Annotated in this window: 44 protein-coding genes (2 of these 44 running past the window's edge); 14 read left to right on the plus strand and 30 right to left on the minus strand. The window is 51.7% G+C overall.

Annotated elements, in window-relative coordinates:
* The 3 genes in view from ssuD to ssuB are tightly spaced (at most 10 nt apart) and all read left to right on the plus strand, a layout consistent with a single transcriptional unit that may run on beyond the window.
* Positions 1-673, plus strand: the 3' portion of a protein-coding gene (ssuD, locus tag JQN59_RS14895; RefSeq protein ID WP_149607843.1) for an FMNH2-dependent alkanesulfonate monooxygenase. 473 nt of this gene lie to the left of the window's left edge; 673 of the gene's 1146 nt are visible here — the last part of the coding sequence; the start codon falls outside the window, past its left edge; its stop codon occupies positions 671-673.
* Between the two features lie 10 nt (positions 674-683).
* On the plus strand, positions 684-1475 hold the full coding sequence (gene ssuC, locus JQN59_RS14900) for an aliphatic sulfonate ABC transporter permease SsuC (protein ID WP_149607844.1): 792 nt from the start codon (positions 684-686) through the stop codon (positions 1473-1475).
* The gene (ssuB, locus tag JQN59_RS14905; RefSeq protein WP_032942896.1) at positions 1472-2239 is read left to right on the plus strand and encodes an aliphatic sulfonates ABC transporter ATP-binding protein; all 768 of its coding nucleotides are present in this window, start codon (positions 1472-1474) and stop codon (positions 2237-2239) included. The genes ssuC and ssuB overlap by 4 nt, the downstream gene beginning before the upstream one ends.
* 96 nt (positions 2240-2335) lie before the next feature.
* On the opposite strand, the gene pepN is transcribed toward ssuB, so the two are convergent.
* A complete protein-coding gene (gene pepN / locus JQN59_RS14910) occupies positions 2336-4948 on the minus strand; it encodes an aminopeptidase N (protein WP_048214512.1) in 2613 nt (870 codons plus the stop codon).
* 266 nt (positions 4949-5214) lie between these two features.
* On the opposite strand from pepN, the gene pncB reads away from it, so the two are divergent.
* From pncB to aspC, 4 genes are all read left to right on the plus strand, one after another.
* Positions 5215-6417 carry a nicotinate phosphoribosyltransferase gene (pncB, locus tag JQN59_RS14915; RefSeq protein WP_003836860.1) on the plus strand — a complete coding sequence of 401 codons (1203 nt, stop codon included), beginning with the start codon at positions 5215-5217 and terminating at the stop codon, positions 6415-6417.
* A gap of 166 nt (positions 6418-6583) precedes the next feature.
* Positions 6584-7984 carry an asparagine--tRNA ligase gene (asnS, locus tag JQN59_RS14920; protein ID WP_020996514.1) on the plus strand — a complete coding sequence of 467 codons (1401 nt, stop codon included), beginning with the start codon at positions 6584-6586 and terminating at the stop codon, positions 7982-7984.
* A gap of 600 nt (positions 7985-8584) precedes the next feature.
* Entirely contained in the window at positions 8585-9673 is a 1089-nt protein-coding gene (gene ompF / locus JQN59_RS14925; RefSeq protein ID WP_048214563.1) for a porin OmpF, read from the plus strand.
* A 183-nt stretch (positions 9674-9856) separates the two neighbouring features.
* Positions 9857-11047 (plus strand): aspartate transaminase, encoded by a 1191-nt coding sequence (aspC, locus tag JQN59_RS14930; RefSeq protein WP_048225872.1) that lies wholly within the window; start codon positions 9857-9859, stop codon positions 11045-11047.
* 53 nt (positions 11048-11100) lie between these two features.
* Here the strand turns inward: aspC and JQN59_RS14935 are convergent, their stop codons facing one another.
* The 7 genes from JQN59_RS14935 to cmoM all read right to left on the minus strand — a co-directional run bounded on the left by JQN59_RS14935 (position 11101) and on the right by cmoM (position 21785).
* Positions 11101-11748, minus strand: coding sequence for an MBL fold metallo-hydrolase (locus JQN59_RS14935; protein WP_003831949.1), 648 nt, complete (start codon positions 11746-11748; stop codon positions 11101-11103).
* A gap of 28 nt (positions 11749-11776) precedes the next feature.
* Positions 11777-12325, minus strand: coding sequence for a YcbK family protein (locus JQN59_RS14940; RefSeq protein ID WP_003831948.1), 549 nt, complete (start codon positions 12323-12325; stop codon positions 11777-11779).
* A gap of 177 nt (positions 12326-12502) precedes the next feature.
* Positions 12503-14254 carry a L,D-transpeptidase gene (gene ldtD / locus JQN59_RS14945; RefSeq protein WP_103015109.1) on the minus strand — a complete coding sequence of 584 codons (1752 nt, stop codon included), beginning with the start codon at positions 14252-14254 and terminating at the stop codon, positions 12503-12505.
* A gap of 267 nt (positions 14255-14521) precedes the next feature.
* Complete coding sequence (gene mukB, locus JQN59_RS14950; protein ID WP_149607845.1) at positions 14522-18982, minus strand: chromosome partition protein MukB; 4461 nt, start codon at positions 18980-18982, stop codon at positions 14522-14524.
* Positions 18982-19686, minus strand: coding sequence for a chromosome partition protein MukE (gene mukE / locus JQN59_RS14955; protein ID WP_003035809.1), 705 nt, complete (start codon positions 19684-19686; stop codon positions 18982-18984). The genes mukB and mukE overlap by 1 nt, the downstream gene beginning before the upstream one ends.
* The gene (gene mukF / locus JQN59_RS14960) at positions 19667-20989 is read right to left on the minus strand and encodes a chromosome partition protein MukF (RefSeq protein WP_003831939.1); all 1323 of its coding nucleotides are present in this window, start codon (positions 20987-20989) and stop codon (positions 19667-19669) included. The genes mukE and mukF overlap by 20 nt, the downstream gene beginning before the upstream one ends.
* Positions 20982-21785, minus strand: a complete 804-nt coding sequence (gene cmoM, locus JQN59_RS14965; protein ID WP_003035803.1) for a tRNA uridine 5-oxyacetic acid(34) methyltransferase CmoM — start codon at positions 21783-21785, stop codon at positions 20982-20984. The genes mukF and cmoM overlap by 8 nt, the downstream gene beginning before the upstream one ends.
* A 135-nt stretch (positions 21786-21920) precedes the next feature.
* Here cmoM and elyC point away from each other — a divergent pair, with 135 nt between their 5' ends.
* On the plus strand, positions 21921-22685 hold the full coding sequence (elyC, locus tag JQN59_RS14970; RefSeq protein WP_149607846.1) for an envelope biogenesis factor ElyC: 765 nt from the start codon (positions 21921-21923) through the stop codon (positions 22683-22685).
* A 93-nt stretch (positions 22686-22778) separates the two neighbouring features.
* Here elyC and JQN59_RS14975 read toward each other — a convergent pair whose 3' ends face one another.
* The 13 genes from JQN59_RS14975 to JQN59_RS15035 all read right to left on the minus strand — a co-directional run bounded on the left by JQN59_RS14975 (position 22779) and on the right by JQN59_RS15035 (position 37752).
* Positions 22779-23672, minus strand: coding sequence for a YcbJ family phosphotransferase (locus tag JQN59_RS14975; protein WP_003831934.1), 894 nt, complete (start codon positions 23670-23672; stop codon positions 22779-22781).
* 165 nt (positions 23673-23837) lie between these two features.
* Entirely contained in the window at positions 23838-24584 is a 747-nt protein-coding gene (gene kdsB, locus JQN59_RS14980) for a 3-deoxy-manno-octulosonate cytidylyltransferase (protein ID WP_149607847.1), read from the minus strand.
* On the minus strand, positions 24581-24763 hold the full coding sequence (gene ycaR / locus JQN59_RS14985) for a protein YcaR (protein ID WP_003035793.1): 183 nt from the start codon (positions 24761-24763) through the stop codon (positions 24581-24583). Before ycaR ends, kdsB begins: the two co-directional genes overlap by 4 nt.
* A gap of 51 nt (positions 24764-24814) precedes the next feature.
* Positions 24815-26047, minus strand: a complete 1233-nt coding sequence (locus tag JQN59_RS14990) for a winged helix-turn-helix domain-containing protein (protein WP_149607848.1) — start codon at positions 26045-26047, stop codon at positions 24815-24817.
* 41 nt (positions 26048-26088) lie between these two features.
* Positions 26089-27066, minus strand: coding sequence for a tetraacyldisaccharide 4'-kinase (lpxK, locus tag JQN59_RS14995; RefSeq protein WP_048214570.1), 978 nt, complete (start codon positions 27064-27066; stop codon positions 26089-26091).
* A complete protein-coding gene (gene msbA, locus JQN59_RS15000) occupies positions 27063-28811 on the minus strand; it encodes a lipid A ABC transporter ATP-binding protein/permease MsbA (RefSeq protein WP_048214571.1) in 1749 nt (582 codons plus the stop codon). The genes lpxK and msbA overlap by 4 nt, the downstream gene beginning before the upstream one ends.
* A 36-nt stretch (positions 28812-28847) precedes the next feature.
* Entirely contained in the window at positions 28848-31112 is a 2265-nt protein-coding gene (locus tag JQN59_RS15005; RefSeq protein ID WP_149607849.1) for a ComEC family protein, read from the minus strand.
* Positions 31113-31318: 206 nt separating this feature from the next.
* Positions 31319-31603: an integration host factor subunit beta gene (gene ihfB, locus JQN59_RS15010; RefSeq protein WP_003035780.1), complete on the minus strand. Its 285-nt coding sequence runs from the start codon at positions 31601-31603 to the stop codon at positions 31319-31321.
* Positions 31604-31762: 159 nt separating this feature from the next.
* Positions 31763-33436 carry a 30S ribosomal protein S1 gene (gene rpsA / locus JQN59_RS15015; protein WP_003035776.1) on the minus strand — a complete coding sequence of 558 codons (1674 nt, stop codon included), beginning with the start codon at positions 33434-33436 and terminating at the stop codon, positions 31763-31765.
* Positions 33437-33549: 113 nt separating this feature from the next.
* Entirely contained in the window at positions 33550-34233 is a 684-nt protein-coding gene (cmk, locus tag JQN59_RS15020) for a (d)CMP kinase (RefSeq protein ID WP_003831921.1), read from the minus strand.
* Between the two features lie 171 nt (positions 34234-34404).
* Positions 34405-35688 carry a 3-phosphoshikimate 1-carboxyvinyltransferase gene (gene aroA, locus JQN59_RS15025; protein WP_136391682.1) on the minus strand — a complete coding sequence of 428 codons (1284 nt, stop codon included), beginning with the start codon at positions 35686-35688 and terminating at the stop codon, positions 34405-34407.
* Between the two features lie 70 nt (positions 35689-35758).
* Positions 35759-36847 carry a 3-phosphoserine/phosphohydroxythreonine transaminase gene (serC, locus tag JQN59_RS15030; protein ID WP_032942886.1) on the minus strand — a complete coding sequence of 363 codons (1089 nt, stop codon included), beginning with the start codon at positions 36845-36847 and terminating at the stop codon, positions 35759-35761.
* Positions 36848-37059: 212 nt separating this feature from the next.
* Entirely contained in the window at positions 37060-37752 is a 693-nt protein-coding gene (locus JQN59_RS15035; RefSeq protein ID WP_048214574.1) for a DUF421 domain-containing protein, read from the minus strand.
* Between the two features lie 136 nt (positions 37753-37888).
* Between JQN59_RS15035 and ycaO the strand changes: the two genes are divergently transcribed.
* The 5 genes from ycaO (at position 37889) to JQN59_RS15060 (ending at position 45185) form a co-directional block, all read left to right on the plus strand.
* Positions 37889-39649 carry a 30S ribosomal protein S12 methylthiotransferase accessory factor YcaO gene (gene ycaO / locus JQN59_RS15040; protein ID WP_048214575.1) on the plus strand — a complete coding sequence of 587 codons (1761 nt, stop codon included), beginning with the start codon at positions 37889-37891 and terminating at the stop codon, positions 39647-39649.
* A 404-nt stretch (positions 39650-40053) separates the two neighbouring features.
* Positions 40054-40911: a formate transporter FocA gene (focA, locus tag JQN59_RS15045; RefSeq protein ID WP_003831909.1), complete on the plus strand. Its 858-nt coding sequence runs from the start codon at positions 40054-40056 to the stop codon at positions 40909-40911.
* 59 nt (positions 40912-40970) lie between these two features.
* The gene (pflB, locus tag JQN59_RS15050) at positions 40971-43253 is read left to right on the plus strand and encodes a formate C-acetyltransferase (RefSeq protein ID WP_149607850.1); all 2283 of its coding nucleotides are present in this window, start codon (positions 40971-40973) and stop codon (positions 43251-43253) included.
* Between the two features lie 310 nt (positions 43254-43563).
* Positions 43564-44304 carry a pyruvate formate lyase 1-activating protein gene (gene pflA / locus JQN59_RS15055; protein WP_003035751.1) on the plus strand — a complete coding sequence of 247 codons (741 nt, stop codon included), beginning with the start codon at positions 43564-43566 and terminating at the stop codon, positions 44302-44304.
* An 86-nt stretch (positions 44305-44390) separates the two neighbouring features.
* On the plus strand, positions 44391-45185 hold the full coding sequence (locus JQN59_RS15060; RefSeq protein ID WP_239484189.1) for a hypothetical protein: 795 nt from the start codon (positions 44391-44393) through the stop codon (positions 45183-45185).
* 54 nt (positions 45186-45239) lie between these two features.
* On the opposite strand, the gene JQN59_RS15065 is transcribed toward JQN59_RS15060, so the two are convergent.
* A complete protein-coding gene (locus JQN59_RS15065; RefSeq protein ID WP_003035749.1) occupies positions 45240-46661 on the minus strand; it encodes an amino acid permease in 1422 nt (473 codons plus the stop codon).
* Between the two features lie 213 nt (positions 46662-46874).
* Positions 46875-48023, minus strand: a complete 1149-nt coding sequence (locus tag JQN59_RS15070; protein ID WP_149607851.1) for an MFS transporter — start codon at positions 48021-48023, stop codon at positions 46875-46877.
* A gap of 385 nt (positions 48024-48408) precedes the next feature.
* Between JQN59_RS15070 and ycaC the strand changes: the two genes are divergently transcribed.
* Complete coding sequence (gene ycaC, locus JQN59_RS15075; RefSeq protein WP_003035746.1) at positions 48409-49035, plus strand: isochorismate family cysteine hydrolase YcaC; 627 nt, start codon at positions 48409-48411, stop codon at positions 49033-49035.
* 110 nt (positions 49036-49145) lie between these two features.
* Here the strand turns inward: ycaC and JQN59_RS15080 are convergent, their stop codons facing one another.
* The 7 genes from JQN59_RS15080 to ftsK form a co-directional block, all read right to left on the minus strand.
* Positions 49146-50009 carry a dimethyl sulfoxide reductase anchor subunit family protein gene (locus JQN59_RS15080; protein ID WP_204528085.1) on the minus strand — a complete coding sequence of 288 codons (864 nt, stop codon included), beginning with the start codon at positions 50007-50009 and terminating at the stop codon, positions 49146-49148.
* 1 nt (position 50010) lies between these two features.
* The gene (locus tag JQN59_RS15085; RefSeq protein WP_126318678.1) at positions 50011-50628 is read right to left on the minus strand and encodes a DMSO/selenate family reductase complex B subunit; all 618 of its coding nucleotides are present in this window, start codon (positions 50626-50628) and stop codon (positions 50011-50013) included.
* A gap of 10 nt (positions 50629-50638) precedes the next feature.
* Positions 50639-53083, minus strand: coding sequence for a dimethylsulfoxide reductase subunit A (gene dmsA, locus JQN59_RS15090; RefSeq protein WP_149607853.1), 2445 nt, complete (start codon positions 53081-53083; stop codon positions 50639-50641).
* 236 nt (positions 53084-53319) lie between these two features.
* Positions 53320-54612, minus strand: a complete 1293-nt coding sequence (gene serS, locus JQN59_RS15095) for a serine--tRNA ligase (protein WP_149607854.1) — start codon at positions 54610-54612, stop codon at positions 53320-53322.
* Positions 54613-54704: 92 nt separating this feature from the next.
* Positions 54705-56048 carry a replication-associated recombination protein RarA gene (rarA, locus tag JQN59_RS15100; protein WP_048214581.1) on the minus strand — a complete coding sequence of 448 codons (1344 nt, stop codon included), beginning with the start codon at positions 56046-56048 and terminating at the stop codon, positions 54705-54707.
* A 10-nt stretch (positions 56049-56058) separates the two neighbouring features.
* Entirely contained in the window at positions 56059-56670 is a 612-nt protein-coding gene (gene lolA / locus JQN59_RS15105) for an outer membrane lipoprotein chaperone LolA (RefSeq protein WP_149607855.1), read from the minus strand.
* A gap of 111 nt (positions 56671-56781) precedes the next feature.
* Positions 56782-57671 carry the end of a DNA translocase FtsK gene (gene ftsK / locus JQN59_RS15110; protein ID WP_149607856.1) on the minus strand. Its footprint extends 3136 nt past the window's final position, so the window shows 890 of its 4026 coding nt (coding positions 3137-4026); its start codon lies off the right edge, out of view; it ends in the stop codon at positions 56782-56784.

Consider the following 57671-nt stretch of genomic DNA (forward strand, 5'->3'; position numbering starts at 1 on the left):
CGGCGCGAAGCTGCTTTTCCCTCCCGTACAACAACCCCGGCCACCGCTTTATTTCGGCGGCTCGTCTGATGTCGCACAAGACCTTGCTGCCGAGCAGGTTGATCTCTATCTGACCTGGGGCGAGCCGCCGGAACAGGTGAAAGCTAAGATTGAACAGGTGCGGGCCAAAGCAGCGGCGCTCGGGCGCAAGATCCGCTTTGGTATTCGTCTGCATGTGATCGTACGGGAGACAACCCACGAGGCGTGGCAGGCAGCGGATCGTCTGATAGCCCACCTTGATGACGACACCATTGCCAAAGCCCAGGCCGCCTTCTCAAGAACGGATTCGGTTGGTCAGCAGCGAATGGCTGCACTGCACAATGGTAAACGCGACAAACTGGAAATTAGTCCGAACCTGTGGGCAGGCGTTGGACTGGTACGCGGTGGTGCGGGTACCGCGCTGGTCGGAGATGGTCCGACTGTCGCGGCGCGTATCAATGAGTATGCCGCGCTGGGAATCGACAGCTTTGTGTTGTCCGGATACCCACATCTGGAAGAGGCATACAAGGTTGGCGAGCTGCTGTTCCCGCATCTGGATGTTGCTATACCAGAAATTCCGCAGCCACAGCGTCTGCACCAACAAGGCGAAGCGGTGGCAAACGAATTTATCCCGCGCAAAGTCGCGCAAAGCTAAGGAGCGGCTAATGGCAACGCCGAAAAACAGGTGGTTATTGCGCCTCGCGCCCTGGTTTTTACCGGTAGGTTTGGTGGCGCTCTGGCAGTTCGCATCTTCAATGGGCTGGCTGTCCACTCGCATTCTGCCCTCTCCGGAAGGTGTTATCGAAGCTTTCTGGACGCTTTCCGCCAGTGGCGAGCTTTGGCAGCATCTGGCCATCAGTTCCTGGCGCGCGTTGATCGGATTCTCCATCGGTGGATCGATTGGCCTGACACTGGGACTTATCAGCGGTCTTTCGCGTTGGGGAGAACGCCTGCTGGATACCTCGGTGCAGATGCTGCGTAACGTACCGCATCTGGCGCTGATCCCGCTGGTGATTTTGTGGTTCGGCATTGATGAATCCGCCAAGATCTTTCTCGTGGCGTTGGGAACACTGTTCCCAATTTACATCAACACCTGGCATGGGATCCGTAGTATCGATCGTGGGCTGGTAGAAATGGCGCGCAGCTATGGATTATCCGGCTTTTCACTGTTTGTTCATGTGATCCTCCCCGGCGCCCTGCCCTCGATTATGGTCGGCGTGCGTTTTGCTCTCGGGCTGATGTGGCTGACGCTGATTGTGGCGGAAACCATTTCTGCCAATGCTGGTATTGGTTATCTGGCGATGAACGCCCGCGAATTTCTGCAAACCGATGTGGTCGTGGTGGCCATTATTCTCTACGCCCTGCTCGGCAAACTTGCCGACATCAGCGCCCAATTGCTGGAGCGAGTCTGGCTACGCTGGCACCCGGCTTATCATGTAAAGGAGGCTACCATATGAATACCGCTCGCCTGAATCAGGGTACACCGCTGTTGCTGAGCGCCGTGACAAAACAATACGCCGCCAATACAGTGCTCAATCAATTAGATTTGCATATTCCGGCCGGACAGTTTGTTGCCGTGGTTGGCCGCAGCGGCGGTGGTAAAAGTACATTGCTGCGTCTGCTGGCAGGGCTGGAATCGCCCACCTCAGGCGCATTACTTGCCGGAACCACCCCACTGGCGGAAATTCAGGATGATACACGTATGATGTTCCAGGATGCGCGTCTGCTGCCATGGAAGACGGTTATCGATAATGTGGGCCTGGGTCTGAAAGGTCAGTGGCGCGATGCGGCCCGAGATGCGCTGGCCGCCGTTGGGCTGGAGAGTCGTGCTCACGAATGGCCGGCTGCGCTGTCCGGTGGACAAAAACAGCGTGTCGCCCTGGCACGGGCATTAATTCATCGCCCCGGTTTGCTGCTGCTGGATGAACCCCTCGGCGCTCTGGATGCCCTAACCCGCCTTGAAATGCAGGATCTGATCGTCTCTTTATGGCAAGAGCACGGCTTTACCGTACTGCTGGTCACTCATGACGTCAGTGAAGCGGTGGCAATGGCCGATCGCGTGTTGCTGATTGAGGACGGAAAAATCGGACTGGATCTTACGGTGGATATTCAGCGCCCCCGCCGTTTGGGATCGGTACGGTTAGCCGATCTGGAAGCGGAAGTGTTGAACCGGGTTATGAAACGCGGCGAGACGGAACAACCGATCCTTCGACATGGATAACCGCTCAGAAAACCAGGCCCGGTAGCGCTTACCGGGCCTTTTGCCGGATGGCGGCGTTACCGCCTTATCCGGCCTACTAAACTACAGGTCAACGTTTCAGGCTAACGCTTTGTCAATCTTCTCGAACAGGTCGCCGGAAAGATTTTCCAGACCTTTCAGCTGTTCCAGCGCCGCACGCATTTTCGCCTGACGTTTTGCATCGTAACGTTTTAAGCGAATTAGCGGCTCAATCAGACGTGACGCCACCTGCGGGTTACGGCTATTAAGCTCAGTCAACATGTCGACCAGGAACTGATATCCACTACCATCTTCCGCATGGAATGCCGCCGGGTTGCTACCCGCAAAGGCACCGATCAGCGAACGAATTCGGTTCGGGTTACTCATACTGAAAGAGCGATGCTTCAGCAGGCCGCGTACCGTTTCCAGCACGTTTTTCGCCGGGCTGGTGGATTGCAGGATAAACCATTTGTCCATCACCAAACCGTCATGGTGCCACTTATCGTCATACTCCTGCATTAGCGCGTCGCGACAAGGCAGCTGCGCCGCCACTGCCGCGGATAGCGCCGCCAGCGCATCGGTCATATTGTTCGCTTCACGATACTGCTTGCTTACCAACGTGTCAGCCAGATGGGTTTCGCCAAAGGCCAGGAAACGCAGGCAGGCGTTACGCAGCGTACGCTTGCCAATATCGGCATGCTCAACGCGGTACTCATCAAGATGATTAGCGTTATAGATGGCGAGGAATTCATCTGCCAGCTCGGCCGCCAGCGTGCGGGTTAACGCTTCGCGTACTTCGGTTATCGCCACCGGATCGATGATGTCGAACAGTTCGGCTATTTCATTTACTGAAGGCAGCGTCAGGATCTCTGCTGCCAGCGCCGGATCGATTTTCTCATCCAGTAAAATTGCGCGGAATGCATCAGCCACGTGTACCGGCAGCGACAGCGGTTGTCCCTGCTGATGACGGGCAACGTTAAGCTTAATATAGGTCGCCAGCAGGCTTTGCGCCGCGTCCCAACGAGAGAAATCGTTACGCGCATGACGCATCAGGAAGGTCAGCTGCTGATCGCTCCATTTGTATTCCAGTTTTACCGGCGCGGAGAATTCGCACAGCAGCGCCGGAACCGGCTGGAAGTAGACGTTATCAAAGACAAACGTCTGCTCTGCCTGGGTGACGTTGAGTACAGAATTCACCGGGTGCCCGCCTTTTTGTAGCGGGATCACTTTCCCTTCGTTGTCATACAACTCGAGGGCGAAAGGAATATGCAGCGGCTGTTTTTCGGCCTGATCCGGCGTGGCCGGCGTGCGCTGGCTGATCGTCAGCGTGTACTGCTCAGTTGACGGATTGTAGTCATCACGCACGGTCAGAATCGGCGTACCGGACTGACTGTACCAGCGGCGGAAATGGGAGAGATCAACGTTAGAAGCATCTTCCATCGCCTGCACGAAATCATCACAAGTTGCAGCACTTCCGTCATGACGCTCAAAGTACAGTTGCATCCCTTTCTGGAAGTTAGCCTCACCGAGCAGGGTGTGGATCATACGAATGACTTCAGCGCCCTTTTCGTACACGGTCAGGGTATAGAAGTTGTTCATTTCAATGACCATATCCGGGCGGATAGGATGCGCCATCGGGCTGGCATCTTCAGCAAACTGCAGACCACGCATGGTGCGCACATTGCTGATGCGGTTTACCGCGCGTGAGCCGAGATCGGAACTGAACTCTTGATCGCGGAACACAGTTAAGCCTTCTTTCAGGCTCAACTGGAACCAGTCACGGCAGGTCACACGGTTGCCGGTCCAGTTGTGAAAATACTCATGACCGATAACGCGCTCAATATCGAGGTAGTCTTTGTCGGTGGCGGTATCGGTACGTGCCAGCACATATTTGGAGTTAAAGACGTTCAGACCTTTATTCTCCATCGCGCCCATGTTGAAGAAATCCACGGCGACAATCATATAGATGTCGAGGTCATACTCGAGGCCAAAGCGCTCTTCATCCCATTTCATGGAGTTTTTCAGCGAGGTCATCGCCCACGGCGCGCGGTCAAGGTTGCCGCGATCGACGTACAGTTCCAGCGCCACCTCACGCCCGGAACGGGTGGTAAAGGTATCGCGCAGAACGTCGAAATCACCGGCTACCAACGCAAACAGATAGCACGGTTTCGGGAACGGGTCCTGCCACTGTACCCAGTGACGACCATTTTCCAGTTCGCCCTGCGCCACACGGTTACCGTTGGAGAGCAGGAACGGATATTGGGTTTTATCGGCGATAATTTTGGTGGTAAAACGCGCCAGAACATCGGGTCTGTCGAGATACCAGGTAATATGGCGGAACCCTTCTGCTTCACACTGGGTGCACAGCGCTTCGCCAGACTGGTACAGCCCTTCCAGCGCAGTATTGGCCGCTGGGCTAATTTCATTCACGATACGCAGCGTAAAACGCTCCGGCAACTGACTAATGACCAGAGTGCCCTCTTCTTCTTTATACTCTGTCCACGGCTCGTCGTTCACGTGGATCGACACCAGGGTCAGATCTTCGCCATTCAGGCGCAGGGGCACATCAGACGCGCCATGACGGACAGCCTGGCTCACTGCGGTGACCACGGTTTTTTCAGCATCCAGGTCAAAGGTCAAGTCAATATCAGTAATCTGGTAATCCGGCGCACGATAGTCGTGACGGTATTTGGCTTGTGGCTGTTGTGTCATAAAAAAACCTTTAGCATCTTTAATAGAGTCTCGGCTTCAGTCTATTCCTGTTGCGTAAATCGCGCTACGCAGAATGTTCATCTTTTCAGGCACAAACACCCTTTTTGCTACATTTTCATAACACGTGGCACGAATTGCCCTCGACCAGAAAGAGAGCTTATGGTGTGATCGGGGTTCAATAAATCGCTAAACAGGGTATACTCCAGCGGTTTTCTTAGTTGTTTATTGTACTAAACGCTCCCGTGAGAGGATGCTACTGCGCACCTATGACACAATTCGCTTCTCCTGTTCTGCACTCGCTGCTGGATACAGACGCTTATAAGTTGCATATGCAGCAAGCCGTTTTTCACCACTACTATGATGTACAAGTAGCGGCTGAATTTCGTTGCCGTGGCGATGACCTGCTCGGTATTTATGCCGATTCTATTCGTGAGCAGGTGAATGCTATGCAGCACCTGCGACTGCAGGAGGATGAGTACCAGTGGCTCTCCGGCCTGCCTTTCTTTAAAGCTGATTACCTCACCTGGTTACGTGATTTCCGCTATAACCCGGAACAGGTTTGCGTCACCAATGATAACGGCAAGCTAAACATCCGCTTAACCGGTCCGTGGCGTGAAGTGATCATGTGGGAAGTCCCGCTGTTAGCGGTGATTAGCGAACTGGTACACCGTTACCGTTCACCTGAATCAGGCGTCCCGCAGGCACTCGATGAGCTGGAAAGCAAACTAGTAGAATTCTCTGCTTTAACGAAAGATGTCGATATGTCCCGCTTCCATTTGATGGATTTCGGTACGCGTCGTCGTTTTTCGCGCGAAGTACAGCAGGCTATCGTTAAACGCCTGCAGCAAGAGCCCTGGTTTGTCGGCACCAGTAACTACGATCTGGCCCGCCGCCTGTCATTAACCCCAATGGGTACGCAGGCGCATGAGTGGTTCCAGGCTCATCAGCAAATCAGTCCAGAACTTGCCACCAGCCAGCGCGTAGCCCTGGCAGCCTGGTTAAATGAATACCCTGATCAACTCGGCATTGCATTGACCGATTGCATTACCATGGACGCATTTTTACGCGACTTTGGCGTTGAGTTTGCTACCCGCTATCAGGGTCTACGCCATGACTCAGGCGATCCGGTGGAATGGGGTGAAAAAGCCATCGCCCATTATGAAAAACTGGGTATTGATCCGCTAAGCAAAACGCTGGTCTTCTCAGATAATCTCGATCTGAAAAAAGCGATTGAACTCTACCGCCACTTCTCTTCCCGCGTACAGTTGAGTTTTGGTATTGGGACACGGCTAACATGCGACATTCCGCAGGTTAAGCCACTCAATATTGTGATCAAGCTGGTGGAATGTAACGGCAAACCGGTGGCGAAGTTATCTGACAGCCCGGGTAAAACCATCTGCCACGATAAAGCATTTGTTCGTGCACTGCGCAAAGCCTTCGATCTCCCGCATATCAAAAAAGCCAGTTAAGCCTTCCAGGGAGCCATTTTGGCTCCCTTTTTCGCGTTTATTTCCGAAATCTTTCACTCCAGCTACGAATTCTGCTTGTCTGATTGCAGATGCCAGGTAACATAGGTATCCCCCCATTACGGGTGGACATGTGTTTATATATCCGACTATTAACAGAGAGAATATTATGAGCGTTGTGCCTGTAGCCGACGTACTCCAGGGCCGCGTAGCCGTTGACAGCGAAGTCACCGTGCGCGGATGGGTGCGTACCCGCCGAGATTCAAAAGCTGGCATCTCCTTCCTCGCCGTTTATGACGGTTCCTGCTTTGATCCTGTACAGGCCGTCATCAATAATTCTCTGCCCAATTACAATCAGGACGTACTGCGCCTGACGACGGGTTGTTCAGTTATCGTAACGGGTAAAGTCGTTGCATCTCCTGGACAAGGACAGAGCTTTGAAATTCAGGCCACTGAGGTTGAAGTAACGGGCTGGGTTGAAGATCCTGACACTTACCCAATGGCAGCCAAGCGTCACAGCATTGAGTATCTGCGGGAAGTGGCGCACATGCGTCCGCGTACCAACATGATTGGTGCGGTAGCGCGTGTACGTCATACGCTGGCGCAAGCTCTGCATCGTTTCTTCCACGAGCAGGGTTTCTTTTGGGTATCGACTCCGTTGATCACCGCTTCCGATACGGAAGGTGCCGGTGAAATGTTCCGTGTTTCTACGCTGGATCTGGAAAACCTGCCGCGTAACGATCAGGGTAAAGTCGATTTCGATAAAGACTTCTTTGGTAAAGAAGCCTTCCTGACCGTTTCCGGTCAGCTGAACGGTGAAACCTACGCCTGCGCCCTGTCCAAAATTTATACTTTTGGCCCGACGTTCCGTGCAGAAAACTCTAACACCAGTCGTCACCTGGCAGAGTTCTGGATGCTGGAACCTGAAGTGGCTTTTGCTGACCTGAATGATGTTGCAGGCCTGGCTGAAGCGATGCTGAAGTACGCGTTTAAAGCCGTACTGGCAGAGCGTGCGGATGATATGAAATTCTTCGCTGAACGTGTCGACAAAGATGCGATTTCACGCCTGGAACGTTTCATTGACGCCGACTTCGCGCAGGTGGACTACACCGACGCGGTAAGCATTCTGGAAAAATGCGGCAAACAGTTCGAAAACCCGGTGTACTGGGGTGTGGATCTGTCTTCCGAGCATGAACGTTATCTTGCTGAAGAGCACTTTAAAGCGCCGGTGGTGGTGAAAAACTACCCGAAAGATATCAAAGCGTTTTATATGCGCCTTAACGAAGACGGTAAGACCGTCGCAGCAATGGACGTTCTGGCTCCGGGAATCGGTGAAATCATCGGTGGTTCTCAGCGTGAAGAGCGTCTGGACGTGCTGGATGCCCGTATGCTGGAAATGGGTCTGAACAAAGAAGATTACTGGTGGTATCGCGACCTGCGTCGCTACGGTACCGTTCCGCATTCCGGTTTCGGTTTGGGCTTTGAGCGTTTGATCGCTTACGTCACCGGCGTACAGAACGTCCGTGACGTTATTCCGTTCCCGCGTACTCCACGTAACGCCACCTTCTAAACGTGCGTTATTGTTTCAAAGGCCAGCATTGCTGGCCTTTTTTATACCCTTTTCGTGTTATCTGGATACCCATCTCACGTTAAACACAACCTTTCAATCCCCTCCACCTGTTACGTAATATTTCATCGCAATACATTTGCACAAAAAATAATCAGCAATTTTATTGTGGATTAGCATTTTCTGATTAAATAGTACATTTTTTAGCCTCTCGCACGGCACTCCAGACGTCCAAAAATCGTTACCTGTAAAATCCGAACTTTCCGGCATAACGGAGAAAAAATGACCTTATCAAAATTAAACATAAGAAAATCATATAAATAGAAATAAAAACGAGAATTTTAAGCGCAGGGGCATCCGAAGTTTGACGCTGTTCACAAAGTCGCACAAAAATAACAATTTGTTACACATTTTTTCTTTTTGAAACCAAATCTTTATATTTGTAGCACTTTGACGGTAGCGAAACGGTAGTTTGAATGGAAAGATGCCTGTCAGACACATAAAGACACCAAACTCTCATCAATAGTTCCGTAAATTTTGATTGACGGAATTTATTGGCGGCAGTGGCAGGTGTCATATAAAAACCGATGAGGGTAATAAATAATGATGAAGCGCAATATTCTGGCAGTGGTTATCCCTGCTCTGCTGGTAGCCGGGGCAGCTAACGCTGCAGAAGTTTATAACAAAGATGGCAACAAGCTGGATGTATACGGTAAAACCGTAGGTCTGCACTATTTTTCTGATAACGCTGGCAACGATGGCGATCAGACTTATGCCCGTCTTGGTTTCAAAGGGGAAACTCAGATTAATTCCGATCTGTCCGGTTACGGTCAGTGGGAATACAACTTTGCCGGTAATAACTCTGAAGGCGGCAGTGACGCTCAGAACGGCAACAAAACCCGTCTGGCATTTGCCGGTCTGAAATATGCCGATCTGGGCTCTTTCGACTACGGTCGTAACTACGGTATCGTTTACGATGCCCTGGGTTACACCGATATGCTGCCAGAATTTGGTGGTGATACCGCGTACAGCGACAACTTCTTCGTTGGCCGTGTGGGTGGTGTTGCGACCTACCGTAACTCTAACTTCTTCGGTCTGGTTGACGGCCTGAACTTCGGTATCCAGTATCTGGGTAAAAACGAGCGTGATGGCAATACCGGTCGTTCTAACGGCGACGGCGTTGGCGGTTCTGTAAGCTACGAAATGGATGGCTTCGGTATCGTTGGTGCTTACGGTGCAGCTGACCGTACCAATGCGCAGGAAAACTCTTTCTACGCTAACGGCGGCAAAAAAGCTGAGCAGTGGGCAACCGGCCTGAAGTATGATGCTAACAACATCTACCTGGCAGCGAACTACGGTGAAACCCGTAACGCAACCCGCCTCTCTACTACCCAGAATGGCGTGACCACCAGCGGCTTCGCCAACAAAACGCAAGATTTCTTTGTTGTCGCTCAGTACCAGTTCGATTTCGGTCTGCGCCCGTCCATTTCCTACAACAAATCTAAAGCGAAAGACGTAGAAGGTGTAGGCAACGAAGATCTGGTGAACTACATTGAAGTGGGCGCTACCTACTACTTCAACAAAAACATGTCCACCTATGTTGACTACCAGATCAACCAGATCGACTCTGATAACAAACTGGGCGTGAACTCTGACGACACCGTAGCAGTCGGTATCGTTTACCAGTTCTAATAGCAGACCTCTTTGTTAAATGCCTAAAAAACAGGACTTCGGTCCTGTTTTTTTATCTCTGCTAGCGGATTCTTGCGTCTTAAAAAAACACCTCAGCTTTTCGTCAGTAACGGTTGGCATTTTGTAAATCTACCGTTAACCTGATAGCGGACTTCCCTTCTGTAATCACTATGGAACCTCGTCATGTTTGAGAACATTACCGCCGCTCCTGCCGACCCCATTTTGGGTCTGGCTGATTTGTTTCGTACCGATGACCGCCCTGGAAAAATAAACCTCGGGATCGGTGTATATAAAGATGAGACAGGCAAAACGCCGGTACTGACCAGCGTTAAAAAAGCCGAGCAATATATACTGGAAAATGAAACCACCAAAAATTACCTTGGCATTGACGGTATTCCAGAGTTTGGTCGTTGCACTCAGGAATTACTGTTTGGTAAAGAGAGTTCGCTTATCAACGACAAACGCGCACGTACAGCACAGACCCCTGGCGGTACTGGCGCACTGCGTGTGGCAGCTGATTTCCTGGCGAAAAACACGTCGGCTAAACGCGTTTGGGTGAGCAATCCAAGCTGGCCTAACCATAAGAGCGTGTTTAACTCCGCCGGTCTGGAAGTTCGTGAATACAACTATTACGATGCGGCGAACCATTCTTTAGACTTTGATGCGCTGCTGGCAAGCCTCAGCGAAGCGCAGGCTGGCGACGTGGTGTTATTTCACGGCTGCTGCCATAACCCAACCGGTATCGACCCTACTCTGGAGCAGTGGCAAACGCTGGCCCAGCTTTCTGTCGAAAAAGGTTGGTTGCCGCTGTTTGACTTCGCATACCAGGGCTTTGCCCGTGGCCTGGAAGAAGATGCAGAAGGTCTGCGCGCATTCGCAGCGCTGCACAAAGAGCTGATCGTCGCTAGCTCCTACTCCAAGAACTTTGGTCTGTACAATGAGCGCGTAGGCGCCTGTACGCTGGTTGCAGCCGATGCTGAAACCGTTGACCGTGCGTTCAGCCAGATGAAATCAGCCATTCGCGCTAACTATTCCAACCCACCAGCACACGGTGCATCCGTAGTGGCCACGATTCTGAGCAACGATGCGCTGCGTGCCATCTGGGAACAGGAACTGACTGATATGCGCCAGCGCATTCAGCGCATGCGTTTACTGTTTGTGAATACGTTGCAAGAGAAAGGTGCAAACCGCGACTTCAGCTTTATCATCAAACAGAACGGCATGTTCTCGTTTAGCGGCCTGACCAAAGAGCAGGTTCTGCGTCTGCGTGAAGAGTTTGGTGTCTACGCTGTCGCTTCCGGACGCGTAAACGTGGCAGGAATGACGCCAGACAACATGGCGCCGCTGTGCGAAGCGATTGTCGCAGTACTGTAATCTATCGCGCACAAAAAAGGCCGCAAATGCGGCCTTTTTATTTATTAAACGAATTACCAGACAGGCATTTCATCTTGCAGGAACGGGTTATGTAGCCGTTCGTTACCCAGCGTAGAAAGTGGGCCGTGACCCGGAATAAACGTTACGTCATCGCCCAGCGGCAACAGTTTACGTTTAATCGAATCGATCAGTTGGCTGTGATCACCGCGCGGGAAATCGCTGCGCCCTACGCCACCTTTGAAAATCACATCACCAGAAATCAGTAATTTTGATTGCTCATCAAAGAAGACCACATGTCCCGGTGTATGACCCGGACAATGCAGAACCTGTAACGTCACGTTGCCAACGCTTATCCGGTCACCTTCATTCAACCAGCGATCGGGCGTCAGCGGCTCACAATCTCCCAGGCCAAACATGCGGCTCTGAGCAGGGAGTCCCTGTAACCAGAACTCATCTTCTTTTTCCGGGCCAATAACCGGTACACCATAATGCTGTGCCAGTTCAGCCGCCGCCCCAACATGGTCAAGATGACCGTGAGTAAGCAGGATCTGCATTAGCGTCAGACCGCTGGCATCCACTTCCTGTTTGATTTTCTCGGCATCGCCGCCGGGATCGACCAGCGCGGCCAGACGAGTCTGCTCACACCAGATTAGCGAGCAGTTCTGGGCGAATGCAGTGACCGGAATAATACGATAGTTCATACAGCTCCTGTTTCATTAAGCTTATGGATCACCAGTGCCGTGCAGGGCCGGTGTCAATATGCACAAAGTTACTGCTGGGGTAGTATCCTACACCACCTGCGCGCATAGATAACGCAGCTTTGCGAATATTACTTAATGCGATGCCTTCAATATGGAAATCCATGGCCTGACCTTTAGTGTGGTAGCTTTTCTTGGCCACACCACGGCTACGTGCACGGAGTTCATTATTGGTATCGATAGAGCGATAGCCTGAGATCAGCTGTACGGGTTTACGCGTGCCCAGCAGGCCCTGCAGACGGAAGAGTTGATCAAACAGTCCCGGGTCAATGGATTTCACTTTATTGGCCCGAAAATCACGGAAAAAGTGGTTAAGTTTTGCTAATTCGTCCTGAATATAGCCCCTGCCATCAAAAAACTCTGCTTTTATTGACTCACCGGTATGCAGGTTATTCAGAGTCAATATACGCGGACGTGGGGTAGAGAGTGTTGCAAACGCAGGCGTAGGCAAGATGGCAGCGCCGAGGGCAATGCCACCAAGCGCCAGCAGTTTGCGGCGATTAGCGTCAAATTTGTCCATGGTATTAAGGTCTACAAGGTCAATGTTATCGTATGTATGCTCTAGCGCACGCGGGAAACCTTATCTGGCTAAGTAGTCCACGTCAAGGCTCCCAACCCCAGGAAATACGGGGCTCACAGCCATTTTGCCCCGTTTCCAGCATAACTTACGACAATCATTTTCCTCGAACTGCTTCATTTATCTGATTAATTGCTCGGCTTTTGACACAATTTGTGCGCTGGATCGCGCTGTCAGATCGTAATTGTAAATATCTGTACGATACTGCGTGCGCCCATCAGGGCCGACAAATGCGGTCAGATAGTAGAGGTTGACCGGAATATTCTGGCGAATATTCACATACCGCGTATCCCCTTGCTTCAGGGCATCCGAGATGCGCGAATCATTCCAACCCGCGTCCTGTAGCAGCATATTCGCCAGCTCAGATGCCTTGTTCACACGCACGCATCCGGAGCTTAACGCCCGCGTATCTTTCTGGAACAGATTGTGGTTCGGCGTATCGTGCAGATAAATAGCGTCCGAACTCGGCATATTGAATTTATAGCGTCCGAGCGAGTTACGTGCACCCGGAGCCTGCTGAAAGCGGAACGGCAGATTGGACGCAGTGATGGTCGCCCAATCAACCTGCCACGGATCTATCGTCTCTTTACTGTTCCAGCCGCGCATTACGGTATAGCCATGACGTTCAAGATATCCCGGATCATTCCATAACTTAGGCAGAATATCTTTACGTGCCAGCGTCGGCGGAACGTTCCACGGTGGGTTAACGACCACGTTATTTAGCGCACTGCTCATCATCGGCGTTTTACGATCGGGACGCCCGACAATAACGCGCGAGGCCAGCACCTGATTGCCATTCTGATAATAAACCAGCGAATAGGCAGGAATGTTCACCATGATACCGGTAGACAGCTCACTCGGCAGCAGGCGTAAGCGCTGAATATTTAACGCCAGCACGCCCGCACGCTGAGCAGGCGTCACGTTCAGCCAGTCACGTGTGGCTGGACCAATCGCGCCATCTGCGCCAAGTCCCTGCCACGTCTGAAAACGCTTTACCGCATCAACCAATTCACGATCGTAGGTGCCACGCCCTTCTTTGCCAGACGTACTGACGGCAGGCTCCAGCATCCCGGTTCGGCGCAAAATTTCACGCAGCGCGGGAATGTCATTACTCCAATCCCCCGGACGCAGCGTTACTGTACTGGTGAGCTGCGGCCAGGGACGTGTATCGCCCACCAGCTTGAGCAGTGATTCATGCATGGCTGCATACTGCGGATGTTGAGGCGCAAGGCTGGCCACAAATGAAGTCAGTTGACCGTTATCCAGTGCGACCTGCCACTGGTTGATGACGGAAATCGGCGGCGTCGTTAGCGCATAGGGCTTATCGCTGTAAAGCCAGCGATTACCTTTGACAGGGATGTTAGCGATAAAGTGCAGATACCCCATCATCGCATCAGAGAGCACGATGTCTCTCGCCTGACCGGTTACTGCCGGGTCAGTCAGAAGTGCAACCCAGGTAGTGAACTGCGGCTGAAAGCCGGCAATTGCGACCTCGGCTAACTGTTGCTGAAATGCCTTTACCGCATCACGATTTTCCCACATCGGCTTCATTTCGCGTGCGGCATACAGCAGTTCCAGCTGGCTCATGTAAACCGGCGTATAACCTGCTGGCAGTTGAGAGTGTATTTCGGCGCGGGCTTTATCGACAGACACGCCTTCTGGCAGCGGTTGAATACCCGCCATGATAGCCGTCGCAGAAGATTGAACCTGCGGCTGCGATAACGCTGTTGGCTGTTCACTGACGGTCGCAGAGCTATCGCCAGGGATCATTTCAGGCTCATCGGCCTGAGCATTGAACAGTGGAGCGAATGTTACGGCCAGGCACAAACTGATTGCCGACAGCCGACGACCACACATTTTATTAAGCAACATCCCTTGCCCCCTGTTTTCTTTATCATACTCTGAATAGCCAGGCCGTCTGTATTCCCCTTTATTCTGACGAGGGTCGGACCTGTAAAACGCCAATACAAACTGAAGTATGACGAGCAAGCCTGTGACGCGTTAGGCTCACCTTTAGTATATAAACATCAAAAACTTTTTGCCTAACCTAATGTAAAGAAGTCTAAAGAAATTACACCAGGCATGAAGTCTTTTCGGAAAAAAATAAGGCGGCCATGTAGCCGCCTTTTTACTTATTACTTAGCTTGCCTGCGAGGAGGCATCTTCAGTCCCCGGCAGTGGTTCCGGTAACTGAGGCGCAAATCCGCGCAGCCCCACCACGTGAACGTGTTCGGTGTTCTGGAAGACTTTACGCACCAGTTTGTAGGTGGTGCCTTTCTCTGGGCTGATGTTTTCCGGCGCAGCGATAATCAGCTGCATCTGCAAACGCTCACACAGCTCAAACAAGGTCGCAATAGAACGCGCATCGAGTCGTGCAGCTTCATCAAGGAACAGCAGGCGGCAAGGAGAGATATCTTTCCCGCGCAATCTGCGGCCTTCATCTTCCCAGCTTTGCACCACCATCACCAGAATAGACATCCCGGTCCCGATCGCTTCACCCGTTGACAACGCACCAGACTCAGCACGCAGCCAGCCGTCAGAGCCACGGTTAACCTCAACTTCCATTTCCAGATAGTTACGGTAATCCAGCAGCTCTTCACCAATGGTTTGTGGCGTACGTTGCCCCATGTCTATCTGCGGATTCAGACGCTGATACAGCTTCGCCAGCGCTTCTGAGAAGGTCAGGCGATTGCTGTTAAACAGATCCTGATGCTGTTCATGCTGCTCTGAAAGTACGTCCAGCAAGGTAGCATGTGTTTCACGCACATTGACGTTCAGGCGAACGCTGTTGACCTGGCCAAACGACACGCTTTGCAGCCCCTGGTTCAGCATGCGAATACGGTTCTGTTCACGCTGAATGGTCTTACGAATAATGTTCGCCACGCTGCGTGAGCTGATCGCCAGCTTCTGTTCGCGTGAGGTTAACTCTTCCGTCAGACGGCTCAGCTCAATCTCCATCTGTTCAATGGCTTCAACCGGATCATCGGTACGAATAATATCCTGGCGAATACGTTCACGCAGATGCTGGTAAACCGCGACGAAGAACTGAATTTTGCGCTCTGGACGTTTTGGATCTTCAGACAGACGCAACACATCGCGCAGGTGCTCGTTATCTGCAACCGCCAGACGTAGCGCACCGAGCGCCTTATCCGACATCGAACGCAGTTCGTCACCGGAAAGGTAGGCCAACTCGCGGCGGTGAAGACGACGTTCCACACCGTTATCTTTCACCATCCGCATGACTGCACACCAGCCGGCTTTGGCGGTGACTACCTGCTCGCGCATTTCATGATAATCACGTTCCAGCTTGCGCAGTCTGCGGGTCAGGTTTTCCATCTCCGCTTCGCAGAAGGTCAGTGCTTTCTCAAGTTGGTTGCGGCGTGCACGGTTGTTGCTGAGCTGCGCATGCAGTTCGTCACGGCGGATACGCGCGCGCTCTTCGGCACCGCTGTCCGCACGAACGCCGATATCCTGCAGTTCACGTTGTAAATCGTTAAGCAGCTCTTTTTTGGTGTCAAAAGAGCTTTTCAGCGATGCCATGACCTGGTTGTACTGGCTTAACTGTGCGGCGTGGCTGCGCAGCGCTTCACGAGCGCGGGTACGTTCGGCTTCCGCCTGTTCCAGGCGTTCACGCAATTTTTCGTTCAGATCGCTATTGCCGCTCAGCATTTCGGCTGAGTCGGAATAACTAAAGTGCGCCCGGCGCTGTACGACTTCGGTCAGCGCAAAAGCCTGCTGACGCGCATCGCGCTGCATCTGCTGGGAGTACGCATAGTCTTCCTTCAGCTGTTCAAACTGCTCAGGGTCATTTTGCAGAACCGAAACGATAGGTTCCAGTTTCGCCAACTGATTGCCATGTTGCTGTACAAAACGCGCGGCTTCCTGAGCTTCATCCAGACGCTCGCGAATTTCGTCTACGCGATCGGCTAGCGTATCATCTGCCAGCAGATTCAAGCGCGGCAGCAGGCGGTTCAGCGCAGAGACGCCCTCTTTCGCCTGTTCAAACTGCATACGGCTTTGCTGGTTATCATTTTCATGATTGGTCAGCGCACGTTCCAGTTCAACGCGACGGCTATTCAGTTGGCGAATTTCCGCTTCTGGATCGGCCTCAAACGCCACCGACAGATGGCTGCCGATAAAGCGACTGAACGCCTGATGCAGACGTTGGGTTTTCTGGACGTCAAAGGAGAGCGTGGCGAAACGTTCAGACAGCCCTTCACGCTCGGCATGCAGGGTTTCGATACGGCTTTCACGTGCTGCACGCCCAAAAATAGGCACCGTCGGGAAGCGAGAATAACGCCACTGACGCTCGGCAGTTTTCACCACCACCGCATTTTCCAGTTCATCAACGCTGAAGACGCTGTCATCAAACGACTGCGGATCCCCTTCGATGAAATAGAGATCTTCCGGGCAATCCGTCAGCCCTTCAAGCTGTTCGGTAATCAGCGACAGATCCGGTACCACAATGGCATGACGCGAAGGACCGTATAGCGCAGAGAAGTACGGTGCATCTTCAAGGCTAACGTCATCATAAATTTCTGACAGCAGTACGCCGCCAAAGCGTTCCGCCAGCGCGTTCAGACGCTGATCTTCCGCCCCGCCCGGTTGACTTAAACGTTCAATCTCTTCATCAACTGCATTTTTACGTGCACCGACTTCATCACGCTCAACAATGGCCTCACGCTCGCGCTCCAGCAATTGTTGCAGATACTCAGTCACTTCCTGGCTGGAGGTAAACTCTTCGCCACACTGCTCGCTAAGCTGATTCAGGCTATTTTGCGCAGCCAGCCAGACAGGTGCCCGCTTCATCAAATGCTGAATACGGGATTGTAGTTGTTCCTGCTCCTGACGCAGTGTCATACGCTGTTCGCTGGCAGACGAGACGCTGTCCGACAAGGCGGCGATGCGCGCTTCCAGCTCCTGGTGCAGCGCTTCCAGCTCATCGATATCGAACTGTTTACCCTGACGCTTGCAGAATTCGGCCAGCAGACGCTCGGCATCCTGCTGTTCGCGCAGACGCTGCTCCAGTTCGCTCAGTCGCATACGCAACGGCTGAACCTGTTCTGCCAGGTGGCGCTGTTCCACGCCTTCGCGCAGCAGTTCACGCGCCACGCTCCAGGCTTCACCGCGCGCCAGCGGGCCGTTGATAGCCGCCACCAGCTGATAAGCCTGTTCGAACTGGCTATGCGCGGTTTGCACCACGCTCATTTTTTGTTCAAGCGTCAGCAGTTTTTCAGTGGCTTCCTGCTCTTTGGCCTGGAAAGTCTCCAGCCATTCGGCGGCGCTGTCGGCTGTCAGGTCCGGTAAGTGGCAAAGCTCTTTCGCCCGGTTTAGGGCCTGGATCGCCTGGGTATACTGGATGGCTCGCGTTTGCTGGACGTCCAGCGCTTGCTGGTAATCAGCAAGCTGGCTTTTCAGCTCATCCACTTCCAGCTCAGCGGCTTCTGCACGGGCTTCGTTTTCATCCTGGCGGTCAACGGCTTCCGCGACCACCTCGTTTTGTTCTTCAAGACGGACCTGCAATTCTTCGAGATCCGCCTCGTAGCGTTCAATTTTTTCCTGCTGACGCAGCGCTGTTTGCACCAGATTCAGGTGATCGCTCGCGGCCTGGTAATCAGCTTCCAGATCGCCTTCCGCACCGTTGTGCTCACCCAGTTCACGCGCCATATCCACGTGTTTGTACTGCTCTGCCGCCAGCTGCTTGCGCGAGGTATACAGTTCACGACGATATTCCAGTGCTTTATCCAGATGGATGCGACGTTCATTGGCGTGGCGCATATAATCTGCGGCCACATAGTTGGTCGCTTCACTGATTAAATGCTTAAACAGGTCGCGGTCAGACTGGGTTACGCGAATCGCTTCCAGCGTCATACGATTTTCACGCAGCGCGGCTTCCATATCCTGGAACGCTTTACGTACGCCGCTGTTTTCCGGCAGCAGGTAGTCACGCAGTGAACGGGTAATGGCGCTGGAGATCCCGCCGTACAGCGAGGCTTCAATCAGACGGTAGAATTTACTACGATCGGACGCAGAGCGCAGACGACGGGCAATGATGCCCAGATCGAACATCAATGAGTGATAATCGGTTATTGAGTTGAACTGCTTAAACTGCACGCCTTCCATCTCATCAAGCTTCTCTTTCAGCTCAGGTAGAGACAGTACGCGCGCCTGGCGTTCGTTCAGCGTTTCCGTCACCAGTTGGGTTGGCTGTACCGACATCGGCAGCCCCTGAATGGCAAACGGTTTGATATCCACTTTGCGATCGCGACCAGCAACCTGTTGCAGACGCACACCCACGACCACGCGCTGATGACGCGAATTAAGGACGTCGAGCATTGAATAACAAACCCCTGCTTTCAGCTTACCGTGCAGGCCTTTATCACGTGAACCGCTGGTTGCACCGGCTTCGGTGGTGTTGCGGAAATGCAGCAGGGTTAAGTCCGGAATGAGCGCCGTAACAAATGCCGCCATGGTGGTGGATTTACCCGCACCGTTACCACCGGACAGCGTGGTGACCAGCTCATCGAGATCAAACGTACGGGCAAAAAAACCATTCCAGTTAATCAGCGTAAGTGAGCGAAATTTACCGCGTTCAATCATTATTCTTCTTCTCCACTGTCCGGCTGATTCTCTTCGGGCTCATCGTTGAGCTGCAGACGGTTCTCGACCGCCATCGCTTCACCATCACGAATTAAGCGACGCTGTGCTTCACGCGGATCGTCACCGCTACGCACATCCGCGCCAAAGCGGAAGACAGATTCCGTAATACGGAATTTGCTGCTGTCGTGGCCCAGAAACCACACCATGCCTAAGCGGCGCAAGCGGTTGAGCGAAGAACGCACTTTTTCCTGTAGCTTCTGGCGGTCAACGTCAGAACCGGTTGAACGGTTGTTCACCAGCTTCAGTAACTTCGCTTCATCTGCCAGCGTTAGCAGCTCGTCGTACAGCTCTTGCTGGGTAAAAATCCCTTCGTTCGCCAGGCGTTCCGGGCTGAGATAGAGATAGCAAAGAATTTTACCGACCATCATGTCCAGTTCAGACAGGACCGAACGCGGAATGAGCGTCGTGGAACGCGGGCGAAGGTAGAAGAACCCTTCCGGCGCACGGATTAATTCCACGTTATATCGGCTATAAAACTCTTCAAAATATTCCTGAAAATCCATCAGGAAGGCATGATTATCCAGTTCATCCAGGCCGATATGTCGGCCCGAACGTAAGGCGCTATCCAGCGCCGGAAATAACGGATTCGCCAGCGCCTGCGCCAGCTTTACCGGCATCACTTGTTCAATATTTGTCAATGACATGCGCCTGTACCTTGGCTCCGTAATCATTAATCGGCTGCCATTTTGCTGGCAGTCCGGTGAAGTCTGCTTGCGCTACGCCAAGGCGTACCGCCTGATCGATAACAATGCGCGCGACGTCGAAATGACGCGCACGTGGGTATTGCGCCAGATACTCGCGCACTACCAAACCGAGATCCAGTGGTGTTTGTCTGGATTTGTAGATAGCCAGCTGTTCTTCGATGATCGCCGCCAGCTGCTCACGGATCTCGTTAAATTCTTCATATTCCAGATCTTCCGGAAGTTCACCGGTGACCTCTTCGTCACGCAGCACCATCTCCTCGTCACGCATATCCAGCAGACGATCGGCGTTGGCATAGGTCAGCGCCCATGGGTCGTCAAAGTAGGTCTGCACGGACTGACGCAGACGCTGGGCGAAGACGCGGTTTTTATCCATATCGATCGCGGTACGGATAAATTTATGCACGTGACGATCGTAGCCAATCCACAAGTCAATGGACTGCTGGCCCCAGCTAATAATGCGGTCGAGCTTGCTTTGTAAATCAAACACCAGCCGATCGACAAAATGCAAATCGTCATGCGTCATCGTGGCGTCCTGGATTCGTAACAGGTTAGCCTGTAGCTTATCCCCTGCCGCTTCCAGCGTATCTTGCAGCTCACGCAGCGTACCAGATGTTTCTGACAGCAGCATTTCACAGCTGGAAATCGCCGCCCGCCAGTCTTTGTTTAGCAACTGTGCGATGTCGTCTTTTACCTGCTGCTGCTGTTCATCCATGATGCGCTGGGTCAGATCGATACTGTCGAAAATCTCCGCCACCGAGTATTTCAATGGCGCATAGACGTTGCGATGCCAGTGGAACTCATCACCACCTTCCGCTGCCGCATCCGCCGCGCGCTTCAGTTCGCCTGCCACAATTGACAGCTGCATAGAAAGACGCAGCGTAGAGAATTCGCGCTGACGAATATAGTAATCTGTGATGCCAATCCCGAGCGGCGTTAAACGGTAAATGGCGTTGCCTTCAGCCTGCTCGCTGGTAAAGCGGTTCAGCAGACGTTGACGCACCATATCGTTGATCGCGTTGTTGGCGCGGACGCCGATGGTTTCGCTGGTTTGCTCAAACGCATCACTCACATGGCGGAACGCATCCACCAGTTCACCTTCACTCATCTCACCGTCAAGTCGCTCACCGTTTAGTGTGGCAACAGCCAGCAGGAACGAAAGTCTGTCTACCGGCAGAGAGATGGAGAAGTCATTTTTTCTGGCCCAGGCAACCAGTTCGGGGACTGTCTGGGAAAATTCACTCATAGGTTATCCTTGCATCTGCGGCTCGGGCCGGACGTTTAATCGCGGTGACATGAATATAGCGCCCAAGGCTGATATACGGTTCCTGGCGGCAATAACGTGTTTCTATTTCTGTTAAAGCATCAAAACAGTCATGCTGTTTTTGTTTATCACGCAGATAATCATGAAACACCCTCACGCCCGTTTTACCGGTTATCTCCCAGCCAATCTCCTCCAGCCAGCCATAGACCTGCTGAGGGTCGCGCGGAAAATCGGGAGACAACGTGCGCCGTTTCTTTTTATACATTCCCTGCTGTACATAGCCGAAATTACCGACCAACACATTACGCATCAACAGACCGTTTGCATTGTAGAACATCAGCGATAAAGCACCGCCCGGGCGTAACATCGACCACAATGTTTTTAAGACGGCTTGCGGATCGGCCACCCATTCCAGCACAGCATGAAACAATATCAGATCAACCTGAGAATCCAAATGCTGTGGGATGTCCTGAGCGGCACAATGTATAAAATGCATGTTGTCGCTCACACCTTGCTCTTCTGCCGCCCGTTGCGCTCGCGCCACCATCTCAGCAGAAAGGTCGCACAAGGTGACGTGATGGCCCCGCTGCGCCATCAGAATTGCTGTCTGCCCTTCTCCGCCACCCGCATCAAGCACACGCAACGTTTGGCCCGCGTAGTCGGCAAGAAGTTTGTCCAGATCCTGCCAGAGGATCGTCTGACGAAGCTGACCTTTGGTGGTGCCGTAAATGTTACGGGAAAACTTCTCTGCAATGTCATCAAAATTGCGATCCCGCATCGGGCTCTCCACATGCTGGCTTTAGGGTGACTAAGTAAAACCGCTATTTTGTCACACCCACGCCGAGAATGAACCTTCCTGGTGTAATATCCCTGCTGATCCCCTGCTGTATGGTTAAAAAAGGAACCAAAAAGGATGCTTTTTACGCTGAAGAAAGTGATTGGCGGTATGATGCTGCCACTTCCGCTAATGCTCATTATCATGGGCATAGGCCTGGCGCTGCTCTGGTTTAGCCGCTTTCAAAAAACAGGGAAAGTGTGCATTAGCCTGAGTTGGCTGGCACTGTTACTTCTAAGCTTGCAGCCCGTCGCTGACAGTCTGCTGAAACCGATTGAGGACAGCTATCCAACCTGGCAGGATACACAAAAAGTGGAATACATTGTGGTGCTGGGCGGTGGGTATACCTGGAATCCACAGTGGGCGCCGAGTTCAAACCTGATAAGCAACAGTCTTCCGCGTCTGAATGAAGGTATTCGCCTCTGGCGTGCTAACCCGGGATCGAAGCTTATCTTTACCGGTGCTGCGGCAAAGAGCAATAACGTCAGTACTGCAGAAGCGGGCGCCCGCGTAGCGCAGTCACTGGGTGTGCCGCCCGGTGATATCATCACGCTGGATAAACCTAAAGACACCGAAGAAGAAGCCGCAGCGGTTAAGCAGGCCATCGGCAGCGCGCCGTTCCTGCTGGTGACCTCCGCATCGCACTTACCACGAGCAATGATTTTCTTCCAACAGGCCGGACTACATCCGTTGCCCGCGCCAGCCAACCAGTTAGCAATTGATTCACCGCTTAATCCGTGGGAGCGCGCGATCCCCTCACCAATCTGGTTGATGCATAGCGATCGTGTTGGTTACGAAACGTTGGGGCGTATCTGGCAGTGGCTAAAAGGATCGGAGCATTGACAGGAATGTTGCCTGATAGCGACACTAACGCGTCTTATCAGGCCTACGTGTTCAGCGCAGAATTGTAGGCCGGATAAGGCGTTCACATGTTCATCAGGCGAGCCACGGCAGCAGTGATTTCGTGGCAAGGTCAAAGTTGGAGCGGTTAAAACGTCCGGTGTTGACCAGTTGCGCCACCTCATCCCATAACACATACAGCCAGCGCCGCCAGATGAAGGACTCCGCCACGGGCGCGCGTTGCAGGTATTGCCAAAGCAGACTTTCCGCCAGCGCATTATCCATTAAACGGAACAATTCATACTCTCTGGGTGCCCACAGCATCAATCCCGGTCCGACCATCGCCAGAAGCTGATCGCTACGGGCGTCTTTGAGCATGCTACGTAAACTAAAATTACCGTGGATCAGCACGCAGTTATCATTGAATCCTTCAAATAAAGCGGGCAAACACTCACGGGTACGAAACAGGATCCGCTTATCCTGCATCGTCAGCCCGGTATTGTTGAACTGATTTAACGTGGTCCACAACACTTCAACACGCTGACGATACCAGGATGGCCAGATATTCTCTTGCGTGTTATCCACCATTCCCACGCAGCCACGGCTATCCTGCCGATGCCATGACAGCAGACCTTCTACGATCTGATCTTTTAAATGTTCCCAGCGTTCGGGCGTTCGGGCTGGCGCTTCCACCGGCACACCGCGTAAACGCTCAAGCAGTAGCACATCGGGACCGGGATGCTCTTCGTGGGTTAAGACCCCGTAAATGACGGGCATTCGCACCGTACCACTGCGCGCCAACATGGAGGTTTTCCATGCCAGCTGCTGCGCCATACCTGGCGTGGTGAAACTTCTCGCCATCAGCGGCATCGGATTTCCCTGGCTGTCGTACAGTGACCACAGGGCCGTATCCACTTTTTCATTCACGCATTCTATGCGACTGAGTTTTTCGCCCAGCAGGTGGCTGAGTTCGGCACGCAACTGTTCCATTTCAGATTGCCCTCATAAATGCTACTGCTTTCATAATGAGCGTCGTGCAGACAGATGTCACCCGGATGAGATCAATTGATGAAAAGAAAAGTGGAGGGAAAGCGCAACGATACGACACTCCTCCCAAAAATACGCCTCAATATGGGGGGAGTGCCGTGAGAAAAACTAATGCATTTCGGCGCGAACGCGCTCAAGATCTTCGGCAGTGTCTACGCCGGTACCCGGGACTTCTTTTGCGACGGCAACGTGAATTTTTTCGCCGTACCACAGCACTCGCAGCTGCTCCAGCATTTCGATATGCTCAAGCGGGCTAGGCTGCCAGTTAACATAGCGGCGAATAAAACCGGCGCGATAGCCGTAAATGCCCAGATGGCGCAGGAAGGTGTCCCCCACCGTTTCCAGACTTTTGGCGAAACGATCGCGATCCCATGGGATGGTCGCGCGTGAAAAATAGAGAGCATATCCTTCAGCGTCCAACACGACTTTTACCGCATTCGGATTAAATGCCTCTTCCGCACTGTGAATCGGAGCCGCAAGAGTCGCCATACCGACCTGACGTTGCGCCAGATTCTCAGCCACCTGGCGAATAATGACCGCCGGAATCATCGGCTCATCACCCTGTACGTTCACAATAACGGTATCATCGCTAAAACCACATTTCTCGACGACTTCCGCCAGGCGCTCCGTACCAGACTGGTGATCGGCGCGAGTAATGCACACTTCACCACCCACCGCTTCTACCGCGCGAGCGACATCCTCGTGATCGGTGGCAACGATGATACGTTCAGCGCCAGATTCACGCGCACGCTCCAGTACATGCACGATCATCGGTTTACCGTTGATATCCAGCAACGGCTTACCCGGCAGACGTGTGGACGCATAACGCGCAGGAATAATGACCACAAAACTCATGATTTACTCTCATCAGCAGTCAGAACGCGGGCTTCGGTTTCCAGTAACACGGGAATGCCATCACGCAGTGGGAAAGCAAGGTTATCCAGTTTACAAATCAGTTCCTGTTTTTCCTGGTTAAACCAGAGTTTGCCATTGCATACCGGGCAGGCAATGATTTCAAGCAGACGATGATCCATAGTTCCTCCAGATGGACCGGATTGTGAATCCGTAAATATTAACATAATCGCTTAAAGGGCTGGGTCTATTTCCCAACCATGGCGTGCATCAGCAAATAAACCTTCAGGATAACGTCCCAGCGTCACGCGTGCTGCCTGCTGCCAGCGGGCAAAATCGTCAATCGCCTGAAACAATCCTTTTTGCAACGTCACTCCAGGCTTAACCCCATCCTGTAACCACAGCGAAATAACGTCCAGCACACCTGTTTTGCGGTGCATTTTGGCATCCATCCGCCCAACCAACTGTCCACGATGCAGCAACGGCAAGACAAAATAACCATACTGACGTTTCGGTGCTGGCGTATAACACTCCAGCCGGTAGCTAAAATCGAATAGCTGCTCTGCCCGTTTACGATCCCAGACCACCGGATCAAAAGGTGATAATACTGCACTGTGAGTCGCCGTTAATTTGCCCACCAGCGCCTGTTCAAGCAGCGGCTGAAGGTGGCTATGCAGCCACAAGTCTCCTAGCCCCTCAACGTCGACAGGAATAATCTGCCGCTGTTCCGCCCGTTCGTTGCACCAGTTTTTTAGCGCCGGGCGCTTCAGGCGGTAGTAGTCTGCCAGCCATTGTTCGCGGAAAATCCCCAGACTGCGGGCGCTGTTATCCAGCATGACACTTTCAGCATCTTCTTGCGAAAGTAGGTCGCGTTCATCGTCCCAGTGCGGCATGACGCGATGAGTTAAATCATACACTCGCTGGAAATTACGCCGTTCCACGACCATCACTTTCCCGGCAGTGAACAACCCTTCAAGATGACGCTTCTGCGGTTTCCATTCCCACCAGCCGCTGGTCCCTTTGCGTGGATGCTCAAAATCAGCTGAGCGTACCGGCCCGTTATGTTGGATGTGCTGGAGCAGTTGCTCAATCTCATGCGCATGTTCTTTCATCCACGCCGCTTTATATTTCCAGCCCATATTCTCCGGGGCCAGCATGCGGTGACGTATCAGCATAAAATCGCTGCGCGGCAAAAAACAGGCCTCGTGCGCCCAGTATTCCATCAGTTCGCCCTGCTGTAACGAGTCGTCCAGCCATTGGGGGGAATAATCGCCTAAACGACTAAACAGCACCAGGTAAGGACTGCGCGCCACAATATTGATGGTGTCGATTTGCAGTAACGACATGCGCGAAATGGTCGCGAGAATATCTGCCGGGGTTGCCCGGCGGCGTGTTTTTTTCAGCAGACCTTGAGCAGCAAGGTGAAGATGACGGGCATCCGTCAGAGAAAGGCGCGGCAACGACATTTATGGCCTCATAAATGATTCGCTGCCGCAGCGTGAATCAGTTAGCGAGTCAGCGAGATTAAGCTATTCAGCAATACATCAGGCCGATCGCCTGACAAATGTGCATCAACAGGTAAATACCACCAGTTTTCATCGGCAAATTCCCGGCACTTAACCGCATCTTTTTCCGTCATGACCAGCGTTTGCCCGGCGTCTACAAACGCACTGACGTCACTGTAGGTCAGAGACTGATGGTCTGCCAGCGCAATGCTTTTTTGCACGCTAGCACCACATGCTTTCAGCGTGGCAAAAAAACGCGGTGGATGACCAATGCCCGCCATGGCGACAATATTGGACAATTGCGCCACATCACGGCGTTCACCTGTACGTAAATTAACGGCCAGTCCCGGTTCAAGTCGCATAGGGATTTCCCCTGGTTGCGCAACGCCACCGTTAACAATAGTCGCATCCACCGATTTAAGGCGACCTGCGCGTTCCCGCATTGGACCAGCGGGAAGCCACCAGCCGTTGCCAAACCGACGTTCGCCGTCAATGACTACGATTTCAACATCTCGCGCCAGACGATAGTGCTGTAGTCCATCGTCCGTCAAAATAATCTGCACGTCGTGTTGGGCCAAAATGGCTTTTACCGCATCCGATCTTACCGGGGATACCGCTACCGGCACGCCGGTACGTTGGGCGATCAGCACAGGTTCATCGCCCGCTTCTGCGGTAGTAGTATCAGCTGTTAGCAACAGCGGGTAAGCAGTCGCTTTCCCGCCATATCCACGCGATACCACACCCACGCGAATCCCGCGTTGTCGCAGTTGTTCAACCAACCAAATCACCACCGGCGTTTTACCGTTTCCGCCCGCGGTAAGGTTTCCGACCACCACTACCGGGACTGGCGCGCGCCATGCGTGTTTAAGCCCCAACTTGTAGCATAAGCGGATAGCACCACTCACCAGGCCATACAGCCAGGAGAGTGGAAGTAACAATCGCCACAGCGGCGATTCACCAGACCAGATACGTGCGATCATTGACCAAATTGCATTTTGTGTAATTGCGCATACACCCCGCGCTGCTCAATCAGCTCGCTATGGGTTCCGCGTTCGACAATCAGACCATCCTCCACCACGATGATTTCGTCGGCTTGTTCAATGGTTGAAAGACGGTGAGCAATAACCAGAGAAGTACGGTTTTTCTGTAGCTCATCCAGCGCAGACTGAATCGCGCGTTCAGATTCAGTATCAAGAGCCGATGTTGCTTCATCAAGGATCAGAATTGGGCTGTCACGCAACAAGGCACGGGCGATAGCGATACGCTGACGTTGTCCGCCGGAAAGCAGGACGCCGTTTTCACCAATCACCGTATCCAGGCCATTATCCATCTTGTTGATGAAATCCATGGCGTAGGCCATCTGTGCCGCTTTTTCGATCTGCTCACGGCTGTACATATCGGTACGCGCGTAGGCGATGTTGTTGGCAACCGTATCGTTAAACAAGTGCACATTCTGCGAAACCAACGCAACCTGATCGCGCAGTGATGCCAGGGTATATTCGCGCAGATCGTGTCCGTCCATCAGAATCTGCCCTTCATCAATATCGTAGAAGCGCGTAATCAGGCTGGCGATGGTGGATTTCCCTGAGCCCGAACGGCCGACCAGAGCAACAGTTTTACCCGCGGGAATATTCAGGTTGATGTTACGCAGAGCCGGTACTTCACGTCCCGGATAAGTGAACGTCACGTTGCGGAACTCGAGATCGCCGGTAGCACGCTCGATCACACGTTTACCTTCATCTTTCTCCTGTTCGCTATCCAGAATCGTAAATAAGGTCTGGCATGCCGCCATACCGCGCTGGAACTGCGCGTTGACGTTGGTCAGCGATTTCAACGGACGCATTAATGCGATCATTGAGGAGAAGACAACCGTAATTGTCCCTGCTGTCAGATTTTCCATTACGCTTGGGAAGCTAGCCGCATATAACACGAAGGCCAGTGCCAAAGACGCAATCAGTTGGATGATAGGGTCGGAGATAGAAGAAGCGGAAACCATCTTCATACCCTGCAAACGCATCTTGTTGCTGACCTTATCAAAGCGCTTGGTTTCGACTTCCTGACCACCAAAAATCAGAACTTCTTTGTGGCCTTTCAGCATCTGCTCCGCACTGGTCGTAACCTGACCCATGGTGTTTTGCATGTTTTTACTGATGCTACGAAAGCGCTTGGAAACCACACGGATTGCCACTGACACAATTGGCGCCAGTACAATCAGGATCAGTGACAGCTGCCAGCTGTAATAGAACATCATGATAAACAGGCCAATGATTGAGGCCCCTTCACGTACCACGGTGATCAGCGCGCCGGAAGACGATGACGCAACCTGTTCTGAATCATAGGTAATACGCGATAACAATGTCCCTGTAGACTGTTTATCAAAAAAGGAGACGGGCATCCCCATCATATGGCCAAACAGGCGGCGGCGCATGGTCATGACCACTTTGCCTGACACCCATGAGATACAGTAGCTGGAGACATAGCTGGTTAAGCCACGAACTATCATCAGCCCAATGACCACCAGCGGCATCCACAGCAGCACCGAGCGATCCGTTTTACCAAAACCATCATCCAGTAATGGTTTAAGGAGCGATAACATGAAGGTATCGCTGGCCGCGTTAAGGACTAACGCTATACCCGCCACGATCAGACCCGATTTAAAAGGCGCTATGGTTGGCCATAGTCGGCGAAACGTCTGCCACGTAGAGAGATCTTTATCGTTATGCATTCAAAAAACCAGCATTTGTTAGAATAGCCGCATATTCTACCCGTTATCCTCCGACACGCCAAACCACTGATGATACCAACGAGGTAAAATCTGATCCCGCATGCTGCGTATGCGCCAGTTTTTTTGATAAAAATCCAGCGTAATCTGTCCCTGATGGGGGGTATCCAGCCATTGATAATTTTGTTGCCGATAACGTTGCTTCACTTTCCAGGACGGCAGACGCCAAGCGTTGTAACGGGATGCAGAGGCGAGTGCGACCTGCCCGTCAACCCGCTGAATGAGTGCCAGTGATGATGAAGTATTGCTGCCATGATGTGGAACCTGCATCACCGTCGACTGTAGGTGCTGCCAATAGTGACTTAGCATTTTTTGTTCAGCAGGAGATTCGATATCACCGGTCAGCAGAATACTCTGATATCCGTCATCGACCTTAACCACGCAGGAGTGGTTATTCCCCTGGTCTGTATTTCCACGCACAGGCCAGTGCGCACTGAAGGTTAACCCTTGCCATTGCCAATGCTCTCCGCGAAAACACGGGAGATGACCTTTCCAGCTCAGCGGACTTCTTACCCATAGCGACGGCCAGGCTTGTTGTAAGGAGTGCAACCCGCCGCGGTGATCCATGTGCTCATGGCTTAAAATAATTCCTTCTGGCTCCAGATTATGCCAACGCAACCAGGGAATAATCAGCTGTTGTGCGCTATCGCCTTCGGGCCATGCCAGACCGGTATCGTAAAGCAGCGCTTTCCCATTTCGCGCGATCACCATCGCCAGCCCCTGCCCGACATCCAGCATATGCACTTGCCACACATCAGTTCGCGGTGCACGCCAAAGCGGCCCACTCAGCAAAAGGAGCACAGAGAAACAGACCACCGGTAGCGTACGCAAGATATTTAGTCGCCATGCGATAATCATCATTCCGGGTAAAAATGCCAGCCATTGCCAGCGCGCATCAATATTGATCCACCCTTGAGGCAGACTTCTGAGCCCCCAAAATAGCAGCGCCAGAGAACGATCCGCTAGATACCACAGGCTTGATTCAACCATCACCGTCCCGGCTAAATGCATGATCATGCCTGCTAATATCAAGGGTACGGAAACAAACGTGACCAAAGGGACGGCAAACAAATTAGCCAGAAACGAGGTCAGACTAAAACCGTGAAACATTGCGATTTGCACGGGAAAAAGCAGAAGCGTAATACCCAATTGCAGATGAGCCAGCGCCAGAAATTGACGTCCAGCACGCGACAGCGACCAGTCCGGGAGCGGTACCCATTGGTACCAGAACAGCAGTGCCGCAACGGCGGATGCAGACAACCATAGGCTTTGCGAAAGAACAGCAACAGGATCCACCACCACGATGGCTGCCAGACAGCAGATCCAGACCGACCATCCACTCCACTGCCTGCCGCTAAGTCTCAGCGCCCCCCAGACTAGCAGCGCAACAACCGTTCGTAATGCCGGGGGTTGCAGCCCCGTCAGCCAGGCATAAAATGTGGCACAGACAATCCCACCCACTAATGGCATCTGCCAGCAAATCCACCTTGTTGGCATAAAAAATTGTCCAGCACGTATCAATCCTGCGGTCAGTAATGCAACAAATGCAATATGCAGCCCGGAGATAGCCATCAAATGAGCCGTGCCGGTATCACGCATAATCGTTTTCACCTCTTGTGACACAGACAAGCGCTCCCCCATTCCCAGACCCAGTATGACCTGCTGCCAGGGATAGTCGGTGAGTGCCGTTTTCAGCGAGGCGAGATACCGCGAACGCAAACTACATTTTGGTGTGATTACCGAAGCCTGCAAGAATCGTCCCGTCAGCGGTTGATGCTGCGCCAATGCGTAACGCTGGCTATCAAATCCGCCTTCGTTTAATTGACCGTGTACAGCGCGGACTTTCAACGTCATCGCCCATGTCTGACCCGCACAAACATCACCGGGTAAATACTGCCCGTACAAGACGATTCCTTGCGCAGGAAAGATTCGTTTCCCCTGAAGGTGAGTGATCTGGCCGTAGTGCGTTGTCATATTGTCAGTTCCGGTTATCCGCACAATGGCTTGCTGGGTTTTCGCAGGCAGCGTATTACCGGCCCACAGAGCCTCTTTCGCGGCCAGGATTCCCCAAAGAAAAAACAGCAGGGTTAGTCCGGCGGAACGCATATATTTGTAGGGGAGAAAACAGAGCAGACATGCCAGACAAAATACAATGCCGATACACAACATGCCTGGCAGCATAGGTAATAGCATGAGTGGGAGAATGCCGAGTAATGCGCAGATACTCACCGTTGTTATTTTCATCAATCACCTCCCTGTTACAGGGAGTGTGCAGTACTCTTCGACGGTTGTCTGGCATCAATTTATCGTTATACGACCTGAGTTCCGCAGACATTTAGTGATGGTTGTAACGTACAAATTAACTGGGATGAGGATTCCAGGATAGGTGGACAGAAATGAAAAAAGCACCCATTTGGGTGCTTTTCTCGGCGTTAAGTCTCGCTAAAAACTTAACCATAAATATTGGCGCGATCGCGCAGTTCTTTACCTGGTTTAAAGTGCGGAACGTATTTCCCTTCCAGATCCACTTTATCGCCGGTCTTCGGATTACGTCCGGTGCGTGGTGCGCGGTAATGCAAAGAGAAGCTGCCGAAACCGCGGATTTCAATACGCTCGCCCTGCGCAAGAGTCGAGGCCATATGTTCCAGCATCTCTTTAACTGCATCTTCAACCGCTTTCGCGGGAATATGAGGTTGCTGGGTTGCAAGTCTTTCAATCAATTCTGACTTGGTCATGATTCCTCCGGTTCCTTAAAGGCATAATTAGCTGCTGCATTGATTAAGGGCGGCCGTAGCCGCCCTTTGTCATTGATTACAGGACGAATCCTGTAATCTGTCAAGCTACTCGTCACCCTTTGTGCCGTTAACAGCACAAAGGATTTAGAGCACTCGATATTACTCGCCTTTAGCTGCTTTGAAAGCTTCAGCCATTGCGTTGTTAGAGAAGTTAGCATCTTCCTGTTTGTTAACAGTTGCGATTGCATCTTTCTCATCAGCTTCGTCTTTAGCACGAACAGACAGGCTGATTGCACGGTTCTTACGATCAACGCCGGTGAATTTAGCTTCAACGTCGTCGCCTACGCTCAGAACCAGAGTTGCATCTTCAACGCGGTCACGTGAAGCTTCAGAAGCGCGCAGGTAACCTTCAACGCCGTCAGCCAGTTCTACGGTTGCGCCTTTAGCGTCAACTGCAGTGACTTTACCGTTTACGATTGCGCCTTTCTTGTTCAGTGCAACCCAGTTGTTGAACGGATCTTCTGCGAGCTGTTTAACGCCCAGAGAGATACGCTCACGCTCTGCGTCAACCTGCAGAACAACTGCTGCGATTTCGTCGCCTTTTTTGTATTCACGAACTGCTTCTTCGCCTGCAACGTTCCAGGAGATGTCAGACAGGTGAACCAGGCCGTCGATGCCGCCGTCCAGGCCGATGAAGATACCGAAGTCAGTGATAGACTTGATTTTACCTTCAACACGGTCACCCTTGTTGTGGGTTTCCGCGAACTGCTGCCATGGGTTGTTTTTGCACTGCTTCAGACCCAGGGAGATACGACGACGTTCTTCGTCGATATCCAGAACCATAACTTCCACTACATCGCCAACGTTAACAACTTTGGACGGGTGGATGTTTTTGTTGGTCCAATCCATTTCGGAAACGTGAACCAGGCCTTCAACGCCTTCTTCGATTTCAACGAAGCAGCCGTAGTCGGTCAGGTTGGTCACGCGACCAGTCAGTTTGGTACCTTCCGGATAACGCTTAGCGATAGCTACCCATGGATCTTCGCCCAGCTGTTTCAGGCCCAGAGATACACGAGTACGCTCGCGGTCGAACTTCAGCACTTTAACAGTGATTTCGTCGCCAACGTTTACGATTTCGCTCGGATGCTTAACGCGTTTCCATGCCATGTCGGTGATGTGCAGCAGGCCGTCAACGCCACCCAGATCAACGAATGCACCGTAGTCAGTGAGGTTCTTAACGATACCTTTAACTTCCATGCCTTCCTGCAGGTTTTCCAGCAGCTGATCGCGTTCTGCGCTGTTTTCGGATTCGATAACGGCACGACGGGAAACAACAACGTTGTTACGCTTCTGATCCAGCTTGATTACTTTGAATTCAAGCTCTTTGCCTTCCAGGTGCAGCGTGTCGCGGACCGGACGAACGTCTACCAGGGAACCCGGCAGGAACGCGCGAATACCATTCAGCTCAACAGTGAAGCCACCCTTGACTTTGCCATTGATAACACCAGTAACGGTTGCAGCTTCTTCGTAAGCTTTTTCCAGCGTGATCCAAGCTTCGTGACGTTTAGCTTTTTCACGGGACAGCAGGGTTTCACCGAAGCCGTCTTCTACTGCATCCAGAGCAACGTCAACTTCGTCACCAACCTGGATTTCCAGCTCGCCCTGGGCGTTTTTGAACTGCTCTGCCGGAATGGCGGACTCAGATTTCAGACCAGCGTCAACCAGTACTACGTCTTTGTCGATAGCAACAACAACACCACGAACGATGGAACCCGGACGGGTTTCGATTTCTTTTAAGGATTCTTCAAACAGTTGAGCAAAAGATTCAGTCATGTTTAATCTTCAGGTTTCATATTTAACGTCCACCTGGCTCCATGCCGGATGGGGTTGTTTAACATACCCGCTGTCAATCCATTGCAACGGGGGTACTGCAAATTCGGTCGCACTTAAGCGAGAGCCAGTTTTTGGCGCGCGTATTGTAACGCTTTTTCAATCACTTGCTCAATGCTTAATCGGGTTGAATCCAAAACTAAAGCATCAGCAGCGGGAACCAGCGGCGCTACAGCACGATTACGATCGCGATAATCGCGTTCTTCGATCTCGGCCAAAAGGCGTTCAAAGTTAACACTAAAGCCCTTCTCCTGCAACTGTAGCATACGTCTATGCGCACGTTCTTGCGAGGAGGCGTCCAGAAAAATTTTCACCGGCGCATCCGGGAATACCACGGTGCCCATATCACGTCCATCAGCAATCAGACCTGGGGATTCGCGAAATGCGCGTTGACGACGTAATAATGCTTCACGCACGCGGGGAAACGCCGCAACCTGAGAGGCGGCATTAGCTACTTCCTGAGTGCGGATTTCACCGCTGACATCTTCACCTTCAAGAATGACTTCCAGGTTGCCGTCTGTTGAGATAAAACGCACATCCAGGTGTGAGGCAAGCGGTACCAGAGCATCTTCAGATGTGACATCAACATGGTGATGTAACGCTGCGAGCGCCAGTACGCGGTAGATCGCGCCTGAATCTAACAGATGCCACTGCAATGCTTCCGCCATTGCCTTGCACAAGGTGCCTTTACCTGCACCGCTTGGGCCATCAATGGTAATAACCGGGGCAATTGCCGTCATCTTTTTCTCCTTAAACGGGCATACGTTAACGTGAACGCCGCGCATTATACGCGCCAACGCCAACGATCGTTATCTTTGTGTGAAAAATGCAGAATCATTGAAGCTGAGTGTAGAATAAATAGGCAATCGGAGATGTCAGAATGTGCCGCACCCGAAAGTGCGGCAATAAAATCAGGCAGATGTACTAATACGAGCCAACTGTTCGAAATAATCCGGGAAGGTTTTGGCGGTACATTTTGGGTCAAGAATGGTCACCGGTGTGTCAGACAGCGCCACCAGCGAGAAACACATCGCCATGCGGTGATCGTTGTAGGTCGCGATGTCCGCAAATTGCAATGTTGCAGGCGGGGTGATGCGAATAAAGTCATGCCCCTCTTCCACTTCCGCGCCCACTTTGCGTAACTCCGTCGCCATCGCGAACAGACGATCGGTCTCTTTGACGCGCCAGTTGTAGATATTACGTAATGTCGTGGTGCCTTTAGCGAACAGCGCCGCCGTTGCAATGGTCATCGCCGCATCAGGAATATGGTTCATATCCATATCCACTGCGTTCAAATCGCCGTGAGTACAGGCAATAAAATCGTCGCCCCATGTAATGGTTGCCCCCATTTTCTCCAGTACATCGGCAAAACGAATATCACCCTGCATGCTGTTGCGGCCAATCCCGGTAACTTTTACCGTACCGCCTTTAATAGCACCCGCCGCAAGGAAATAGGAAGCGGAAGAAGCATCACCTTCAACCAGGTATGCACCCGGTGACTGATACTGCTGCTGCCCCTTCACGACAAAGCGCTGGTAGTTTTGATTTTCAATTTCAACACCAAACGTTTTCATCAGGTTCAGTGTGATATCAATGTAAGGTTTGGATACCAGGTCACCTTTAATTGCTATCGTCGTATCCTGTGGCGCCAGCGGCGCAGTCATCAGCAACGCAGTGAGGAACTGGCTGGAAACGCTACCGTCTACCTCAACCTGGCCTCCGGTAAAGCCACCACGCAGACGTAAAGGGGGATAGTTTTCCTGCTCCAGATAGTCAATTTTGGCTCCGCCCTGGCGCAGCGCATCAACCAAATGGCCAATCGGGCGCTCTTTCATGCGCGGTTCGCCCGTCAGCACGATGTCATTGCTGCCCAGACATAGCGCTGCGGCCAGTGGGCGCATTGCGGTTCCGGCGTTGCCAAGGAACAGCTCAACTGCACCTTCTGCGTGCAACGCACCGCCATTGCCAACTATCTCGCAGCGGGTACGATCGGCAGAAAGGGTATAGCTAATCCCTAACGCATTCAGAGCATTGAGCATATGGCGAACATCATCGCTGTCCAGCAGATTGGTCAGGACAGTGGTGCCATTGGCTAATGCAGCCAGCAGCAAAGCGCGGTTAGAAACACTTTTGGATCCAGGCAGATTGATGGTGCCATCCACCCGCGCAATGGGTTGTAACGTCAGGGATTCCATGAAACTCGACTCTCAAAAAACAGACATAAAAACCCCACAGACGGGCTGTGGGGATGAAAAGTACAGCAGATTAGCCGCGGCGGCGTTCGAAATCGACCATGAAATCGGTCAGTGCTTTAACACCTTCAAGCGGCATGGCATTGTAGATGGACGCACGCATACCGCCGACCACCCGGTGCCCTTTCAGCGCGTGCAGGCCCGCAGCAAAAGACTCTTCAAGGAACAGTTTATCCAATGCGCTGTCAGCCAGCTGGAACGGTACGTTCATGCGTGAACGGTTGGATTTCGCCACATCGTTACGGTAGAAATCGCTGTTATCGATTACGCCGTAGAGCAATTCCGCTTTTTGCTGGTTAATTTTATCCATCGCATTAACACCGCCCTGCTTTTTCAGCCATTTAAAGACCAGGCCAGACAGATACCAGGCAAAGGTTGGCGGCGTATTGAACATGGAATCGTTGTCATTCAGCACGGTATAGTCGAGGATTGACGGGCATGAGACATGAGCTTTACCCAGCAAATCTTCACGGACGATGACAATCGTCAGACCGGCCGGGCCGATATTTTTCTGTGCCCCGGCATAAATTACGCCATAACGGCTAACGTCAAGCGGTGCGGAAAGAATGGTAGAGGACAGATCCGCCGTGACCACAACGTTGCTGGCAAAATTCGGCGTTTCATCGATCGCAATGCCATCGATGGTTTCGTTCGGGCAATAGTGCAGGTATGCCGCGTTATCAGAAAGTTGCCATTCACTCATCGGCTTAACAGCACGCAGGCCGTCCACGGTGACTTTGGCATCAATAACGTTTGGCGTGCAGTATTTTTTCGCTTCTTTAATTGCGCTGGCGGCCCAATAACCGGCATCGACGTAATCCGCGGTGGTTTTATCGCCCAGAATATTTAACGGGATACCCGCGAACTGCCCGCGACCACCGCCATGGCAGAACAACACTTTATAGTTGGAGGGGATGCTGAGAAGATCGCGAAAATCCTGCTCCGCTTCCTCTGCGACCTGGATGAATTCTTTGCCACGGTGGCTAATTTCCATCACTGACGTGCCAAGACCGTTCCAGTCACAAAGATCCTGTTGAGCCAGTTTAAGTACTTCTGCCGGTAACATTGCCGGACCTGAACTAAAATTGAAGACCTGAGCCATTTCCCCTCACCACGTTGTGTTGTTGTCCAATCAACATCCTGTCATTGACGATAATCCGGTGACAGACATTGGTATAAGTTATTCCTGTGGATATCGGTTTTATCATTCAGTGACACGCGCCGCAATGGGTAAAACTGGCAAGGGTAAAAATGTGTCATCGGTCACACAACAGAATCTATCGGATTGACGGGTAAAAACCGAGATTTTTGCTGTCAGGTAACCCGTTTTGCCCGACTGGCCTTCGACCATTCTGGATTTGCACAGCGCGGACATAATTGATGATCTCCGGCCTTCATTTGCACCACTTCGCTACAACGTATGCAGGCATAGTCCCCTGCTTCAGGTATTACTTTAAATCGTTGCGTACAACGTTTAGGCAAAATACTGAGCCCCGGCTTTACGTCTTCATCGGCAAAGAAGTAGACGCTGATTTGCCCATTCGTCTCCAGAATAGCCAGTTTCACTTGTCCCAATTGCTCCACGCCGTTCAAACGCAGTTCCATAAAGAATTCAAATTCCGTCATATTGGCGCTATTGAGCTTTGACCATGCCAGCTCGCCGTCTTCAATGATCACGACGGGTTTGCCCTCCAGAAGGTCCTCCATTTTTTCACTATGCGCCATTAGCCACATTACCAACCGATACAGCACAGCAAGAGTAATAAAGACCACCAGCACCGGCAGCATCGGAACATCGTCATAAAACGCCACGTCTCCCGCGGCGGAACCCAGCGTAAGGATGATAAGGACTTCAAAAAGCGACATCTGGCGTACGCCACGACGTCCGGTGATTTTTAAAAACAGAAAAACCAATATAAAGGTGTAAAGGCTGCGTAGCGCAACTTCCCCCAGAAAATCCATGGGCATCTTATCAAGCGCCATACGGTGTAAATCGAAAGCTTTCATTAATATGCTCTAAACGTGATTGGCTGTAAGAAAGCATAGCCAATGCTTTTATTTACGCATGGGCTCCGGCGACGATAGCGCCGTTCATTGAAAACCCGTATCATTGCGCGCTTTCCGTACGACAAAAGTGATTTTCATGACGCAAACATTTATCCCCGGCAAAGATGCCGCTCTGGAAGACTCCATCGCTCGCTTCCAGCAAAAATTGCTCGACCTCGGTTTTCAAATTGAAGAAGCTTCGTGGTTGAATCCCGTCCCTAACGTCTGGTCTGTACATATTCGCGACAAAGAATGCGCGCTGTGCTTCACCAACGGTAAAGGCGCGACAAAAAAAGCGGCGCTGGCTTCTGCGCTGGGCGAATACTTTGAGCGTCTGTCGACTAACTACTTCTTTGCAGATTTCTGGCTGGGAGAAACTATCGCCAATGGCCCCTTCGTACATTACCCGAACGAAAAATGGTTCCCGCTGACTGAAGAAGACGATGTTCCAGAAGGTTTACTGGATGCGCGTCTGCGTGCATTTTACGATCCAGATAACGAACTGACCGGCAGCATGCTTATCGATCTACAGTCTGGTAATGAAGAGCGTGGCGTCTGTGGCCTGCCGTTTACCCGCCAGTCTGATAACCAGACCGTCTACATTCCGATGAATATTATCGGCAACCTGTATGTTTCTAACGGCATGTCTGCGGGTAACACACCTAACGAAGCTCGCGTTCAGGGCCTGTCTGAAGTCTTTGAGCGCCATGTGAAGAACCGTATTATCGCCGAAAGCATCAGCCTGCCGGAAATCCCGGCCGAGGTGATGGCGCGCTATCCGGCAGTGGTGGAGTCCATCGCCACACTGGAAGCGGAAGGTTTCCCAATTTTTGCCTACGATGGCTCGCTGGGCGGCAAGTATCCGGTGATTTGCGTTGTCCTGTTCAACCCGGCCAACGGTACCTGCTTTGCCTCCTTCGGCGCACACCCGGATTTCGGCGTTGCGCTGGAGCGTACCGTGACTGAACTGCTGCAGGGCCGTGGTCTGAAGGATCTTGATGTCTTCACCCCACCGACCTTCGACGATGAGGAAGTGGCAGAACATACCAACCTTGAAACTCACTTCATCGATTCCAGCGGTCTGATCTCCTGGGATCTGTTCAAGCAGGATGCCGACTATCCGTTCGTTGACTGGAATTTCTCCGGCACCACGGAAGAAGAGTTCGCCACCCTGATGGCCATCTTCAATGCTGAAGATAAAGAAGTGTATATCGCTGACTATGAGCACCTGGGCGTTTACGCGTGCCGCATTATTGTTCCGGGAATGTCTGACATCTATCCGGCAGAAGATCTGTGGTTAGCCAACAACGCTATGGGCACCCATCTGCGTGACACCATTCTCTCTCTGCCAGGCAGTGAGTGGGATAAAGAAGACTACCTCAATCTGATTGAACAGTTGGATGAAGAAGGTTTTGACGACTTCACCCGCGTGCGTGAGTTGCTCGGTCTGGCGACCGGTGCGGAAAACGGTTGGTACACCCTGCGTATTGGCGAGCTTAAAGTGATGCTGGCGCTGGCCGGTGGCGATCTGGAGCAGGCCCTGGTGTGGACCGAATGGACGATGGAATTTAACGCCTCCGTCTTTAGCGCGGAACGTGCAAACTACTATCGCTGCCTGCAAACATTGTTGCTGCTGTCTCAGGAAGAAGACCGTCAGCCGCTGCAGTATCTGAACGCATTCGTCCGCATGTACGGCGCTGAGGCGGTTGAAGCGGCAAGTGCGGCACTGAGTGGTGAAGCGCCGTTTTATGGACTTCAGCCAGTAGACAGCGATCTGCACGCATTCCCGGCACATCAGTCTCTGCTGAAAGCCTATGAGAAATTGCAACGCGCGAAAGCGGCACACTGGTCAAAATAGTGACAAACAACTTGCCTCGAGTAGGCTAAATGTATTGTCTGAGCTATATTACGGGGCGCTTAAAGCGCCCCGTTTTTTATTTTGGTCAAACCAAAAAATAAATGTAAAAGCAAGGTTAAATATTAGTAGTTGATATTAAAAAAATTAGCTTATTAATGTGGTTTTTTATCTCAATTACTCCATTTTAATTAACCGTTCCATAGGAGGCTGAAAGAAAAAATTCAACTCACTTTATAATTTTTAAAATTTATTTTTATATGGATAATCAACATGTTACACCGTAATCGCATAAAAACCATGCGTCTTACGGGCCTATAAGCCAGGCGAGATATGATCTATATCAAATTCTCATCTATAATGCTTTGTTAGTATCTCGTCGCCGACTTAATAAAGAGAGAGTTAGTGTGAAAGCTGACAACCCTTTTGATCTTATTCTACCTGCTGCAATGGCCAAAGTTGCCGAAGAAGCAGGCGTCTATAAAGCAACGAAACATCCGCTTAAGACGTTCTATCTGGCAATTACTGCCGGTGTATTCATTTCAATTGCCTTTGTTTTCTATATCACCGCCACAACCGGCACTGGTACTATGCCTTTCGGCATGGCGAAATTAGTAGGTGGTATCTGCTTTTCCCTGGGGCTGATCCTTTGTGTTGTCTGCGGTGCAGACCTCTTCACTTCAACCGTACTGATCGTCGTTGCTAAAGCCAGTGGTCGTATTACCTGGGGTCAGTTAGCGAAAAACTGGCTTAACGTTTATGTCGGCAACCTGATTGGCGCCCTGATCTTTGTGTTACTCATGTGGCTTTCTGGCGAGTATATGACCGCCAACGGCGCATGGGGGCTCAACGTTCTGCAAACAGCCGACCACAAAGTGCACCATACTTTTGTTGAGGCAGTGAGCCTTGGTATCCTGGCTAACCTGATGGTGTGTCTGGCCGTATGGATGAGCTACTCAGGCCGCAGCCTGATGGACAAAGCGTTTATCATGGTATTACCGGTCGCAATGTTTGTTGCCAGCGGTTTTGAGCACAGTATCGCAAACATGTTTATGATCCCTATGGGTATTGTAATACGCGATTTCGCCACCCCGGAATTCTGGACCGCAGTTGGGTCTTCTCCGGAGAATTTTTCTCACCTGACCGTGATGAATTTCATCACCGATAACCTGATTCCGGTTACGATCGGTAACATTATCGGCGGCGGTTTGTTGGTCGGGTTGACATACTGGGTCATTTATCTGCGTGGTAACGATCATCATTAATCTGTTGATGCCCATTACACGCAGTAAATAAAAAATCCACTTAAGAAGGTAGGTGTTACATGTCCGAGCTTAATGAAAAGTTAGCCACAGCCTGGGAAGGTTTTACCAAAGGTGATTGGCAGAATGAAGTAAACGTACGTGACTTCATTCAGAAAAACTACACTCCGTATGAGGGTGACGAGTCCTTCCTGGCTGGCGCAACTGATGCGACCACTGCACTGTGGGACAGCGTGATGGAAGGCGTTAAACAGGAAAACCGCACTCACGCGCCTGTTGACTTTGACACCTCCGTTGCTTCTACCATCACTTCTCACGACGCTGGCTACATCAACAAAGCGCTCGAGAAGATTGTTGGTCTGCAGACTGAAGCTCCGCTGAAACGTGCGATCATTCCGTTTGGCGGCATCAAAATGGTTGAAGGTTCCTGCAAAGCGTACAATCGCGAACTGGACCCGATGCTGAAAAAAATCTTCACCGAATACCGCAAAACCCACAACCAGGGCGTATTCGATGTTTACACCAAAGACATTCTGAACTGCCGTAAATCCGGTGTTCTGACTGGTCTGCCAGATGCGTATGGCCGTGGCCGTATCATCGGTGACTACCGTCGCGTTGCGCTGTACGGTATCGACTTCCTGATGAAAGACAAATACGCTCAGTTCGTCTCTCTGCAGTCCGATCTGGAAAACGGCGTAAACCTGGAAGCAACAATCCGTCTGCGTGAAGAAATCGCTGAACAGCACCGTGCTCTGGGTCAGATCAAAGAAATGGCTGCTAAATATGGCTGCGATATCTCTGGTCCGGCTACCAACGCTCAGGAAGCTATCCAGTGGACTTACTTCGGCTACCTGGCCGCAGTTAAATCTCAGAACGGTGCAGCAATGTCCTTCGGTCGCGTATCCACCTTCCTGGATGCTTACATCGAACGTGACCTGAAAGCAGGCAAAATCACCGAGCAAGACGCACAGGAAATGATCGACCACCTGGTCATGAAACTGCGTATGGTTCGTTTCCTGCGTACTCCTGAATATGATGAACTGTTCTCCGGTGACCCGATTTGGGCAACTGAATCAATCGGTGGTATGGGCGTTGATGGCCGTACTCTGGTTACCAAAAACAGCTTCCGCTTCCTGAACACCCTGTACACCATGGGTCCTTCTCCGGAGCCGAACATCACTGTTCTGTGGTCTGAAAAACTGCCTCTGAACTTCAAGAAATTCGCCGCTAAAGTGTCCATCGACACCTCTTCTCTGCAGTACGAGAACGATGACCTGATGCGTCCGGACTTCAACAACGATGACTACGCTATCGCTTGCTGCGTAAGCCCGATGGTTGTTGGTAAACAAATGCAGTTCTTCGGTGCGCGTGCAAACCTGGCGAAAACCATGCTGTACGCAATCAACGGTGGCGTTGATGAAAAACTGAAAATGCAGGTTGGTCCTAAATCTGAACCGATCAAAGGCGACGTTCTGAACTTCGACGAAGTTATGGACCGCATGGATCACTTCATGGATTGGCTGGCTAAACAGTACGTCACCGCGCTGAACGTTATCCACTACATGCACGACAAGTACAGCTACGAAGCCTCTCTGATGGCGCTGCACGACCGTGACGTTATCCGCACCATGGCGTGTGGTATCGCTGGTCTGTCCGTTGCTGCTGACTCCCTGTCTGCAATCAAATATGCGAAAGTTAAACCGATTCGTGACGAAGACGGTCTGGCTATCGACTTCGAAATCGAAGGCGAATACCCGCAGTTTGGTAACAACGACTCTCGCGTTGATGACATGGCGGTTGACCTGGTAGAACGTTTCATGAAGAAAATTCAGAAACTGACTACTTATCGTAACGCTATCCCGACTCAGTCTGTTCTGACCATCACCTCTAACGTGGTTTATGGTAAGAAAACTGGTAATACCCCAGATGGTCGTCGTGCTGGCGCGCCGTTCGGACCGGGTGCTAACCCAATGCACGGTCGTGACCAGAAAGGTGCTGTTGCCTCTCTGACCTCCGTTGCTAAACTGCCGTTTGCTTACGCTAAAGATGGTATTTCTTACACCTTCTCTATCGTTCCGAACGCTCTGGGTAAAGACGACGAAGTTCGTAAGACCAACCTGGCTGGTCTGATGGATGGTTACTTCCACCACGAAGCGTCCATCGAAGGTGGTCAGCACCTGAACGTGAACGTCATGAACCGCGAAATGCTGCTGGATGCGATGGAACATCCGGAAAAATATCCGCAGCTGACCATCCGCGTTTCTGGCTACGCAGTACGTTTTAACTCCCTGACTAAAGAACAGCAGCAGGACGTTATTACTCGTACCTTCACTCAGACCATGTAATTGGTTTTGACTGAAATCGTACTTTAAAAAGCGTACAATAAAGGCTCCACGTAAGTGGGGCCTTTTTAATAGCCTGCTTTGTCAGCTATCTATACTTATATACTCGATGGATTTCGAGTTGCATTGAGGCGGCAACGGAGTGAATCCCCTGGAGCGTACAGAAGTACGTGACTGGGGTGAGCGAAGGAAGCTAACAAAGATGCAGCTTGAAAGACGAAAAGTATGGATAGCAGCCAAAACAGACTCGACACAGTTAATAACTGTGCACTAACACTGGCCCCGGATGGGCCACACCTGGAGAAACACCGCAATGTCAGTTATTGGTCGCATTCACTCCTTTGAATCCTGTGGCACTGTTGATGGCCCGGGCATCCGCTTTATTACCTTCTTTCAGGGCTGCCTGATGCGCTGCCTGTATTGCCATAACCGTGACACGTGGGATACACACGGCGGTAAAGAAGTCACCGTCGACGAATTAATGAAAGAGGTGGTGACCTATCGCCACTTTATGAACGCATCCGGCGGCGGCGTGACGGCGTCTGGCGGCGAAGCTATCCTGCAAGCTGAATTCGTACGTGACTGGTTCCGCGCCTGTAAAAAAGAAGGTATTCATACCTGTCTGGATACCAACGGTTTTGTTCGCCGCTACGATCCGGTGATCGATGAGCTGCTGGAAGTCACCGACCTGGTCATGCTCGATCTCAAACAGATGAACGATGAAATCCATCAGAATCTGGTCGGCGTATCTAACCATCGTACGCTGGAGTTCGCGCGTTACCTGTCAAATAAAGACATCAAAGTGTGGATCCGCTATGTTGTCGTACCTGGCTGGTCTGATGACGATGACTCCGCACACCGCCTCGGCGAATTTACCCGCGATATGGGTAACGTTGAAAAAATCGAGCTGCTGCCTTACCACGAGCTGGGCAAACACAAATGGGTGGCAATGGGCGAAGAGTACAAACTGGATGGCGTCAAACCACCGAAGAAAGAGACCATGGAGCGCGTGAAGGGCATTCTCGAGCAATATGGACATAAAGTGATGTATTGAGTTTTAGCCACCACGAAACGGCTGCCCTGAACGGCAGCCGTTTTGCTATCTAAGCGACAACCACTCGAATTAAAGGAAAGGACGCCATGCGGTTATTCATTTCTGGCATGTTGCTGTTATCTGCCCAATACGTAAATGCCGCCAGCAACTGTGATATCAACGCCATTGTGCAACATGCGTGGCCGGATGCAAAACCGACAGCGGAAGGCAAGCTACTCACACAACATAATCAGGTTATCGATATCACAGGTAACTCAACGCAAAGCGCAATTTGCCGTGTCTGGCCAGCCCACCCGGAACTGACCTTAGCGGCGATCCCGCTGATGGCACAACAATATAGCGATTACGATCGCATTGGCGATCTGGAGCTTCTGGTACTGGATTCCACAAACCTCGACGTAAAACAGCGGCTACGCCTGCCCGAACGTATGAATGACGATGCCATTCAAATTACCGGTCTGGCGCTTGATACTGCGCGCTGGAAAGTTACCCCAGATCAGACCGCATTTGGCTTACGAGTCGCCCGCACCGGCAGTTCCCGTATAAATCCTTTTAGTGAAGATGCGCTATCGCTGTTTGTTATTGAAAATAATCAACTACGGGCGGTATTAAACGGAATCGTACTTGAGAATAGCACCGGTGAATGGGACGGGAACTGTGTGGGAACATTCCACGATATTAAACGCACCCTTGCCCTTGCGCCTGATTCACATAATGGATACTTCGATATTCGGGTAAACGAGAAAAACGTGGAATCAACGGCCTATACAGACGCCTACGAGCAGTGCGCATCAAAGGATAAACCGGGGAAAGCCAGTTGGGTACTGCGTTATGATGGCAAACAGTATGCCATCCCAAAAGAACTGTCCCCGTTGTTTTGAGAGGCAAAGCAGGAGATAGCATCACTATCTCCTGCTCTTCTGCCACACTTGTCTTTAGCGTCCTCTTCTCGCCAGTAGCGGGAAAATCAATCCCAGTCCAACCAGCACAAATGGCGTCACGATATTCAGCGTGAGCTGGAATGTCCACTCAGGGGTAAAGGCTTCCATTTTCGGGAAAATCCCGGTCAGACAGGCAAATGCGGTAAAGGCAAAGCACCAGATCCCCACGGTCATCGCAAGCGAGCGGTTGCGAATAAAGACATATTCCGATTTATATTTTTGCGCCAGGCGAATAACGGCAATGAACGCCACAAACACCCATAAATAACGCAATGGCATCACGACAGAGTTAAGATTCAATAGCCATTTATACAGGTTGTTCATGTCGCCAATTCCCAGTGTTGGCAACATAATCAGAATCGCCACCAGCACCAGCGTCAGAATATAACCATTTACCGGCGTACCGGAAGCGTTGGTTTTACACAGGCTCTCGGGAATATATTTACGATCAGCATCACCCAGCAGAACTTTAAGCGGTGCATCAATAGAAAATACCAATGCCGCAATCTGTCCCAGCGTATTGGCAATCGCGTAAATAACCATCAGCGAATTACCCATACCATAATACTCTCCCAATTTCTGGAAGGCGTAATATTGACCATTCGTCATCAGGTCATCTGGAATATGCCGGGAGTCAAACATCATTCCCATAGCCAGCGACCCGAGAATCGCGCATACCGCTACCATAACGGCCAGAACGAGCATCCCTTTTGGAAATTCTTTGCCCGGATTACGTGTCTGATTAACGTATGGCGAAATTTTCTCCGCACCGCCCACGGCAAATACCAGCATGGAGATCGTGGTAATGTAGGTAAAATCAATGTGCGGGATAAACGATTCCCAGGTGATATTGGTTGTCGCTATTTGCACATCCGTAATTGCAGGCGCGGTTACCGCCATCACGACATACAAAATGGACATCACAAACATCGCGATGCCTGCAACTGACCCAACAATTTTCAGTGACTTCATGCCACGGGACGCAACCCACATGAAAAAGACAAACAGCGCCAGCGTCAGCCCCTGCAACGCCACGACGGTGTACTCTTTAATCAACGAACCATCGCCCTTCAGCGCCCATCCCAGCGCAATCAGAATAGCCTGCGGTTTTTGCGCCAGATAAGGTATATGAACAACCCAATAGGTCCAGGCAGCAAGATAGGCCAACCCTGGCCCCATGGTATGTTTAATCCAGGTACTGACGCCGCCTTTACCCTCTTTAAAGGTTGAGCCAAGCTGCCCGACGATCAACGCATAAGGAATAAAATAGAGCGCGAAAATAAATATCCAGGAGGAGACAACAACCAATCCCTGATTAGCATAGTTGTTGACGACGTTACCAAAACCCCAGACGGTAATAAATGACATTAATGCAATGTTGTACCATCGCAATTGTTTTTCCTGCACACCAGCCATACGCAATCCTTTGTGGAAGCTTTTTGATTATCAATATATGAGGCGTGGGATTATGCGCGGTAAAATGAGCGAGCGGAAACGGCAGGATGTAAAACTATAACCTTCTGCACACTTTATTTTCAGGACAGACGTGTGCGATTAAATAATGCAGGTTCCCATAAAGCATACATAAACAGTATGTATGGGAACCTGTTCATATTCTGTTAAATCAGGTCAAATGTGCGCAATAGAATTGGGCGTATGGCCCGTCTTACGCAGCAGCATTAGTAAATAAATAAACGATACGCTGGCGATCATGATAAACAGCAAGCTATCTGAATAATTCTGCATCAGCATCGCAGTAAACGAAGGTCCCAGCAGACTGCCCACGGTATAGCTCAATAGCAATGCCTGATTCATGGCGACCAACTGATGATGTTCCACCTTTTCACAGGCCCAGGCCATCGCGACCGGATAGAGGGTAAAGCCTGCCGCACCCAACATAAACAACGCGGGCGCCATCGCCGCCTGATTCAGCATGGCGATACTCCCGACGATCACCACGAAGACCTGGACGCGTAAAACCAGCAGACGTCCCAGCTTATCCGCCAGACGGCCAATCGGCCATTGCCCCAGAATACCGGCACTTACCAGAACCGCCATCCAGAAACCAATGCTGGCGTTGCTCACCCCCTGATGGTTGAGATACAGCGGCATCAGGCCATACAAAGACCCCAGCACGATCCCGGAAATAATGCAGCCATTAACGCCCAGGCGCGCCTGACGCAACCTCAGCATGGAGACAATAGGCGTAGACTGCTGTTCATCGCCCTGCTGATTAGCAATGCGCGTAAAGAGCAGTGGCAAAACACCCGCCAGGATAGTACCCGTCACCCACGGCAGGACGTTCATCAATTCTGTTGATACTTTACTAACCAGCAGTTGGCCTAAAAACGTTCCCACATAATAGATCATCATATAGGCGGCAAGTAACCGTCCGCGATTACGGGACGTCCCGCTGCACATCAGCGCGCTTTCCACGACCACCCAGATCATGGCGCAGCCAACACCGGCGATAAAACGCCATGTCATCCAGCTCCAGAATCCCACCATAATCCCCAGCCCGACACAGCCCGCGGCAAAAATAAGCGAGGCGATGTAATAGCTGCGGTTAAAACCAAGGTGTTTTATTAAATACCCTGTCAGCAACGTCCCTACCAGATTACCGGTAAAGTAAGACGAGCTCACCATGCCTACCTGCCAGGTAGGCAGATTTTCATGGGCGAGCCAAAGCGGGACGAGCGTGTTTAACACGGCGATCGCCAGGGTCAACAGAAGTAGCCCGCACAGCAATAGCATGACGGGACGGGTATAGGTGGACATGAATAAAAACCGTGAGGAAGTTCAAATTTCATGCGCATCATGCCACTGCTAAAAACATTGTCAATCGGCGGAATCAGAGGGCTGAGGCGCTTTCTGGTCGATCGATTTGCATTACTGATTCTTAATGTGAATAGATAAAAAACACAAAAACACATCTGTTTGTTTTTATTGATCTAAAACAAAAATCTCGCGTTACGTTCAGTCGAAAAATTTCATGGACTCCCCTTACTTTTATTTCTTACTAAACTGTATTCGGGATGCTGAGCTGCATTGTCTTCAAAATAGAACAGTGAGTTCTTATTTATCTATCTAATCCAAATATCGTTCTTTTCGTAGACTTAAACTCATCAAATTTCCCCCACTGATACTGAACAGGAGAAATACCATGACTAAACCTTACGTAAGACTTGATAAAGACAATGCGGCAGTACTGCTGGTCGACCATCAGGCTGGCCTGCTCTCTCTGGTTCGGGATATCGATCCCGATAAATTTAAAAACAACGTGCTTGCGCTCGGTGACTTAGCAAAATACTTCAACCTCCCAACCATTCTGACAACCAGTTTTGAGACAGGACCAAACGGACCGCTGGTACCGGAACTGAAAGCTCAATTTCCCGATGCGCCCTACATTGCTCGCCCAGGAAACATTAACGCATGGGATAACGAAGATTTCGTGAAAGCAGTAAAAGCGACCGGCAAAAAGCAGCTGATTATCGCTGGTGTCGTGACGGAGGTTTGCGTCGCTTTCCCAGCGCTCTCGGCTATTGAAGAAGGTTTTGACGTCTTTGTTGTCACCGATGCTTCAGGCACGTTTAATGAAATTACCCGCCATTCAGCATGGGATCGGATGTCTCAAGCAGGCGCTCAATTGATGACATGGTTCGGAGTAGCATGCGAACTGCACCGCGACTGGCGCAACGATATCGAAGGTCTGGCGACGTTGTTCTCTAATCACATTCCGGATTATCGCAATCTGATGACCAGCTATGACACGTTAACTAAGCAGAAGTAAAGACTGGGGCAAAACCCTGGCCTGACATGTAGCCGGATAGCGCGCAGCTTTAAGGCCTACGGATATTGTAGGTTTGATAAAGCACGAGCCGCCATCCGGCATATTATGAATTAACTCGCCACCGCCATACCGACGGTCATATGCAGCCCGTAGAACACGCCACGACCAATCAGCTCGCCGACTAACAGCAGAATAAACGCGACGGAAAGCAACGTAACGGCAGGCTGGTAACCCTTCACTTGCGGTACTATCCAGCAGCACAGCGCTAACGCCAGTGCCACAATCCGCCACGCCATCAGCGAACCGTAATCCGGAACCAGCGCAGAGGCCTGTTGAATCGAACTGTGGATCGTCGCCAGTTCAGTCCCCTGCATTACCGACATGATGGCGCTCACGACCAGAGCAAGCACTGATATAGCCGGCAGCAGGCGCATCGCCCAACCATCCACGCCAGCAATTCTCAGTAACAGATATCCCAGCAGCGGACCGTCCATAAACATCGTCAGGAAGAATCCCAGCGGTGTCCAGATGCTGTACCAGGTCGGTACAGTATCGATGGTGTTATACACGCGCACCATCATCCAGACAAAAACCACACCCAGCACCATGGTGACAACTAACCACAGATTGCGTAATGCGGGCGACATTTTCTTCAACATAGCCAGCAGCCAGCCGATACCGCCAACGGCAAAGAAGAGTGAGCCGCTGGCAATTTCGTTACTCAACGCAGATGACCCAACGCGATTGAGTGAGTTAAAGGCGCGCATCGGTGAGCCCAGGTGGAGCATAGAGGCAATAAAACCAATGCCCATTAATACCCAAAGCCCAAACATGCAGGTAATTACGCGTTGCTGCGATTCTGGGCGTAAGCCCCCTTTCATCAACGCCAGCGCCAGAACAATAAAACCGCCAACCACACACTGTCCAAAGACCGTGAAGATCATCAGCGGCCATTCATGCCATCCACTTCCCATCTTACACCTCCTTCGGATTAGCCAGATAACCTGTGGTATCCCCGGTCGGGCGGCTATTGGCGTTAGGTTTGATGACAATGCTCGGTTTGGTAAAGTGCGCGCCCGGCAGTGGCGCAACCGCAGCCAAAGTACCGTGTTTTTTGCGCAGTTCATCAATTGGGCCAAAATCCAGCGCACGCAGTGGACAGGACTCGACGCAAATAGGTTTCTTACCTTCAGCGACGCGCTCATGGCAGCCATCGCATTTGGTCATGTGCCCTTTGTCAGCATTATACTGTGGTGCGCTGTAAGGACAGGCCATGTGGCAATAGCGGCAGCCGATGCACACATCTTCATCGACAACGACAAAACCATCTTCACGTTTGTGCATCGCACCGCTCGGACACACCTTGGTACAGGCCGGGTCTTCACAGTGGTTACACGCAATGGAGAGGTAATAGGCAAAGACGTTCTGATGCCAGACGCCGTTGTCTTCCTGCCAGTCACCTCCCGCGTACTCATAAATGCGGCGGAAGCTGACTTCAGGGGTTAAATTTTTGAAATCTTTGCACGCCAGTTCGCAGGTTTTGCAACCGGTGCAACGGCTGGAATCAATAAAAAATCCATACTGGGTTGTCATCGGTTACTCCTTACACCTTTTCAACCTGAACAAGGTTCGTGTGTGATGGGTTCCCCTTCGCGAGAGGAGACGGACGCTGGGTCGTCAGGACGTTAATACAACCGCCCTGGTCCACGCGTTTTGCGTCCGGGTCATACCACGCCCCTTCGCCCAATGCCACCACGCCAGGCATCATACGCGGCGTTACTTTCGCCTCGATGTGCACTTCACCACGATCGTTAAAGATGCGCACCTTGTCGCCGTTGTTAATGCCGCGTCGCTGGGCATCCATCGGGTTGATCCACATTTCCTGGCGGCAGGATGCTTTCAGAACATCCACGTTGCCATAGGTCGAGTGGACGCGAGACTTATAGTGGAAGCCGGTCAACTGCAGAGGGAATTTCTCCACCAGCGGATCGTTTAAGCTCTCAAAACCTGGGGTATAAATCGGCAGTGGATCAATCACATCACCTTCCGGCAGTTCCCAGGTTGACGCGATCTCGGCAAGCTGCTGCGAATAAATTTCGATCTTACCTGACGGCGTGGTCAGCGGATTGCCGTTAGGATCCTCACGGAACGCCTTGTAGGCCACGTGATGTCCCTGTGGGTCGCGCTGTTTAAAGATCCCCTGCTTGCGGAATTCTTCAAACGTTGGCAGTTCAGGAATGGCTTTGCGCGACTGCTCGTACAGATGACGCATCCACTCTTCCTGAGTACGACCTTCTGTAAACTGCTGCTCAACACCAAGGCGTTTCGCTAGTTCACTGGTCATCTGGTAGATAGTCTTGCATTCGAAGCGTGGTTTGATCGCCTGATCGGTGAAAATCACATACGACATATTTCCGCAGGAGGCATCCAGTGCGAAGTCCATCTGCTCCGAAGCGGTGCAGTCCGGCAGCAAAATATCCGCGTATTTCGCCGAGGAGGTCATATGGCAGTCGATGACAACGATCATCTCGCACTTCTTATCATCCTGTAGGATTTCATGTGTGCGGTTGATATCAGAGTGCTGGTTAATCAGACAGTTACCGGCATAGTTCCAGATCATCTTAATCGGAACATCGAGCTTATCTTTGCCACGAACACCGTCACGCAGCGCCGTCATCTCCGGACCTCGCTCAATGGCGTCCGTCCACATAAACATAGAGATGCTGGTTTCGACTGGGTTTTCCAGCGTAGGCATACGTTCAAACGGCAAACTGTATGAGCCCTCACGCGCCCCGCTGTTGCCGCCGTTAATCCCAACGTTACCGGTAAGGATTGCCAGCATAGAAATGGCACGAGTCGCTATTTCACCGTTAGCATGACGCTGCGGTCCCCACCCCTGACTGATATATGCCGGTTTAGCGCTACCGATTTCACGTGCCAGTTTGACGATTCGTTCAGCAGGAATACCGGTAATTTGCGCTGCCCATTCCGGGGTCTTGGCGATACCGTCTTTGCCCTGCCCAAGAATATACGCCTTATAGTGACCGTTTTTCGGTGCGTCGGCCGGTAAGGTTTTCTCGTCGTAACCCACGCAGTATTTATCAAGGAACGGTTGATCAACCATGTTTTCGGTGATCAGCACATACGCCAGACCATTCACCAATGCCGCATCGGTACCTGGGCGGATCGGGATCCATTCATCTTCACGACCCGCGCCGGTATCCGTGTAGCGAGGATCGATAATAATCATGCGGGCATTGGATTTCTGTCGCGCCTGTTCAAGGTAATAGGTTACCCCACCCCCGCTCATACGGGTTTCACCTGGGTTATTCCCGAACAGAACCACCAGCTTGCTGTTTTCAATGTCGGACGGGCTGTTACCGTCTGCCCAGCCGCCGTAGGTGTAGTTCAACCCGGCAGCGATTTGTGCTGAAGAGTAGTCACCGTAGTGGTTCAGGTAGCCGCCACAGCAGTTCATCAGACGTGCTACCAGCGTTTTGCCTGGCGGCCAGGAGCGTGTCAGGGTGCCGCCCAGCGTACCTGTGCCGTAGTTCAGATAGATAGACTCGTTGCCGTAGTCTTTGATAAGACGCTGCATATTGCTGGCAATGATGTCGTAGGCTTCATCCCAGCTGATACGCTCAAATTTCCCTTCGCCACGTTTACCGACACGTTTCATCGGGTATTTCAGACGGTCGGGATTATAAACGCGACGACGCATGGAGCGACCACGCAGACAGGCGCGTACCTGGTGCAAGCCGTCATAGTTGTCATCACCGGTGTTGTCGGTTTCAACATACTTTATTTCACCGTCTACCACGTGCATACGCAGAGGACAGCGGCTACCACAGTTCACCGTACACGCGCTCCAGATGACTTTCTCATTGGCCTGTGTCGGATTAAGGGCTTCTGCAGCATTTGCAATACGGGTAAATGGCAGGGTAAACGCGCTACTGGCCACCGCCAGTCCGCCTATCGCCGTCGTTTTCACCAAACCTCGGCGACTAACCTCAGCTGCCAGCATGGCATCGGGGATCTTAGTTTTCATAGTGGCTCACTCTGCTGCTCACAATAAACAAAAGAGAAATACTCGTTATATAGATTTTTATATAGCGTTAATATCGATATACAGACTGGTAGATACCGAATTTGCGAAAAGACAGAGATAAATACTGACTTTCATTCGAAGGCAGTATTACTCCTATGGAGGTAGGCGTTATTGTCCGACGTCAAACGGGCATAAAAAAAGCGCCCTGAGGCGCTTTTTTAGCAAAGAAAGGTAGCTTAGCCGATAAACTCCAGGCCATTCATGTACGGACGTAACACTTCCGGAACCTGAATACGGCCATCAGCCTGCTGATAGTTTTCCATCACCGCAACCAGCGTACGTCCAACCGCCAGACCAGAACCGTTCAGCGTATGTACTAAACGGGTCTTTTTGTCGGATTTGCTGCGGCAACGCGCCTGCATACGACGAGCCTGGAAATCCCACACGTTGGAGCAAGAGGAGATTTCGCGATAGGTGTTCTGCGCCGGGATCCACACTTCCAGATCGTACGTTTTGCATGCGCCGAAGCCCATGTCGCCTGTGCACAGGATGATCTTACGGTACGGCAGGCCCAGCAGCTGAAGAACCTTCTCGGCATGGCCGGTCATCTCTTCCAGCGCGTCCATAGAGTCTTCTGGGCGAACGATCTGCACCATTTCAACTTTATCGAACTGGTGCATACGGATCAGACCACGGGTATCACGACCGTAAGAACCTGCTTCAGAACGGAAGCACGGCGTATGCGCGGTCATTTTGATCGGCAGCGCATCTTCGTCAATGATTTCGTCGCGAACCAGGTTGGTCAGCGGAACTTCTGCCGTTGGGATCAGCGCATAGTTGCTGCTGTCAGCTTCTTCATCCAGCGGACGGGTGTGGAACAGATCGCCAGCAAATTTCGGCAGTTGCCCTGTTCCGTACAGCGTGTCATGGTTAACCAGATACGGAACGTAGTTTTCGCTGTAACCATGCTGTTCGGTATGCAGATCCAGCATGAACTGAGACAGCGCACGGTGCATGCGCGCGATCTGCCCTTTCATCACGACGAAACGAGAGCCGGTCAGCTTAACCGCAGCGGCAAAATCAAGACCCGTGTGCATTTCACCCAGGGTAACGTGATCGCGCACTTCGAAATCAAACTCACGCGGCGTCCCCCAACGGCTGACTTCAACGTTGTCATTTTCATCTTTACCCACCGGAACGTCGTCCGCTGGCAGGTTAGGAATGGTCAGCGCAATGTCGCGGATCTCGGCCTGTAAGGTATCAAGTTCAGCTTTCGCGGCATCCAGCTCTTCGCCCAGTTTGTTCACTTCCAGACGTAAAGACTCGATATCTTCCCCGCGCGCTTTTGCCTGGCCGATGGATTTCGATCGAGAGTTACGCTCTGCCTGCAGGTTTTCAGTTTGTACCTGCAGAACTTTACGACGCTCTTCAAGAGCGCGCAGCTTTTCTACATCCAGCTTAAAGCCCCGGCTTGCCAGTTTTTCTGCGACTGCGTCTGGCTCATTACGCAGCAGATTGGGATCGAGCATGCTTATCCTGTGCTTATCGAATTAAAATAGGAGAAAGTGACCACAGCCTGCGGTCACAGGGATACAGAGACAACATTACCGCAACGATAACACTAACGGTAGCGTTTTATAGGGCTATTTTGATCCTGTCCGGCGAGCCAGGCGAGCTTTTCGCCAATCTTGCCTTCAAGACCTCTGTTTGTGGGGTGATAATAGCGCGTTTGTGCCATTTCCTGCGGGAAGTACTCTTCTCCGGCGGCATAGGCATTTGGTTCATCATGGGCGTAACGATACTCCTGACCATAGCCCATTTCTTTCATCAGCTTAGTTGGCGCATTGCGCAGGTGGACCGGCACGTCGTAATCCGGACGTTCACGGGCATCAGCCAGCGCGGCTTTGAAGGCGGTGTAAACCGCATTACTTTTCGGCGCGCAGGCCAGATAAACAATTGCCTGAGCAATCGCTCTTTCACCTTCCGCGGGTCCCACGCGGGTAAAGCAGTCCCATGCGGAAATTGCCACCTGCATGGCGCGAGGATCGGCATTGCCCACATCTTCAGAGGCAATTGCCAGACAGCGACGGGCTACATACAGCGGGTCACCGCCTGCACTAATGATGCGCGCATACCAATAAAGTGCCGCATCCGGGGCGCTGCCGCGAACCGATTTGTGTAATGCGGAGATGAGATCGTAAAAACGATCGCCTTTATTATCGAAGCGTGCGCTGCGTTCACCGGCAATTTCAGTGAGCAATTCTGGTTTCAATACGCGCTTACCGGAATCATCAACTTCGGCCATATCGGCCATCATTTCCAGCGTATTCAGCGCTCGCCGCGCGTCGCCATTCACCAGTTCGGCAATCGCCCGACGCGTCTCTGGTGGCAGTACGATATCCTGACCACCGTAACCACGGGCATTATCTGACATCGCCTGGTCCAGCACCTGTTCAATATCGTCGGTGGTTAACGATTTCAGTAAATAAACACGCGCCCGCGACAACAGTGCCGAGTTCAGTTCAAACGAGGGATTTTCAGTGGTGGCGCCAATAAACGTGATGGTACCGTCTTCAATATGCGGTAAAAACGCATCCTGTTGGCTTTTATTAAAACGGTGAACTTCGTCCACGAACAGGATCGTACGTCGACCCGCGTTACGATTCTGACGCGCCCGCTCAATCGCTTCACGAATTTCTTTTACACCAGACGTGACCGCCGAAATTCGTTCAACATCGGCGTTAGCGTAACGGGCAATAACTTCGGCTAGCGTGGTTTTCCCCGTCCCCGGCGGACCCCATAAAATCATAGAGTGCAGGTGCCCGGCCTCGATGGCGCGCGGCAAGGGTTTACCCGCAGCCAGCAGATGCTGCTGGCCGATGTACTGCGCTAAATTTTCTGGCCGCATACGTGCGGCCAGTGGCTGAAAGGTATTATCAGAAAAGTCGAGCGACAGATTGCTCACTCACACGCCTCTACTTACGTTGATCGTCAACCGTTACACCTTGCGGCGGGGTAAAGGTGAATTTCGAAGGTTCAATCGCACCATTCTGCTGAGATTTCAGCTGATAGCTGCTGCACTGATCGTCTTGCTCAACGGCACTGAACTGATGGATCGTCCCGTCCCGCCCAACATTGATAGTAAACTGCTTCAGGTTACCGCTGCTGGTTTTTGGCGTCAGCACGAAATCGTCGCCGTTTTGCTTAATGTTGTACTGTTGCCAGTCGCTGGCCTGGTTACGCGCAATCAGCATGAACGGCGTGTTGCCCGTGGCGTCTTTCAACCAGGTCGCAGTCGCCTGCTCAACAAACGGGTTAAAGAACCACAGCGTTTTACCATCGGAAACCAGGATGCTCTCGTCAGGCTGCGTCATATGCCAGTTAAAAAGATTAGGGCGTTTAACCCATAAGTCGCCCTGACCCTCCTGTACCGCAGCGCCGCTACCGTCCGTGACCTTCTGAGTAAAGCTGGCATGGAAGCTGCTGACTTTATCCAGACGGCTTTTCAGGTCGCTGGCAGCGTCAGCCCAGACGCTGCTCACCACAAAGCTAGACAGTAATGCACAGGTGATTGCGATTCTTTTCATCGTTATTCCTCAAAATACGTCACTCCCAACGGGGAGATCCCTCTGCTATCCATTTCAGGCCAAAAATCAGCATGAGGAAAGTAGAAAATACTGAATTACTTAACTTTGCAATCATTCGAAGGGCGGCGGAGCCAGCACTTCACGATTACCATTATGCCCTTGTTCGCTGACTATTCCCTGCGCTTCCATCTGTTCGATGATGCGCGCCGCTCGGTTGTAACCGATACGGAACTGACGTTGGACGCCGGAGATTGAGGCTTTGCGTTTCTGAGTAACAAAGTTCACCGCCTGATCGAACAGCGGATCCAGTTCTTCGCCACCATCAAAGCCGCCACCGCCGCCTTCGCTTTCGCTGTCAGAGGTAATGCCATCAACGTATTGTGGACGGCCGCGCGCTTTCCAGTCCTGAACTACCGCGTGAACTTCTTCATCGCGTACAAAGGCGCCGTGTACACGCACAGGGATCGTCGAGTTTGGTGCAGAATAAAGCATGTCACCCATACCCAACAGCGATTCCGCGCCGCCCTGGTCAAGGATGGTACGCGAGTCAATTTTACTGGACACTGTAAAGGCGATACGCGTCGGGATGTTCGCTTTAATCAGACCGGTGATAACGTCAACTGACGGTCGCTGGGTTGCCAGCACCAGGTGGATACCCGCCGCACGCGCTTTTTGCGCCAGACGAGCGATCAGTTCTTCCACCTTTTTGCCAACGGTCATCATCAGGTCAGCGAATTCATCCACCAACACCACGATATACGGCAGTTTTTCCAGCACCGGATGCTGAACATCCATGCTGTCGCCCGGCTTCCAGTATGGGTCTGGAATCGGACGTCCCATACGGGCGGCTTCAGCAATCTTATCGTTATAACCGGCGAGGTTACGCACGCCAAGCGCCGACATCAGTTTGTAGCGACGTTCCATTTCATTGACGCTCCAACGCAAGGCATTGGCGGCATCTTTCATGTCGGTCACAACTTCAGTCAGCAAATGCGGAATAC

Source organism: Citrobacter sp. B72 (assembly GCF_016894305.1).
GTDB lineage: Bacteria > Pseudomonadota > Gammaproteobacteria > Enterobacterales > Enterobacteriaceae > Citrobacter > Citrobacter portucalensis.

Bases quoted from the DNA above. Each gene is read 5' to 3' on its own strand.
- lolA (WP_149607855.1), bottom strand. From the start codon at position 56,670: ATGAAAAGAATCGCAATCACCTGTGCATTACTGTCTAGCTTTGTGGTG.
- cmk (WP_003831921.1), bottom strand. From the start codon at position 34,233: ATGACGGCAATTGCCCCGGTTATTACCATTGATGGCCCAAGCGGTGCA.
- pepN (WP_048214512.1), bottom strand. From the start codon at position 4,948: ATGACACAACAGCCACAAGCCAAATACCGTCACGACTATCGTGCGCCG.
- ssuC (WP_149607844.1), top strand. From the start codon at position 684: ATGGCAACGCCGAAAAACAGGTGGTTATTGCGCCTCGCGCCCTGGTTT.
- ycaC (WP_003035746.1), top strand. From the start codon at position 48,409: ATGACTAAACCTTACGTAAGACTTGATAAAGACAATGCGGCAGTACTG.
- cmoM (WP_003035803.1), bottom strand. From the start codon at position 21,785: ATGCGGGATCGCAATTTTGATGACATTGCAGAGAAGTTTTCCCGTAAC.
- ycaO (WP_048214575.1), top strand. From the start codon at position 37,889: ATGACGCAAACATTTATCCCCGGCAAAGATGCCGCTCTGGAAGACTCC.
- serC (WP_032942886.1), bottom strand. From the start codon at position 36,847: ATGGCTCAGGTCTTCAATTTTAGTTCAGGTCCGGCAATGTTACCGGCA.
- aroA (WP_136391682.1), bottom strand. From the start codon at position 35,688: ATGGAATCCCTGACGTTACAACCCATTGCGCGGGTGGATGGCACCATC.
- ycaR (WP_003035793.1), bottom strand. From the start codon at position 24,763: ATGGATCATCGTCTGCTTGAAATCATTGCCTGCCCGGTATGCAATGGC.
- lpxK (WP_048214570.1), bottom strand. From the start codon at position 27,066: ATGATCGCACGTATCTGGTCTGGTGAATCGCCGCTGTGGCGATTGTTA.
- JQN59_RS14990 (WP_149607848.1), bottom strand. From the start codon at position 26,047: ATGTCGTTGCCGCGCCTTTCTCTGACGGATGCCCGTCATCTTCACCTT.
- aspC (WP_048225872.1), top strand. From the start codon at position 9,857: ATGTTTGAGAACATTACCGCCGCTCCTGCCGACCCCATTTTGGGTCTG.
- JQN59_RS15065 (WP_003035749.1), bottom strand. From the start codon at position 46,661: ATGGCTGGTGTGCAGGAAAAACAATTGCGATGGTACAACATTGCATTA.
- mukE (WP_003035809.1), bottom strand. From the start codon at position 19,686: ATGTCATTGACAAATATTGAACAAGTGATGCCGGTAAAGCTGGCGCAG.
- JQN59_RS14975 (WP_003831934.1), bottom strand. From the start codon at position 23,672: ATGGAACAGTTGCGTGCCGAACTCAGCCACCTGCTGGGCGAAAAACTC.
- pflB (WP_149607850.1), top strand. From the start codon at position 40,971: ATGTCCGAGCTTAATGAAAAGTTAGCCACAGCCTGGGAAGGTTTTACC.
- mukF (WP_003831939.1), bottom strand. From the start codon at position 20,989: ATGAGTGAATTTTCCCAGACAGTCCCCGAACTGGTTGCCTGGGCCAGA.
- pncB (WP_003836860.1), top strand. From the start codon at position 5,215: ATGACACAATTCGCTTCTCCTGTTCTGCACTCGCTGCTGGATACAGAC.
- pflA (WP_003035751.1), top strand. From the start codon at position 43,564: ATGTCAGTTATTGGTCGCATTCACTCCTTTGAATCCTGTGGCACTGTT.
- rpsA (WP_003035776.1), bottom strand. From the start codon at position 33,436: ATGACTGAATCTTTTGCTCAACTGTTTGAAGAATCCTTAAAAGAAATC.
- JQN59_RS14935 (WP_003831949.1), bottom strand. From the start codon at position 11,748: ATGAACTATCGTATTATTCCGGTCACTGCATTCGCCCAGAACTGCTCG.
- elyC (WP_149607846.1), top strand. From the start codon at position 21,921: ATGCTTTTTACGCTGAAGAAAGTGATTGGCGGTATGATGCTGCCACTT.
- JQN59_RS15060 (WP_239484189.1), top strand. From the start codon at position 44,391: ATGCGGTTATTCATTTCTGGCATGTTGCTGTTATCTGCCCAATACGTA.
- mukB (WP_149607845.1), bottom strand. From the start codon at position 18,982: ATGATTGAACGCGGTAAATTTCGCTCACTTACGCTGATTAACTGGAAT.
- serS (WP_149607854.1), bottom strand. From the start codon at position 54,612: ATGCTCGATCCCAATCTGCTGCGTAATGAGCCAGACGCAGTCGCAGAA.
- msbA (WP_048214571.1), bottom strand. From the start codon at position 28,811: ATGCATAACGATAAAGATCTCTCTACGTGGCAGACGTTTCGCCGACTA.
- dmsA (WP_149607853.1), bottom strand. From the start codon at position 53,083: ATGAAAACTAAGATCCCCGATGCCATGCTGGCAGCTGAGGTTAGTCGC.
- ssuB (WP_032942896.1), top strand. From the start codon at position 1,472: ATGAATACCGCTCGCCTGAATCAGGGTACACCGCTGTTGCTGAGCGCC.
- asnS (WP_020996514.1), top strand. From the start codon at position 6,584: ATGAGCGTTGTGCCTGTAGCCGACGTACTCCAGGGCCGCGTAGCCGTT.
- JQN59_RS15070 (WP_149607851.1), bottom strand. From the start codon at position 48,023: ATGTCCACCTATACCCGTCCCGTCATGCTATTGCTGTGCGGGCTACTT.
- ihfB (WP_003035780.1), bottom strand. From the start codon at position 31,603: ATGACCAAGTCAGAATTGATTGAAAGACTTGCAACCCAGCAACCTCAT.
- JQN59_RS15005 (WP_149607849.1), bottom strand. From the start codon at position 31,112: ATGAAAATAACAACGGTGAGTATCTGCGCATTACTCGGCATTCTCCCA.
- JQN59_RS14940 (WP_003831948.1), bottom strand. From the start codon at position 12,325: ATGGACAAATTTGACGCTAATCGCCGCAAACTGCTGGCGCTTGGTGGC.
- ldtD (WP_103015109.1), bottom strand. From the start codon at position 14,254: ATGTTGCTTAATAAAATGTGTGGTCGTCGGCTGTCGGCAATCAGTTTG.
- ompF (WP_048214563.1), top strand. From the start codon at position 8,585: ATGATGAAGCGCAATATTCTGGCAGTGGTTATCCCTGCTCTGCTGGTA.
- kdsB (WP_149607847.1), bottom strand. From the start codon at position 24,584: ATGAGTTTTGTGGTCATTATTCCTGCGCGTTATGCGTCCACACGTCTG.
- JQN59_RS15035 (WP_048214574.1), bottom strand. From the start codon at position 37,752: ATGAAAGCTTTCGATTTACACCGTATGGCGCTTGATAAGATGCCCATG.
- JQN59_RS15080 (WP_204528085.1), bottom strand. From the start codon at position 50,009: ATGGGAAGTGGATGGCATGAATGGCCGCTGATGATCTTCACGGTCTTT.
- JQN59_RS15085 (WP_126318678.1), bottom strand. From the start codon at position 50,628: ATGACAACCCAGTATGGATTTTTTATTGATTCCAGCCGTTGCACCGGT.